Origin of the sequence: Nocardia sp. CNY236 (assembly GCF_000482385.1) — a bacterium.
In the GTDB taxonomy this organism is placed as follows: Bacteria; Actinomycetota; Actinomycetes; order Mycobacteriales; family Mycobacteriaceae; genus Nocardia.
On sequence record NZ_AXVD01000003.1, the window covers coordinates 115,343 to 173,013 of the forward strand.

Below are 57,671 nucleotides of genomic sequence, written 5' to 3' on the forward strand. Positions count from 1 at the left end.
ACTACGCCGACCATGCCGCCGAGATGGGTGACCCGGCGCCCGCCGATCCGGTCATCTTTCTGGTGCCCAACACCGCGATCGTCGGTCCCAACGCGCCGATCATCGCGCCGCCGAGTTCGGCTCGAGTCGACTTCGAGGGAGAATTGGCGGTCGTCATCGGTCGGCCGTGCAAGGATGTACCCGCTGCCCGGGCCCGAGATGTGGTGCTCGGCTACACCATTGCCAACGACGTGACCGCCCGCGACCACCAACAGCAGGACGGTCAGTGGACCAGGGCCAAGGGCTATGACACGTTTTGCCCGTTGGGTCCATGGATCGAAACCTCCGTGGACCCTTCGGATCTGGAGATCGTCACCGAGCTCGACGGCGAGGTGCGCCAACGCAGTCGCACTTCGCTTCTGCTGCACGATATTCCGAAGCTCATCGAATGGATAACCGCTGTGATGACCTTGCTGCCAGGCGATGTCATCCTCACCGGCACACCTGCCGGGGTCGGCCCGATGCGGGTCGGGCAGCAGGTGTCGGTAACTGTCGAGGGCATCGGAACCCTGACCAATCCCGTTGCCGCCAAACGTTGATCGAAAGAGAGCCATGACTGAAGTACGGGTCCGTTTCTGCCCGTCACCGACCGGAACACCGCACGTCGGTTTGATTCGTACGGCGCTGTTCAACTGGGCCTACGCGCGCCACCACGGCGGCGCATTCGTGTTTCGTGTGGAAGACACCGATGCCGCACGCGATTCCGAGGAGTCCTATCGGGCGATTGTCGACGCGTTGCGTTGGCTCGATCTCACCTGGGACGAAGGTCCCGAAGTCGGTGGACCCTACGGACCGTATCGTCAGTCCGAACGAAAAGATCTACACCTGGACGTGGTTCGGCGGTTGCTGGAAGCCGGGGAGGCGTATGAATCGTTCTCCACACCAGAGGAGGTCGAGGCTCGGCACCGGGCTGCTGGGCGTGACCCGAAACTCGGCTACGACAATTTCGACCGAAACCTGACATCCGAGCAGATCGACGCATACCGGGCCGCCGGGCGCCCGGCGGTGATTCGGCTGCGCATGCCCGAGACCGATCTGTCCTGGCGCGACCTGGTGCGTGGCGAGACCACCTTCAAGGCGGGTACGGTCCCGGACTTCGCGCTGACGCGCGGCACGGGCGACCCGCTGTACACCCTGGTCAATCCGGTCGACGATGCACTGATGCGGATCACTCATGTGCTGCGTGGGGAAGACCTGCTGTCGTCGACCCCACGGCAGCTCGCACTGTTTGCCGCGCTGCGCCGGATCGGAGTCGCCGACTTCACTCCGGAGTTCGGACACCTGCCCTTTGTCATGGGCCAGGGCAACAAGAAGTTGTCCAAACGCGATCCGGAGTCGAATCTGTTCGCCCACCGCGATCGGGGATTCATCCCAGAAGGTTTGCTGAACTATCTCGCCCTACTCGGATGGAGCATCGGTGAGGATCGGGAAGTGTTCACCATGGCGGAGATGATCGCAGCCTTCGATATCTCGAATGTGAATTCGAATCCTGCTCGTTTCGACCAGAAGAAGGCGGACGCGCTGAATGCGGAGCATATCCGTTTGCTGGAGCCCAGTGATTTTGCCCACCGGCTGCGGGAATATTTCACCTCGCACGGTCTGTTCGGGGCCCGAATAGACGAAAAGACATTCGGCGCGGCGGCGGCACTTGTGCAGACTCGGATCGTGGTGCTGGCCGACGCTTGGAAGCTGTTGCGATTCTTGCTCGCGCCGGCGGACGAGTTCACGATCGACCCCGATGCGGGCGCCAAGAATCTCGGCTCCGGCGCGGACGAGATATTACATACGGCAATTGCCGAGTTGGCGCCGTTGCCGGAATGGACCGCGGCGGCGATCGAAGAGGCATTGAAGTCGGCGTTGGTCGATGATCTGGGCCTCAAACCACGTAAGGCATTCGCACCGGTGCGCGTCGCTGTGACGGGTTCGCACATCAGTCCGCCGCTGTACGAGTCGCTGGAACTCCTCGGGCGTGACCTCACCCTGGATCGGCTGCGCTCGGCGGTGGGCTGGGCCGCGGCGGACCACGTGCCCTCCTAGTCGCAGAAATGCAGTCTTGACCAGGCGATTTGTCATTCTGCGGTAGTTTTTTGGTACGCTTCTCCCCGGCCCGGAACACGGTCTCGAGTCGGCCAAAGGAGAGACCGAGTGCCTGGCCATTGGGGTATGGTGTAATTGGCAACACAGCTGATTCTGGTTCAGCCATTCTAGGTTCGAGTCCTGGTACCCCAGCGGAGTGTGTTGTTCGACTTCGGTTCGCGGCCGAAAGCAGTGCAGCATCCGGCGATTTGTTTCGCGGGGCTTCGGCCGGTTAGGCTAGCGGGGCCTCCTGATCAACAGATCACCAATGGCGCTCCTCGCGACAGCGAGCAGCAGTCCTGGCCCCGTCGTCTAGCGGCCTAGGACGCCGCCCTCTCAAGGCGGTAGCGCGGGTTCGAATCCCGTCGGGGCTACTCGTGTGGAGGGCTCGTACTCGGTGAGTACGAGCCCTCCACTGTTGTTCCACGTGCCCTGCGGTCCACTGTCCGTCGGGTGAGCCCGGGTCATTCCAGCGCATGCGCTGTGGTGCCGCCCAAGGGCATGGGGGGAAGCGCGAGCTTGCGGTGATCCCAGCTGCGCATGCGTTCCGGGACGACCCGAACGGCCACCCGTTTGTTGAGCATCGCCTCCACCATCGGGCGCGCCTGGTCGGTGTAGGGTCCGGTATAGCGTTCCCAGATGCTCACACCGACGGCGAAGAGCAGGTCCGGGTCGTCGACGACCTCGGCGCGGCCCTCGATCGAAACTCCTCGTAGCTGATCGTAGGTATCACCGGATTCGACCATGCACGCGATCCGGGGATCACGGCGCAGGTTCACCGCCTTCTGCGACTTGGTCTTGGTCTCGAACCAGATCTCGCCGTCGATGAGCGCGTACCACATGGCGGTCAGGTGCGGTATGCCCTCCGGCCCGACCGTTGCCAGCGTCGCGATCCGGCTGCGCTGCAAGAAATCGGCGATTTCGGTCTCGGACATCACGATCTGTGCCCGCTGTTTGGCTCCCATGGGGCAACTGTAGAGAGTTCCGGCCCCGGCGTGTCAAAAGGTCAGCGTGTCAAAGGGGTCGCATGTCAAAGGCGTTTGTGGAGCGCTTCGGCTGCCGCGACCAGATCGGCCGCCCAGCGGGCACCCGGCCTGCGGCCCATCCGGTCGATCGGACCCGAGACCGACACGGCGGCCACGACGTGGCCGGCGGCGCTACGCACAGGCGCGGAAACGCTGGCTACGCCCGCTGCGCGTTCGGCAGCGCTCTGTGCCCAGCCTCGCTTGCGCACCTCGGCCAGGGCACGCTCACCGAACACCGCATCGGCGATTACCGCGTGCTGCAGGTCGGAGTCCGCCCATGCCAGCAGTATCTTGGCCGCCGAGCCTGCAGTCAGCGGCAACCGCGCTCCGATCGGTACGGTGTCGCGCAGTCCGACCGGGGGCTCCAGCGCCGCGACGCAGATACGCGCATTCCCGTCACGGCGATAGAGCTGGACGCTCTCACCGGTGATCTCGCGCAGGCGCGGAAGAACCGCTGCCGCGGCGTCGAGTAGCGAGTCGTTGGCGCTGATCGCGAGCTCGCCGAGGGCGGGTCCCGGTCGCCAGACCCCGTTGTTGTCGCGCGCGAGCAAGCGATGTGCTTCCAGGCCGACGGCAAGGCGATGCGCCGTGGCGCGGGGCAAGCCCGTGCGGGCGACCAGTTCGTTGAGGCCGGAGGGATGCTCGGCAACGGCATGGAGGACCGCCATTGCTTTGTCCAGCACGCCGATGCCGCTAGGCTGTCTCATGAAACGATACTAGCGTCTCGAATGTTGAGAAATCCATCATCGCCGATTCCGATGCATTCGGGCGTCACTATCCCAGGTTGTGCAGCTGTGTCCGAGTAGGCGCCGGGCGACCGGAACGGCTGCTTCGTCCGAAAGGTGATCGACCATGGCCGAACCGCGCACGCTTGCCGAGAAGGTGTGGGACCAGCATGTCGTCGTTCGTGGGGCCGGTGAAGGAGCCTCACGTGAACCCGACTTGATCTACATCGACCTACATCTCGTACACGAAGTGACCAGTCCCCAGGCCTTCGACGGGTTGCGCGCCGCGGGCAGACGAGTGCGACGGCCCGATCTCACCATTGCCACCGAGGATCACAACGTCCCGACCGTCGATATCGACCAGCCGATCGCCGACCCGATTTCGCGCACCCAAGTCGAGACGCTGCGTCGCAATTGCGCGGAATTCGGTGTGCGGCTGCATCCGATGGGCGACCTGGACCAGGGCATCGTGCACGTGGTCGGGCCACAACTCGGATTGACCCAGCCGGGGACGACCGTGGTGTGCGGAGACAGCCACACCTCGACCCACGGTGCGTTCGGTGCACTTGCGATGGGTATCGGCACCTCGGAGGTCGAGCATGTGCTTGCCACGCAGACGCTCTCGCTGCGCCCGTTCAGGACCATGGCGGTCACCGTGGACGGCGTCATGCCCGACGGCGTGACGAGCAAGGACTTGATTCTGGCGATCATTGCGAAGATCGGCACCGGGGGCGGTCAAGGCTACGTCCTCGAATACCGGGGCGAGGCGATTCGCGCCATGTCGATGGAGGCGCGAATGACGATCTGCAACATGTCCATCGAGGCCGGTGCTCGCGCCGGCATGATCGCGCCGGATGCGACGACCTACGCATACCTCGCGGGGCGGCCACACGCACCGAAGGGAGCGGACTGGGACGCCGCGGTGGCGGCATGGGACGAGCTGAAGACCGACGAGGACGCTGTTTTCGATGCGGAGGTGCACATCGATGCCACCGAGTTGACCCCGTTCGTCACCTGGGGGACCAATCCGGGCCAAGGTGCGCCGTTGGGCGACACGGTTCCCGACCCGTCCGCCATGTCCGCCGATGCGGCGCGAGAGTCCGCGCAGAAGGCGCTGCGTTACATGGATTTGGAGCCGGGTACTCCGCTTCGAGACGTCGCGATCGACACGGTATTCGTCGGTTCGTGCACCAATGGTCGTATCGAGGATTTGCGGGCGGTAGCCGGGATTTTGAAGGGCCGTCGCGTCGCCGACAGGGTGCGAATGCTGGTTGTACCGGGCTCGATGCGGGTTCGCGCACAAGCGGAAAAAGAAGGACTGGGCGAGATTTTCACCGCGGCCGGTGCCGAATGGCGGCAGGCGGGGTGCTCGATGTGTCTGGGAATGAATCCCGACCAGCTCGCACCGGGGCAGCGTTGCGCGTCCACCTCGAACCGCAACTTCGAGGGCAGGCAGGGCAAGGGAGGCCGTACCCACCTGGTTTCTCCCGTCGTCGCGGCCGCTACAGCGGTCCGTGGAACTCTCTCGTCGCCCGCAGATCTGGACTGATTGCACCGATTCACCCACTCGATTCGAGGAGATTCGCCATGGAAGCTTTCGCTGTACACAAGGGTGTCGGGGTGCCGCTGCGTCGCTCCAATGTCGACACCGATCAGATCATCCCCGCCGTCTATCTGAAGCGGGTCACGCGTACTGGATTCGAGGACGGATTGTTCGCTGCGTGGCGCACGGATCCCGAGTTCATTCTGAACGTCGAGCCCTACAACCGGGGTAGTGTGCTGGTGGCGGGTCCGGATTTCGGTACCGGATCCTCACGTGAGCACGCCGTGTGGGCACTGGCGGACTATGGCTTTCGGGTGGTCATCTCGTCCCGGTTCGCCGACATCTTCCGTGGCAATGCGGGCAAGGATGGTCTTTTGACCGCGCAGATGTCACAGAACGATGTCGAAATGCTCTGGAAGTTGCTCGAAGAACAGCCCGGGTTGGAATTGGTTGTGGATCTGAAGGCACGCACCGTGGCGGCTGGAACCGTCGTGTTGCCGTTCGATATTGATGACTACACCCGGTGGCGTCTGCTGGAGGGTTTGGACGACATTGGGCTCACTCTCCGCCAAGTAGACGACATCGATGGGTTCGAAAAGGCAAGGCCACCATGGAAACCCGTTACCTTGCCGCAGTATATTTCGGAGACGTAATCACCCGGACAGTTAGCTGGGCGGCCTGAGTGGCGGTAGCTGGACGTGTGCTAAACCACATGAATTTTGGCGTGGCACATAGACTCTTGCCCAAAGTGGGTTTACCGTGGTACCTAGTCGGTCCGACGACGGGCCATTAGTCTGCGGAGGATTCAATGAACAAGGCGGAACTGATCGACGTTCTGACCGAAAAGTTGGGTACAGACAGGCGCACGGCCACCGCGGCGGTGGAGCACGTGGTCGACACCATTGTGCGCGCAGTACACAAGGGTCAAAGCGTCACGATCACCGGATTCGGTGTGTTCGAACAGCGTAAGCGCGCCGCCCGGGTGGCCAGGAACCCGCGCACTGGTGAAACCGTCAAGGTGAAGCCCACTTCGGTGCCCGCGTTCCGCCCCGGTGCGCAGTTCAAGGCGGTGATTGCAGGTAAGCAGAAACTGGCCGCGACCGGCCCCGCGGTCAAGCGCGGAGTGAATGCGCCGGTGTCGTCGAAGAAGGCGGCCAAGAAGACGGCGGCCAAGAAGACGGCAGCCAAGAAGACGGCAGCCAGAAAGGCCACCGCGACCAAGGCGCCGGCCAAGACCACAGCACGCAAGGCCGCTGCCAAGGCGCCGGCCAAGACCACCCGGAAGGCGGCTGCCAAGAAGACAGTGGCGAAGAAGGCGCCTGCAAAGCGGACGGCAGTGGCGAAGAAGGCGCCGGCCAAGAAGGCTGTGACCGCCAAGAAAGCCGCCGCCAAGAAAGCGCCCGCGAAGAAGACCACGGCCAAGAAGGCCTCGGCTCGTCGCGCTCGCTGATCTCGAGCACGAGCGGCTGCCGGATCGGCGCCGAGTGCTCGCGGCCCGAAAGGTTGGGTCCGTTCGCCTCCACGCCGAGACGAGCCCCGGGAGACACCCGGGGCCGTTTTCGGCTGTCCGTGGGGTATCGGTCCCGACGGGGCGGGACGGACCCTCAGCTGGCCGGCGGGATCAGAACTTCACGACCTGAGTCGACAGTGAACGGTCCAGATGGTCGGCGGCAACCAGTCGCCGGTCTGCGAACGACAATACCCACGCACTGCCCTTGCGATTGCGTGCCGAGGGCAACGTGACGCCGTCCCGTTCGGACAGCCACCCCAGCAGATCCGGAATCACCCCACCCTGGCTGCACAGTGCGCGAACATGTGTATCCGATACCAGGTCTCGAAAGCGCTCCCGGGCGTCGCTCGGGCCTGCGGCATAGCCGGTTTCGGAAAACAGTGGCTCGAGTGTGATTTCGACGCCGAGTTTTTCCGCCAGTGGGGCAACCGTCTGTACGCAGCGCAGCGGGTCGGCGGAGTGGATCTCGGATGCTCCGAAGGCCAGCAGATTCGGCACCAGGCCCCGCGCTTGCGCCTCGCCCTCGCGATCGAGCGGCCGCCGCTGGTCGGGTCCGGAGAAACGGTCACGACGCCCCGCCTTTGCGTGCCTGATCAACAGCAGTGTGCTGGTGTGCGCAGGCAGACGGGTGAAGGCCCGCACCACCTGGCGGTCCATCGGATACGACAGCTGGTCCATCACCCTGTCGAGCGGGTACCAGCGCAGTTCGTTCACCTCCGCGTTGGGTGCGAACTGGCCGTCGGTGATTTCGGCGGCCCAGTAGTCGACCCGTTTCAGTCTGCGATGGCCGGGTATCGGATAGGTCACGTGGCCGAGATAGCGGCCGAGGCGGCATTCCAGCCCGGTCTCTTCCCGAACCTCGCGCACCGCAGCCAAGACGGGGGTCTCGCCCGGATCCAGTTTGCCCTTCGGTAGCGACCAATCTGCGTACTTCGGGCGATGGATCACCGCGATCTCGAGTGTTCCTCGGCTGGATCGGCGCCACACGACGGCTCCCGCAGCATGGATATTCGCCGTCACGCGCGGATCCCAGAAGAGTCCACCGCTGTCGTCGAACTTCGTCTCGTCGCTCACCGCTGATCAGGCCTCCGCACCTGCATCAGAAACCCTTGATGGTCGCTGATCTTGTCACCGTTTCCCGACGGGCCGGGCGACGCACGCCAGTTGCCGTCCGATTGCAATTCCCAGCAGCGCACGCTCGGCGACAGCGCGGAGTCGAATACCTCCCCGAGTTGCGCGGTCAAACGCGGATCCTTCACCTGCGCCATCACCTCCACTCTGCGGTCCAGATTGCGGTGCATCATGTCGGCGCTGCCGATCCAGTACTCCTGTTGCGCGTGGAAGTGCAGGATGCGTGAGTGCTCCAAGAAGCGGCCCAGGATCGAGCGAACCTCGATGTTCTCGCTCATCCCGGGCACGCCCGGGCGCAGTCCGCAGATACTGCGCACGACGATCTGTACCGGCACGCCCGCCTGCGAAGCTCGATACAGCGCGTCGATGATCTCTTCGTCGACGATCGCGTTGGCCTTCAACCGAATTCGAGCATCGTGACCGTGGGCAGCCAGTTCGGTTTCGCGTTGAATGCGCTCGATGATTCCCGAGCGCACACTGTGCGGGGCTACGAGTAGATTGCGGTAGTTCTCCTTGCGGGAATATCCGGTCAGCGAATTGAACAGGTCGGTCAGATCGGCGCCGATTTCCGGTGCGGCGGTGAGTAGTCCGACGTCCTCGTACAGCCGCGCGGTCTTCGGATTGTAGTTGCCGGTTCCGATGTGGCAGTAGCGGCGGATGGTGGATCCCTCGCGCCGCACCACCAGGCAGGTCTTGCAATGGGTCTTGAGGCCGATGAGACCGTAGACCACGTGTACCCCCGCCTGCTCCAATGCACGTGCCCACTTGATGTTGGCCTGCTCGTCGAACCTCGCCTTGATCTCTACGAGGGCGACCACTTGCTTGCCCGCTTCGGCGGCATCGATCAGCGCATTGACGATGGGGGAGTCGCCGGAAGTGCGGTACAAAGTCTGTTTGATCGCCAACACCTGGGGGTCGGCCGCGGCCTGTTCGATGAACCGTTGCACGCTGGTGGAGAACGAATCATAGGGATGGTGGACGAGCACGTCACCCTCGCGTAGTGCGGCGAACACGTTGCGTGGCGTCTCCCGCTCGCCGAACGCCGGCGGCGTGGCCGGGACGTATGGCGCGTCCTTGAGATTGGGTCGGTCCACGCCGTACACCTGCCACAGGCAGGACAGATCGAGCAGGCCGGGCACTTGGATCACGTCGGCGGGGTCGACATCGAGCTCGCGCAGCAACAGCTCGAGCATGTGCTCGGTCATGTCGTCGGAGACCTCCAGCCGCACCGGCGATCCGAACCGGCGCCGAGCCAATTCGCGCTCCAGGGCTTGCAGCAGGTCCTCGTCGCGGTCCTCGTCGACCTCGAAATCGGCGTTACGGGTAATCCGGAACGAGTGGTGTTCGACGACCTCCATACCGGGAAACAACAGATCCAGGTGGGCGGCGATGAGTGCCTCCATCGGCAGGAAAGCGGCAATGGGAGAGTTGGTGTCGGTGCGCCGCACACGGACGAATCGGTCGACGTTGTCGGGCACCTTGACGCGGGCGAAATGCTCGCCACCGGTGGCGGAATCCTTCACCGTCACAGCGAGGTTGAGACTCAAACCGCTGATGTAGGGAAAGGGGTGCGCCGGGTCCACCGCGAGCGGAGTGAGCACCGGGAACACCTGGTCCTGGAAATACGCCGAGAGCCGGGGGCGCTCGGCGTCGTCCAGATCGGTCCAGTCGATGATGGCGATACCTTCGGTGGTCAGCGTGGGCAGCACGCCGTCGAGAAAGACGCGGGCATGGCGCACAGCAATCTCTTGGGCGCGTGTCGCGATCAGTTCCAGTTGCTCGCTGGGGGAGCGGCCGTCGGCCGACCGCACCAACAGGCCGGTCTCCGCCCGTCGCTTCAGGCCCGCCACTCGCACCATGTAGAACTCGTCGAGATTCGACGCGAAGATCGCCAAGAACTTCGCGCGCTCCAGCAACGGAAGCGAAGCGTCTTCCGCGAGCGCGAGCACACGAGCGTTGAAATCGAGCCAGCTCAATTCACGATTGAGGTAGCGATCATGGGGCAACCGTGGTGTCGACGCATCGGCGGGCGCGGGTGTCGCCGCCGGAGGAGGGGTGGGAAGCAGCGGCTGCTGCTCGACGGTTTCCGTATCGCTCACCCAACGATCATCCCCCACCGATGGGTAGGTGCGCAGCCCAGAGGAGGGATCGACCTGTGTCTCACACCACTGTGGCGACCGCCTAGCACACGTTAGTGAACGTTCGCGTGCACGCGAGGAGGCCAACCGATGTCGTGTAGGACAGCAGCGGTGGCACTGCCGGCTCCGAGCGCCAGCACACGGTCCAGATCGGCGGCGGTGTCCACATCCAGCCGTAGTCCCGGCCAGTCTCCGGAGAGGTCCACCGCCCCGGCTGCAATGTGGCTATGGGCCGATCCGGGGCCGAAACGGGGCGCAAGCGGAGCGAGCGGGTCACGAACGACCAGCGCGGCGGTGCCTCTTCCGGTGTGGTCGACGACGACGGAGCGCAGGCCACGCGGCGCGGTCGCGAGCATGTCCGACAGCTGTTCGGGTTGCATCGCGGGCAGGTCGGCTTGCAAGGCGAGCAGGTCGGTCGGCCCGTGCGCGAGGCGCACCGCGGTGGCGGTGGCGGCCAATGCAGTGTTGAGTCCGTCGGCGTCGGTCCCGCTCGGTTCCGGATACACCTCGGCGCCGAGTGTTCGGGCGAGTTCGGCGACAGTGGGGTCCGGGGTGACCACGGTGACCGCGACGATCTCCTCGACTGCGGTCGCGGCGCGCACGGTGTCGGTGAGCATGGCCAGCACCAAGCGCGCCCGGTGTTGCGGACTCAAAGAATGGGACAGTCGGCTTTTGGCTCGGTCGAGGCTCTTGACCGCGATCACGGCATGCACGGCGTGCGAGCGCATGCAGCTAATCCTTCCATGGCATATTGAGCGGATGACGAGGGCGGCAGTGCTGGGCGCAGGATCGTGGGGAACCGCGTTCGCGAAGGTGTTGGCGGACGCAGGAACCGATGTCACAATCTGGGCTCGACGGCCCGAGGTGGCCGCAGCACTGGCCTCCGACCATCGCAATCCCGATTACCTGCCGGATATTCCGCTGCCACCGATTGCGGCCACTCACGACCCTGCAGTGGCCCTCGACGGCGCCGATATCGCGGTGTTCGCGGTGCCGTCACAATCCCTGCGAGCGAACGCCACGGAATGGAAGGGGCTGATCGACCCCGATGCGACGTTGCTCAGCTTGGCAAAGGGGATCGAAACCGGGACATTGCTGCGGATGAGCGAGGTGATCGAGCAGGTGACCGGCGCCGATCGCAGCCGGATCGCTGTCTTGTCCGGACCGAATCTGGCGCGCGAAATCGCCGTCGGGCAGCCGGCGGCGAGTGTGATCGCCTGCTGTGACAACGATCGCGCCGTTGCGGTGCAGCATGCGAGCGCGACCGGATACTTTCGGCCGTATACCAATGCCGATGTGGTCGGTTGCGAAATCGGCGGCGCGTGCAAGAACGTCATCGCACTGGCCTGCGGCATCGCCTCGGGTATGGGCCTGGGTGACAACTCGATCGCCAGCCTGATCACTCGAGGCCTCGCCGAGATCATCCGGCTGGGCGTGGTCCTCGGCGCGGATCCGGCCACACTGGCCGGCCTGGCCGGGATCGGCGACCTGGTGGCCACCTGCACCTCACCGTTGTCGCGCAATCGCTCCTTCGGCCACGTGCTCGGGGCTGGGGGATCGATGGATGCTGCACAATCGGCTACTCATGGCCAGGTCGCCGAAGGTGTGAAGTCTTGCACATCGATTCGAGCATTGGCTGAGCGGCACGGTGTCGAGATGCCTTTGACGACGTCGGTGCATCAGGTCTGTCACGAGGGACTCTCGGTGCGCAAAGCAGTCGACAACCTGCTCGGGAGGCGGATCAAACCGGAGTGATTCGCCGCCGCGTCACGCGGCGTGGCGGCGGCGGCGACGCCATGGTCGTGCGCCGACAACAGGTACCGTTCGGGGCATGACGAACCGGATCAAGGTGGCTGTGGTGTTCGGCGGGCGCAGCAACGAGCACTCCGTGTCCTGCGTGTCGGCCGGTGCCGTGCTGCGCAACCTGGATCCGGACAAGTACGAGGGCGTGCCGATCGGTATCACCACAGCGGGCCGCTGGGTTCTGGGTGGTGTCGATGTGGCTTCTTTGGGAATCCGTGACCGCGCCCTGCCGTCGGTAGACGGCAGCGACACGGCATCGGCGGCGCCCGAGACGCGGCCGAGTGCGCCCCTGGCGCTCGCGGATCTGGGCTCCGCGTTGAGCTCGGTCGATGTGGTGTTCCCGCTGCTGCACGGACCGTTCGGCGAGGACGGCACGATACAGGGCATGCTCGAGCTCGCCGGGATCCCCTACGTCGGCGCCGGCGTGCTGGCCAGTGCGGCCGGTATGGACAAGGAGTTCACCAAAAAGCTGCTTGCGGCCGAAGGATTGCCGGTCGGCACCCAGGTGGTGCTGCGGCCCGATGCCACAACCCTGTCCGAGCAGCAGCGGCAGCGCGTAGGGCTCCCGGCGTTCGTCAAACCGGCCCGCGGCGGGTCGTCGATCGGTATCTCCAAGGTGACCGACTGGAGTCGGTTGCCTGCAGCGATCGCTACGGCGCGGGAGCACGACCCGAAGGTCATCGTGGAGGCAGCGATGGCTGGACGGGAAGTGGAGTGCGGTGTCCTGGAGTTCCCGGACGGGCGCGTCTCGGCGAGCGCAATCGCGGAGATCCGGATTCCGGACGACAACGACGCTCCCCAGCCGGACTTCTACGACTTCGACACCAAATACCTCGATGACGTCTGCGAATTCGATGTCCCGGCCAAGCTGGACGACGAGGTCTGCGACCAGATAAGAGAACTGGCGGTGCGCGCCTTCGCGGCGCTCGATTGCCAAGGGTTGGCGCGAGTGGATTTCTTCGTCACCGAACAGGGACCGGTGATCAACGAGGTGAACACCATGCCGGGGTTCACCGCGATCTCGATGTTCCCACGCATGTGGGAGGCCACCGGCCTCGACTTCGCGGAGCTGACCTCCGTCCTGGTCGAGACCGCGCTCGCCCGCGGCACCGGCTTGCGCTAGCCTTGCTGGCCAGCGCTGCCGGCGGTATCACTCGGGAAGTGGTCCAGGGTCGATCGGTTGGGCGGGCACGGCGGCGCTGATGGTATCGGAAACCACTTGCAGCGGGGTCGGGCCCGAGCCGTGCGCAATGGTGAGAGCGACGTAGGTTCCCCGATCGACAGCGAACCACGTGCTGACCTCGACGGTTGGGTCCCTGACCTCGAACCATTGGACACCGTTCACGATCTGCAATGCCGAGGCGCGGTTGAATTCCAGGGGCCGGTCCAATCCACAGCGAAGCACGATGGTGTCCTCGCCGCCGTCGTCACGCTGCCACGCGCGGGTCGCCGGCGGCGCCGGCTCGACGATCGTCGATTCGGTGAACTCACTCAGAGTTGCCGGTAGCGCGGGCAGCAGCGCGGCGCATTCCGGGCCGTCGGCAGCAGGAGCCGGCACCGCCGGCAGTACCAGCGGTTCACGCTCCACCGGTGCGCGGTTGGCCAGCACCGCGGCTACGATCACGCCGACGACCAGAGCGACGGGAAGGGCCGCGGCGGTGGCGATGCGCGCCGGAGAATAGGCAGTCGCCGGACGCGAGGAAGACGGGGCGTCAGGGCTGTCGGTCGTGTCTTGCGATGATTGCGCCACCGTGGTCACCTGTCCTTGTCGTCCGAGCCGAGCGGCAGCCCCCGGGAATGGCGAGAGCCGGCCCGGGTGGCGCTCGAGTGCCTTCGAAAGGGTACCGTCGGGCCCATTCCAGCAAACACCGCGCCGGAGAGGAATGGCGATCAGCGACAGCAGCGCTCCGAGGACAGTCCGCGAACTGGGGGAGTTCGCGCTGATCGATCGCATCAATGCCGGCCGGGTGCAGGCTCCTGCCGTCGTGCTCGGTCCGGGTGACGATGCGGCGCTCGTTATGGCGCCGGGCGGCCGGGTCGTGCTGACGACCGACATGCTGGTGCAGGATCGCCACTTTCGACTGGACTGGTCCAGTCCCGCAGATATCGGCCGCAAGGCGATCGCACAGAATGCCGCCGATGTGGTGGCCATGGGGGCCATGCCAACTGCCTTCGTCGTCGCACTCGGTTGCCGCGCCGACACTCCGCTCGAGGTGATCGACGACCTGGTGGACGGTCTGTGGGCCGAGGCGATCCGAGCAGGTGGATCCGTGGCGGGCGGAGATCTGGTGTGTAGCCGTGAGCTGATCGTCTCCGTCACGGCCATGGGCGCGTTGGTCTCCGGTTCGCCGATCGAGCGAGCCGGTGCCCGTGTGGGCGATGTGGTCGCGGTGTCGGGACGGCTCGGCTGGTCGGCTGCGGGGTTGGCCGCCTTCACCGCCGGGGTGACCGGAGCCGAGGTCGAGCAGGCGCTGGCCGCTCACCGGGTGCCGCAGCCGCCGTATGCGACGGTGCTGGACGCGCTACAGGATCGAGCAATCGATTCTCCTGCGGGGCAGCGGGTGCCCCAGCGACCGAACATCGGGCTGCACGCGTTGACCGACGTTTCGGATGGTCTGTTGGCCGACCTCGGACATATTGCCGGGGCCTCCGGCGTGGCCATCGCCCTCGATTCGGCAGCGCTGCACGATCCGGCGCTCGAGCCGATCGCGGCAGTGTTGGATGCCGATGCCGTGCAATGGATCCTGACCGGAGGCGAGGACCATGCCTTCGTCGGTACCTGGGCGCCGGACCGTCCGCTACCTGCCGGATGGCTCGCGATCGGTCGAGTCGAGGCTGGCGCGGGACTCACCGTGGACGGCGCGGCCACCATCGGCGATGGTGGGTGGGAGTCCTTCCGCGCAACCGGGTCCGGCGCCCGATGGTGATCCAGACTAAGTTGTCCGGTCATGGACGCGAAACCATTGTCGGATGTCATCGATCCCGCGTGGGCCAAAGCACTCGAACCGGTGGCCGATCGGATTGCCGCACTAGGCGATTTCCTGCGAGCCGAGAATGCGGCCGGCCGTGGTTACCTGCCCGCCGGGAACAATATTCTGCGGGCCTTCCAGCAGCCATTCGACGCGGTGCGCGTGCTCATCGTCGGCCAGGACCCCTATCCAACCCCTGGGCACCCGATGGGCTTGAGCTTCTCGGTTGCGCCGGACGTTTCCCCGGTGCCGCGCAGTTTGGTCAATATCTTCAGCGAATACAGCAAAGACCTCGGCTATCCGACACCCGCGTGTGGTGACTTGAGTCCGTGGTCCGAGCACGGTGTGCTGTTGCTCAACCGCGTACTCACCGTGTCACCCGGCAAGCCCGCCTCCCATCGGGGCAAGGGATGGGAAGCCGTCACCGAGCAGGCGATTCGCGCCTTGGTCGCCAGGGATGAGCCGTTGGTGGCGATTCTGTGGGGGAAGGACGCCGCGACACTGAAGCCGTTGTTGGCCGAAGCTGAAGTCCCCGCTATCGAGTCCGCGCATCCATCGCCATTGTCCGCGTCACGCGGCTTCTTCGGTTCTCGACCCTTCTCGCGAGCAAATGAGCTATTGGACGAACTGGGTGCGGAACCGGTTGACTGGCTGCTGCCCTGAGTCGGGCTGCAAGGCCGGACCGGAAGCATCGAGTGAGGAGCTGTCCCATGCACAACACCACCGCCCGCAGCGCGCTGCGGGCCACAACCGCGGCGGCCGCGATCTGCGCCGCGCTCACCACCGCCACCGGCGCGGCTGGTGCGGATTCGCAGCCGCTGCGGCTCGAGCCCGCCACCGAAGCCACGGTAGTTCCGGTTGGCCAGGAGGAATATACCTCCACAGGCTCGTCCACCATTTCCGCGACGGTCCATGCCAAGGTCGCATGCCTGCTCTTCGCGGGTAACCTCCGCTGCTGAATCCTCCGGCCAGAGGTTCGTGTCGGCGGCTTTCGCGCATTGTGCGATGCTACAAATCGTGAGCAATGTGAATGATCTTCTCGAACCATCTCGGCTTCGATTACGCGGGGCGGGCGGGATCGAGCTGGCTGCCGACCAGTTCGGTCCCGCCGACGGCCCGCTCGTGGTGTTTCTGCACGGGGGTGGGCAGAACCGTCACTCGTGGAAACAGACCGGCGCGCAACTGGGTGCGACGGGGATGCGGGTGATCACGATGGACGCGCGAGGACACGGTGACAGCCAATGGGCGCCCGACCGCGACTATCGGCGCCAGACCATGGTGCAGGACCTGTTGCTGGTGCTGGAACACCTCGACGCGCCCGCGGTGGTCGTCGGCGCCAGCATGGGGGGAGTCACCGGCTTGCTCGCCGCCGCGGAACCCGGCGGCAAGGCGATCAGTGCCTTGGTGCTCGTCGATATCGTTCCCCGGCCCGAGCAAGAGGGAATCAGTCGGGTGATGGATTTCCTCGGCAAGCATAGGGACGGTTTCGAGAGCATCGAGGAGGCAGCCGAAGCGGTCGCGGAGTATCTGCCGCATCGCCCACGGCCGAAGAACACCGATGGTCTGTTGCGCAACTTGCGCGAGCGCGATGGTCGGTGGTACTGGCATTGGGATCCGGATCTGCTCGGTGACTTCCGCAGCCGAGCCGAGGATCCGGCCTTGGTGGTCGAGCAGATGGAGCATGCCGCACGCCAGCTGAGCATTCCGGTGCTGTTGGTCCGCGGAATGCGTTCGGATGTAGTGAGCGACGAGGGCGCCGAGGCATTCCAGCAACTGGTGCCGCATGCCCAACTCGCGGAGATCGGCGGCGCCGCACACACTGCGGCAGGCGATGACAACGATTCTTTCAACGACGCGGTAGCGGAGTTCGTCCTGTCGATTCAGCGGTGACGCGGGTTCGGGCCAACCCGCGAGCAATCGGTACCGGGCACTTCGAGGGGTACCGGCCCACGCACCATGCGCACTTCAGGTGTGCAGGTGAAGGGCTCGATCCTGCGGGTGCCATCGAATTCGAACCCGTGTTTGCGGTAGAACGCCTGCGCGCGTCCGTTGTGTTCGAAAACCCATAGAGAGCACGACTTCGCCGGGTCGAGCGCGGCCCGGAGGAGGTCGTCGGCCACGCCGGAGCCGTGCCAGGCCGAGCGCACGTAGAGCGCGTCCAGGTCCATGAGCGTGGCCGCGTGTGGCGCTCGGGAAGGACCGCCGCTGGCGAATCCGATGACCGCCTGGTCGATCAACGCCACCTGCACGCGACCGGGAGTTCGGATGCGCTCGCGTTCCCACCGATCGGCGCAATGAGCGATATCGAACGCATCGAGTACGTGCCCGGGAACCAGGCGCCGATACGCTTCGCGCCAACACGCAATGTGGCACTGCGCGAGGCTGTATATATGTTCGGCGGCCAGCGACCGGACAAGCCACGGGCGCTGGTCCTGGGCTACCACGCTCGGCCGAAGCCGAGGAGTGTGCAGTCGGTCGTGATCGATCCGATCACAGCGAGGCCCCGGACAACCGAAGCAAGTCGCCGGGGCAGATGTCGACGAGGCGGGTGATCAGCGGCACGATCAGCCGCGGACCACCTTGCCGGCCTTCAGGCAGGAGGTGCACACGTTCATTCTCCGGGTGTTTCCCGGCGCGACCTGCGCGCGAACCGTCTGGATGTTCGGGTTCCAGCGACGGTTGGTGCGCCGATGCGAGTGCGAGACCGACTTCCCGAAGCCGGGGCCCTTGGCGCAGACGTCGCAGACGGCAGCCATAGTCGCGAACTCCTTCATGTCATGGCGGGGTCGTCGCTTCGCGGCGCGGCGATCCCTGGATCGATGTCGTGACGTGCCTTGCTGGTCGCAGCCAGCACAGACCGCACCGGAAGCGCAAGGCAACCGTGTAAGGGTAGCCGTGGCAGCGCTGATCCACCAAACCGGTCCCCGGAACACCGGCGCGCAGTTGCCGGCTTCACACGGGGATTGCCCGCTAATCTGGCGGTGGTGGTGCGCGTGGCGTATGGGAAAGAGGTGACGGTGTCCGGAGCAGGGGATGTCATGGACGGCGCGGCGTTGCTGCGTTGGGGTCACACCTGCGTTGCCGAGTTGGAACACCGACGCGAGGAGATCAACGCACTCAATGTCTTTCCGGTCCCGGACGCGGACACCGGGACCAATCTCCTGGCCACCATGCGTTGCGCGCTCGGTGCGGCGCGCACGGCCGAACGGGACGCGTATGGGGTCCTCGCCGCGATGGCGCACGGCGCCACGATCGGGGCTCGCGGGAATTCCGGGATCATTCTGTCCCAAGTGCTGCGCGGTCTTGCCGAGGCGGTGCGTGGCGGGCCACTGACCGCGGACAGGTTGCGCATTGCCCTCGCCAGAGCCGCCGAGTTGGTGCGCGAGTCGTTGAGTGTGCCCATCGAGGGGACCATCCTCACGGTATTGGACTGTGCGTCCGTTGCTGTGGCGGCCTGCCCGGACCATTCTTTGGCCGATGTAGCACTCGCGGCGGCCGACGGCGCGGCCAAGGCGCTCGGTGATACGCCGTCTCAACTCGGTGTGCTGCGTGAGACCGGTGTTGTCGACGCGGGTGCACGGGGACTGGTAGTGCTCTTGGACAGTTTGGTGTCGATCACCCGTGGTGATGCGCCCACGCGACCGGAATACGCCCGACCCACGATGGGCGCGACTCGGCTGGTTCCGGGCGCCCATGCCGAGCCGTCCGCCGAGCCGCGGTACGAGGTGATGTATTCGTTGACCGGCGCCGACGAGTCGTCGGTGGCGCAGCTCCGAACGCGTCTCGGCGAGCTCGGCGACTCGGTGGTGGTCGTCGGCGATGGCGATCGGTCCTGGTCGGCGCATGTGCACTGTGCGGATGCGGGCGCGGCAGTGGAGGCAGGGCTGGCGGCCGGCGCGCTGAGTCGAATCCGCATCGAGAACGTCGTGGTCGCATCGCAGCGCCCGGCTCTGGCTTCTCCCGAGGAAAGCCTGGCGGCTGCTGGCGATGACGCGTGGATGAGCAGCACGGTCGAGATCGAAGGGATAGCGGAGTTCGACCCGGTGAGCGCATCGGTGGCCGCTACCCCTACGGAGCCTTCGTCGGTTGCCGCCGATCGGGGGGTGTTGGCGGTGGCGACCGGACGTGGCGCCACCGTCTTGTTCGAGGAAGCGGGTGCGAGGGTGCTCGTGGGCGCACCGTCGGTCACCGCAACCACGCTTCTGGGCGCCATCCGGCGCATGCCCAACCGTGAAGTACTGGTGTTACCCAACGGTGCGCTGCCTGCGCACGAGCTGCTCGCCGTCGGTGTCGCCGCCCGTGACGCGCAGCGCGATGTGCTGTTGTTGCCGAGTGCGTGCATGGTGCAGGGACTGGCCGCGTTGGCCGTACACGACCGCGGTCGGATCGCGGTGGACGACGCGTTCGCCATGTCGGAGGCGGCCGCCACCACGCGGTGGGGCTCGTTGCGGGCCGCGTCCGGGCGGGCACTCACCATGGTCGGTATGTGCGAAGCGGGCGACGGGCTCGGGCTGGCCGGCCAGGATGTCGTCGTGATCGACCGCGATGTGCGCGCGGCCGGGCGGACGCTGCTCGATCGGCTGCTCGCGTTCGGTGGTGAGTTGGTCACCCTGCTGATCGGGGAGGCAGCGCCGAGCGAACTGGGCGACGAACTCGCTGCGCATGTCGAGCGGGAATTCCCCGGTGTCGAGGCGATCGTGTATTCCGGTGGGCAGCATGGTGATTTGGTGCAGATCGGAGTGGAGTAGGACATGGCGGTTCTGAGCGATCGGCTCGACCACATCTTGGGGGCGAAAGCGGCCGGCCAGTTGGCCGATGCCTTCGACATGCGCACCGTCGAGGATCTGCTGCGGCACTATCCGTTGCGCTATGCGACGCAGGGTCAGCCGCTCACCGAAGAGGCGCCCGAGGACGGTTCGCACATCACGGTCGTCGGGCGGATCACCAAAGCCGACTTGCGGCCGATGCGCAGCCGCCGCGGGTCTCTGCTGAAGGTGGTGCTCGACACCGGTTCGGGCCGCAATGTCGATGTCACATTCTTCAATGGTGACAAGGTGAAATACGTTGTGCGCGAGGGTATGCGGGCGATGATGTCGGGCACGGTGAACTACTGGCGGCCCGGTCAATGGAATCTCAACCATCCCGGTTATCTGATTCTGCCGCAGGCCCCGGCCGACGACACGGCCGGCCCGTTGACCACGGTGCGTGGGGGCGGAGATCTGCGCGGTCTTGCGCGGAGCGCGAAAGATGGTGATGGCGTGGATCTTTCGTTCATGGAGCGTGACCTCATCCCGATCTATCCGGCGACTGCGAAGGTACAGAGCTGGGATGTGCTTGCGTGTGTGCGTCAAGTTCTCGACCAGCTCGACCTGGTCGAGGATCCGCTGCCGGAGCAGGTACGGGCCGAGCGCGCCTTGCTGGACATATCCGATGCGTTGCGGTTGATTCATCTGCCCGATCACAAGACCGATGTCCCGAAAGCCAAGGATCGTCTTCGATTCGACGAAGCGCTCGCCCTGCAATTGGTGCTGGCCGATCGGCGGCACGAGGTGTCCGGGCGTCGCGCACGCGCCTGTGCGCCCCGAGGCGATGGTATCGCGGCCGCGTTCCAACGCCGGCTGCCGTTCGACCTCACCGAAGGCCAGCAGCGGGTGATCGCGGAGATCTCCGCCGACCTGGAGCGCCACCAGCCGATGCACCGGCTGTTACAAGGAGAGGTGGGTTCGGGCAAAACCATCGTCGCATTGCACGCCATGCTGCAGGTCATCGACGCGGGTCTGCAGTGTGCACTGCTGGCACCGACGGAAGTGCTCGCCGCGCAACACTATCGATCGTTACGCGAGATGCTCGGCGAGCTCGGCGTCGCCGGAGAGTTGGGGGCAGCCGAGCATGCGACCCGCGTCGTGTTGGTGACCGGGTCGATGTCGGCGTCGGCCAAGAAAGCCGCGTTGCTGGAGGCAGTGACGGGCGGAGCGGGCATCGTGATCGGTACCCACGCGCTGATCCAGGACAATGTCGAGTTTTTCGATCTCGGCATGGTGGTGGTGGATGAGCAGCATCGTTTCGGGGTCGAGCAGCGTGATGCGCTGCGCGCCAAAGCGAAGGCCGACGCCAGTCCCCATCTTCTGGTGATGACTGCGACTCCGATTCCGCGCACCATCGCGATGACCACCCTCGGCGATCTGGAGACTTCCACACTGACCGAGCTGCCGAAGGGCCGCGCACCGATCGTCTCGAAAGTGGTTCCGCGAAAGGTGCATCCGAATTGGGTGGATCGCGCGTGGGAGCGGATCGCGGAAGAGGTCGCCGCCGGACGTCAAGCCTACGTGGTGTGTTCCCGCATCGGTGACGACGACAGCGGGGCGGACACCACGCGGACCGTGCGGAAGCAGTCCGGCGCCGGGGCGAAGGAGGGGCCGACCACCCAAGCGGTACTGGATGTGTACGAGACACTGCGCACCGGGCCGCTGTCGGAGGTTCGGGTCGGATTGCTGCACGGCAGATTGCCGGCGGACGAAAAAGACCAGGTGATGACCGCATTTCACGAAGGGACAGTGGATGTGCTGGTCTGTACCACAGTGGTCGAGGTCGGGGTCGACGTGCCCAACGCGGCCGTGATGGCGATCGTCGACGCGGATCGGTTCGGCGTCAGCCAGTTACATCAGCTGCGTGGTCGGATCGGTCGGGGTGAGCATGCGGGTTTGTGTCTGTTGATCACCGATACCGCACCTGGCGGATCGGCGATGGCGCGGCTGAATGCGGTGGCGGCTACCAACGACGGTTTCGAACTCGCGGTGCTCGATCTGCGTACGCGCCGCGAGGGAGATGTGCTCGGGGCGGCACAGTCCGGCACGGTTCGTTCGCTGCGTCTGCTGTCGTTGTTGGACGATCTCGAGGTCATAGCCGCCGCACAGGAATTCGCCCGCGCGGTGGTGGAATCCGATCCGGGTCTGGTTGGGCACCCGGGTTTGGCGGGCATGATGCGCGCCGCAGTCGATGCCGACCGAGTGGAATATTTGGCCAAGTCGTGAGGCCCGAGCAAGAGGTTCGACCAGCTGGACTGCAGGCCGCATCGGTGGTGTTCATGAGCTCCGGTCCAGTGGTTGGAGGTGTTCGCATCCGGCGGCCACGACAATTCGAGTAGTCGAAGTGTCGCTCGCCTGGACCTTCCGCGCCTCGCCCGCCGAGAACCGGATCACCATGATCGATGGGCAGCCATGACGACGAAGCCGACCGCTCCGGGCTACCGCGATATCTCCGGTATCTCGCAGAGCCGGAACGAAATTCAGATCCGCAGTGCGGCTACGAGGCTCGGCTAGGATTTGGCCGAAACCAGCATCTGGCACCTCGACTCCTACGTGCCGGCCGAACTGGTCACGCTCGTCGTTGTGGGCACATCCCCGGTACGAACCTACTCGCGGCGGCTACCGAACCTGTTCGACACTTGACGGAGATCTGCCCACCAAGATGGCAATCGGAAGAAGGTGAGAACGTGGCGGTGAGATGCGACCCGGCGGTCCGACCTGGAACCGGCGGCCGGTGCGTTTCCGACCATCGCCGGTAGTGTCGGCGCATGGCTAAGTCGGACGAGATGCGGTCGGACGAGATGCGGTCGGACGAGATGCGGTCGGACGAGATGCGGTCGGACGAGATGCGGTCGGACACCGTAGTCGTCGGGGTGCGTCGAGTATGGGGTGCGCCGATTTTTGTGCTCGGCGGGCTACAGTTGCTGGTGGTGTTGGACGGCACCGTGGTCGCGCTGGCGCTGCCGAGCATGCGTGCCGCCCTCGGATTGACCGAGTCGGCCGGTAGTTGGGTCATCACCGCATACGTACTGACATTCGGCGGCCTGATGCTCTTGGGCGGTCGGCTGGGTGACAGCTTCGGACGCAAGCGGGTGTTCGTCGCGGGTGTGGCGATGTTCACATCGACGTCGTTGCTCTGTGGAGTCGCCTGGGACCAACCCAGCTTGATCGTGGGACGTGCACTGCAAGGAATGTCGGCCGCGGTGGCTGCTCCGACTGCAATGGCGCTGATCGCCACCACGTACGCGCCCGGGAAGCCTCGCAGCCAGGCATTCGCCATCTGGGCGGCCTTGGCCGGTGTGGGCTCGGTAGCCGGACTCGTCGCAGGTGGAGTGCTCACCGAATTGTCGTGGCGGCTGGTGTTCTTGATCAATGTGCCCATCGGTGCTGTGGTGGCGCTCGGCGCGTTCGCCGTTCTGCGCGAATCGCAGGGACCGCGGACCGTGCTCGACCTGTCCGGCGCGGTGCTCGCGACCCTCGGCGTCACCGCGCTGATCTTCGCGGTGAGCAAGGGGCCGGGCGGTTGGGGTCGCCCGATTGTTGTCGTCCCCCTGATCGCGGCAGTGGCGCTGGTGGTGGCTTTCGTCGTCGTGGAATCGCGCACCCCGAACCCGATCGTGCCGTTGACCATGTTCGGTAACCCCGATCGCGTCGCGGCCTTGGGCGCGATCGCGGTGGCCGGCGCGTTGATCATGTGTTTGGCGGTGTACATCTCCTTGTATCTACAAGAGGTTCTTCGCTTCTCGCCGTTGTGGAGCGGGCTGGCCGTCGTACCATTCGCTGTCGGGCTCGGTGCGGCTGCGGCGCTGGCATCCAGGCTCGCTGTACGGTTTCAGCCTCGATGGCTGGTGATCATCGGGGGATCGATCGTTCTCGTCGGCTGCCTCTATGCCGCCGTTGTCGCAACCCGGCAGCCCGGCTACTTTCCCGGCATCGCTGGCGCCGTCATCGCAGTCGGGTTCGGCGTCGGACTGGCGATGGTCCCCTTGACTCTGTCCGTGGTTGCCGGTGTCGGCGCGACCGAGATCGGCCCCCTCACCGCGCTCGCGCAGGTCGCGCAGAACCTTGGTGGCGCCCTCGGGTTGGTCGCGGTCGGGGCGGTGGTTACCTCACAGACAGGCTCGTCTGGTGGCCCGACCGCTGGCGTCTCGGACTTGTCGCCCTCGGAAATCCAGGTATTGGCCGATGGATACGGGACCGCGTTCGCGTGCTGTGCGGCGATTGCGGTCTTTGCCGGCGTGGTCGTGCTGATGATGCGGTTCACTCCGAACGACATTGCGGAAGGACAGGCGGCGCGACAAGCCGCCTACGCCCAACCGGATCCCGCCGATGGAGGTCTTGGAAGGATTCAGCCCTTGTCTTCGGAATAGCAGATCTTCCACCGACCGTCCTCCTTGACCAGGTGCTCGGTCGAGGTGGTGTCTGTTTCGGGTCCCTCGCCGGGAAAGTCCACGGTGAATACGCCGGTGATTTCTGCGGTCGCCTTGTCGCGGGTGATCGTGATGTCCTCGACCGTGTCGATGTCGATGTCGAACGACGTGGAGCGGAACGCTTCCTTGTCAGTGGTGGACATCGCAGCGAATTCAGCGCGGTCGAGCGCGCAGGATTGCTCGACCGCCGCGCGGAACCCCTCGGAGTCGAGTGTGGCGTAGAAGTCACGAATCGCCGATTCGACCTTCTGCTCGTCGGAGGCCACCGGATCGCCTTGTCGTGTGGTCGAATACACAGCTGCCGTCACCGCGCCGACGATCACCAATGCCGCGACCACGACTGCCCCGACGATCAGTCTGTTGTTACTGGTTTTCGGCGGTTGTGGTGGTAGCGACTGCGGCGGAGCGCCAGGGGGCGGATAGCCATGTGTCGGCGGATAACCAGGGGGCGGGTATCCCTGTGCCTGCGGTGCTCCAGCGGGTGAATACCCGTGAGCTTGCGGCACTCCAGTGGGTGAATACCCGTGAGCCTGCGGTGCTCCGAGGGGCGGATATCCCTGCCCCGGTGGCGCGTTGGGGGGCGGATTCCCCTGCCCCGATGGATAGCCAAATGATTGCTGTGGTGGGTGATGTGGTTGATTCTGCGGCGGTTGCCAACGTGGCGGATACGTCATGTCGTCCTTTCGGCCCGATCCCCGGGGTGCCCGCCATTATGCACCAACGCACGGCAGCGGCCGGGAACCCAACCCTCGGTGTATCGCAATACCTTTGGGCACCTCGCAGCAAACGTTCCCGAACCGGAAACCGATCGAGGCGGAAAGTTCGTCGGCACCCTGTGACGCGAAGACTCACATCTGGACTTCGCGGTCGTCGGGCTCCCGACCGAGTGGTTGCTCATGGCTGGTTCGGTCACTGGGCCGAACGATCGCACGACCACGGCGCGTAGTCGCGGCATTCCGCGAGGCTCGACCATGGTCGGAACGATCACCTCGTCGGTGAAAACCTGTCGCGCGCACTCGACTGTCGCCAGCTGCAGGCTTTCCTTGTTCTCGAAGAGCGTCGCGATACCACTGTTGTTGCGGCCGGGTCGATCAACGGCCGACGCGTGGGTAGGGCAGGTCGGTGCTGGTGTGCTCGGGAACTGCCAACGGGCTGCCGATGTGTGGAAACGCCCGCTGCGCGCAGGTGGGTCGTTCACAGACCTTGCAGCCAGCACCGATCGGCACCGTCGCGGTCGGGTCGTCCAGCCGCAGGCGGGATGAATACACCAGCCGATCAGCGTATTCCACATCGCATCCGATAGCGATCGCGAAGTTCTTTGCCGCGCTGCCGAAGCCGTGTGGCATGACCGAAGTCGTGCGGGCGATCCACACGTAGCGGCGTCCGTCGGGCATTTCGGCGATTTGAGTGAGGGTGCGTCCGGGATGGGTGAATGCCTCGTACACCACCCATAGTGGGCAGCTGCCGCCGACTCGGGAGAAATGGAAAGCGGTGGCGGATTGGCGTTTGGAGATATTGCCGGCGCGGTCGGTGCGGACGAAGAAGAAGGGAACGCCGCGCTGCCCCTGCCTTTGGAGGGTGCTGAGTCGATGACAAATGGTTTCGAGACCGACTTCGAAACGTAGGCACAGCAAGTCGAGGTCATAGTGCAGTTCCTCGGCCGAACGCAAAAATCGTCCGTAGGGCAGCACCAGCGCGCCGGCAAAGTACTTGGCCAGCCCCAACCGCGCCAGCGCCCGGGATTCCCCACTGAGTGAGGGGTTTTCGGACAGTACGGCATCCAATTCCGCCCCATAGACCAGGAAGGCCAGGGTGATGCCGATCTGGAACGCGCGCTGACCGGGGTGTAGGCGCCGGGCCAAGGTCAGTGTGCGGGTTTCCGGGTCGTAGTGCCGTCTGGGCACCGATGGGTCTGCGCCATCGCCCCGCACGAGGACCGTGACCCCGGCGCGTTCTTCCGCGATCCGCGCCAGTTGCCGATCCAGTGAGCCGATGGTGAGGCCGGACTGCTCGAACAGGTGCTCGGCAGCGGTATCGAGTCGCGCGATGTGGTTGTGGTGGTCATAGAAGAAGTCGCGCACGTCCTCGTAGGGAGTGGGTACCCCGGGTGCCCCCGTGGGCGTGGCCATTCGTGCCGAGAGCAGGTCGAGCTGATCGGTGGTGGCGCGTAGCCGGCGGTGCATCGCCACGACGACCTTGGCGAGTTCGGGTTGGCGGGTGGCGAGATCCTCCACCTCGGCCACCGGCGCGCTCTGTCCGCCCGCGGCATCCATGAGCACGTCGTGCAGGTCGGACACGAGGCGGGCGTCGGAATCGGCGGCGAAGAAATGGACGTCGAGGTCGAAGGTGGTGTTGAGTTTCAGCAGCACCGGAATGGTCAACGGACGCTGATCACGCTCGAGTTGATTGAGGTAGCTGGGCGACAGGTCCAACGACTTCGCCAGAGCCGCCTGGGTCAGCCGCCGCTCTTCGCGCAATCGCCGAAGTCGAGCCCCCGCATACATCTTGCGCACGGACACGATGGTAGTGGCCAGAGTTCGCAATCATCGCAATATTGCGGGCGTTTTTCGAAGGAATCCGCGTATGCGGAGGTGTCCCGGAACAGGGCGATCTGCGTAGCGTGCGAAGTGGGTGCCGCCGAGGCTCTCCGGAGCAGGATCGCAGGGTGGAATCGTGCAGCTTCCGACCCTGGTCGACCGGATGATTGCGCCGACGAAGCGACCGTGCCGGCGCGAGTCCGCCCTCTTCCCAAGCGAGCGGTTGCTTGGTTGAATTGGGTGGTCGGAAGCCCGACCCATGGCAGCAGGAAAGTGAGCCACTGAATGTCCAGTCCTGATGAAATCGTGCGTGCGATGTGTCGAAGCTGGTCCGACCCGGATCCCGACCGGATCAGCTCGTACTTCGCCGCGGACGCCGTCTATCACAACATTCCGATGGAACCCCTCGTGGGGCGCGACGCCATCCGTGAATTCCTCGCAGGGTTCCTGACCACCTTCGAAGCCGTCGACTTCGACATTCACCACCAGATTTCGTCCGGAAGTGTCGTCATGAACGAACGCACCGATACGTTGCGCGGCGCAGGTCGCACTACCGAGCTTCGGGTCATGGGCTACTTCGAGGTCACCGACGGCGCCATCAGCACATGGCGCGACTACTTCGACATGGGCGCCATCAATCGAGCATTCGGGCTCTAGGAAGCCCACACCATGGTGTGCTCGTGCAGCTACCGATTACGTCTGGGGCGCAGCAGAATTCGACACGTCCTGGGAACCGAATCGCGCGTGGGCGCGTCGAAGGTGAGTGAGGGGGAATACACGAGTCGTTCGATACCTGCGAGGAGGGGTTTGCCGATGGAGCGTTGTTCTGGCTGCCATACGGCGTGGCGGCGGGGGATGCGGTGGCGGGCGCGGGGGCTACCGGTCACACGAAGTCACGAGCCGTGTGATCGGTATACCTCGCGGCGGAAGCGGCCGCGGCCGGAACCGGAAACCGATTGAGGCGGACAGTTGTTCGGCGCCCCCAGTGCCACCAGGGGGCGCCGATCACCGCGAGGGGGAAGGTATCACCGCACGGAAGCGGCCGCGGCAACCATGTTGCGTAGGGCTGGTTCTACCTCGGTGCGGCTTCTGGTCTTCAGCCCACAGTCTGGATTGACCCACAGGCGTTCGGCGGAAACGGCTTTCAACGCCTCCCGCAGCGATGCGGTGACCTCTTCCACGCTCGGCACCCGAGGTGAGTGAATGTCGTATACGCCAGGGCCGACACCGAGATCGAAACCTGCGGCATTGAGGTCGTCGAGTACCTCCATGTGTGAACGCGCCGCCTCGATCGAGGTCACGTCGGCGTCCAACCCGGCGATCGAGTCGATCACGTCGCCGAACTCCGAGTAGCACAAGTGAGTGTGAATTTGCGTCGCGTCCGACACCCCGGACGTTGCGAGGCGGAACGATTGCACCGACCAGTCGAGATAGGCGGGGCGATCCACCGCGCGCAGGGGAAGCAGTTCACGCAGCGCCGGCTCGTCGACTTGGATGATCCGAATGCCGGTCGACTGCAGATCCACCGTCTCGTCCCGGATGGCCAGCGCCACCTGTCGTGCGGACTCGCCCAGCGGTTGATCGTCACGGACGAAGGACCACGCGAGAATGGTCACCGGACCGGTGAGCATGCCTTTGACCGGCTTGTCGGTGAGTGACTGCGCATAGTCGATCCACTCGACCGTCATTGGTTGCCGCCGCGTGACGTCGCCGAACAGGATCGGCGGGCGTACGCAGCGGGTCCCGTAGGATTGGACCCACCCCTGCTCGGTGGCCGCGAATCCCTCGAGTTGCTCGGCGAAATACTGGACCATGTCATTGCGCTCGGGTTCACCGTGCACCAAGACGTCCAGCCCCAGTTCTTCCTGCAGGGCGACGGTGTTCGCGATCTCGGCGCGCATCCGGGCAATGTATTCCGCTTCATCGATCTGTCCGGTGCGCCGCGCGGCCCGTGCCAGGCGAATGGCCGAGGTCTGCGGGTAGGAACCGATGGTGGTGGTCGGCAGGGTCGGCAGTTGCAAGCGCTCCCGTTGCAGTTCGCGGCGCTGCTCGGCGGGAGCGCGGCGGAAGGCCTCCGGCTTCAGCGCGGCCACTTTGGCCCGTACCTGCGGATCGTGCAGTCGTGGATCCGATCGTCGCGCAGCGAGCGCTGCACGCGCTGCGGCCAACGCGGTGTCGATCGACTCCGGACCGGCACGCAGCCCGCGCGCGAGCACGTTCACCTCGGCGACTTTTTCCGCGCCGAATGCCAGCCATGACCGCAACTGCTCGTCCAGTCGGGCTTCTGCGGTCAAGGTGTACGGCACGTGCAGCAGCGAGCACGAACTCGAAACTGCGACGTGCGCTGCGACTCGCGATAGCTCGCCGAGTGTGGACACAGCGAGGTCGAGGTCGGTGCGCCACACGTTGCGCCCGTCGACCACCCCGGCAACCACCAGCTTGTTCGCCAGCACTGGCACGTGTGCCAGCGCAGAAGGATCTGTGCCGGAGGTGAAGTCCAGGGCGATGCCCTCGATCTCGGTATCCGCCACCGCTGCGAGTGCGGCATCGGGATGTCCGAAGTAGGTCGCGACCAGGATCGCCGGGCGATCGCCGCCGGCCGACAGCTCGGTGTAGGCCGAGTGCACCAGGTCCATCTCGGCGGCGGTCAGGTCGGTCACCAGGATGGGTTCATCGATCTGCACCCACTCGGCTCCGGCATTGGCGAGCCGACGCAGCAGCTCCCGATACAGGGCAACCAGTTCGGGCAGTCGGGTCAGCGCCGACCCGTCGGCCGACTTCGCCAGCTTCAGGAACGTCAGGGGGCCGATCACCACCGGCCGCGCCGGCGCCCCTAGTTCGACTGCTTCCTGCAGCTCGTCCAGGGGCTTTTCTGGATGTAGCGAGAACGTGGTGTCCGGGCCGATTTCGGGCACCAGATAGTGGTAGTTGGTGTCGAACCACTTGGTCATCTCCAGTGGCTCGACCGTCTCGGTGCCGCGCGCCGCGGCGAAATACCGATCCAAGGGGTCGGCGATATCCGCCACCCGCGGCGGTAGCGCGCCGAGCAGGACGGCAGTGTCGAGCATCTGGTCGTAGTAGGAGAAGGTGCCCACTGGAATCGAGTCCAGGCCTGCTGCGCGTAACTCGGCGAGTTGAGTGCGGCGAAGCTCTCGTGCCGCGGTGTGCAACGCCTGCGCGTCGATCGTGCCGGCCCAATAGGCTTCGGTTGCTCGTTTGAGCTCGCGTCGCGGCCCCACCCGAGGTAACCCGAGAACCGTTGCGGTGAACTGCTTTTGCTGTGAAACAGTCACAATATTCTCCATTGCTGAGGACGAAGCCACCGCCATACGGTTGGGTGAACAACCGTGCGATCGGCCGGGCGTGTGCCCTGCGCAGGAGCCCGACGAATCTGCTGGTGATCCACCCGCCCAATCCACGGGGCGGTGACCGCCGGATACGGCGTACCCGGCACGGCTGGCAGGTTCCGGACTCGCAGGACCGCTCGGGTGCGGCTGCGGCGTACGCCGAGCGCCCCTTCAACCGGCTGTCGTCGCTGTTCGAACCGGGCCCGACGGCTCACGGGTTCGGCGCGGCTGACGACGGTTGTTCCTGCATACCGTTGCGGGACAGTCCCGGATTTTCACCGGGTTCCCTCTCGCCCATCGTGACGTTGCCGTATCGGTGGGCTCGGCCCGTAGCGCGACGTCGGGGCTCCATCTCGTCGCGCGCCGGCGAACCAGCTGCGTTTCGCAGTATAGGACGCTCGGTGGTGGCACCGGCAACAGGCCCGCCATCCCGAAGTCGCACACATGTTTCCGAACCCAGTGGACTGACGCTGCTGGGCGCCCAACTCGAGGCGTTGACGCGACAGAACACTCGGCACCAGTTCGAGGTGATCGTCTCCGACAATGGCTCACCGGTCGAGGTGAGCTCCTTTGTCGCAAATCATCCAGCGCGCGAACGACTACGGCAGCGCCATGTCGATGCCTCCGGACACGGCAGCGCCATGTCGATGCCTCCGGACACGGCAGCGCCGCGTTCGCTGGGGATCGCCGTCGGCCAGCTTCGCGGTCGTGTCTCGAAGTCGCTAGCCACCGAGCAGTTCATCTTGCCTGCGCGGGGTACAGCGCAGGCTCCGAGAGTGCGGTGTCAGTCGCGCAGGACGCGTGCCAGGCGTTCGATGCTCTGCCCCCAGCCGTCTTCGGCGCCGTCCTGCGGGCTGAGTGGGCCCGGTGCGTGCAGATGGAAGTGCATGGTCGTGGTGCCATCGCCGGTATCGGTGAAGGTCACCGTGACCATGGACGCAGCAGCGGAGCCGTCGCCGGTCGGGTCGCCCCAGGCGAACACCAAGCGCTCGGGTGCGATGATCTCGCGAATCACGCCGGTGCTCGGATAGGCACTGGCGTCGCTGTCGGACACGTTCACCCATTCGTACCTGCCGTCGACCCACGGCTCGATCAAAATTTGCTCGAGTGGCGTCGAGAAGCCGTGTGGGCCAGCCCATTCGGCGAACTGTTCCGGGTCCAGCCACGCTTGGAAAACCAGATCGCGTGGTGCGTCGAACATACGGACTATGGTGAACTCGCGGTCGCTCATCAGCGGATCGTCTCCTCGTGTGTAGGGTGCGGCGCCGGGTCGGCAGGACCTTTCATCCATTCGGGCGCTGCTTCGGGGTAGCGGGTGCGAAAATCCATCAGGCCGGCCCAGGTAGGCCGTACTGCGATGCGCTCCATGCGGGGTGCGCGCGCCGACAGCAGGGCGAGATCCTGCTCGACTCGCTCGGATCCGCCTTTGCGCAGTGCCGCCGCATATTCCGGCAGCAGGCCGTGGACCTCGCTCACCTGCGCCGGCCCGCGGATCAGTAGCACCTCTGGCGGAGTGCTGTTGGTGTCGATCGTGATTGCGACCTCGGGCCGGGCACGCAGCATCCGCGATCGTTTGGACGGCGCAAAGCCGGCCATGACGATCTCGGAACCGTTCCACCAGAAGTTGACCGGTATCACCCGAGGTGTGCCGTCGGGGGCGGTGAAGGCGAGCCGTGCGGGAAGGTCGGCGGCGAGCAGGCGTTGCGCCAACTCGGTGTCGAGCAGACGTAGGTCGCCCTGTGGTGGCTCGAGCAGGTCGATCATTCGGGACTGTCCTTTCTCTGTATTCGGCGCAAGTGTTGGTCGAGGTGGTCGAAGCGGGTGTCCCAGAATTTCCGGTAGCCCTCCAGCCAGTCGGTGGCCGTACCGAGCGGCGCGGCTGCCAAGCGGCACGGGCGCCACTGGGCGTTGCGAGCGCGGACGACGAGCCCGGCGCCCTCGAGCACTTTCAGGTGCTTGGAGATCGCGGGCAAGCTCATCGCGAACGGTTCCGCGAGTTCGGTGACGGTCGCTTCACCCTCGGCCAAGCGGGTGAGGATCGCTCGCCGGGTGGGGTCGGCCAGTGCAGCGAAGATTCGGCTGAGTTCATCGTCCGCCATACCGTTATTTAACCAACTGATCAATTAACATGATGGTTAAATAATGGCCGTACCCGAGCACGCTGTCAAGTGGCCCACGAAACTCGGGTGAGCGTGCACGACAGCCGCCCTGCCTGGACCGAACGCGTCGGTTGCGCTGTGTGGGATGCGTGCGGAGTGTTTCGGTGTCTTCGTGGCCCGCACGGCCGGGTACCTTATGTCAATGTTCTCGAAAGTCTTGGTCGCCAACCGGGGCGAGATTGCTATCCGGGCCTTCCGCGCGGCGTACGAACTCGGCATCGGGACGGTGGCGGTGTTCCCCTATGAGGACCGCAATTCGGTCCATCGGCTGAAGGCGGCGGAGTCCTACCAGATCGGTGAACCAGGCCATCCGGTCCGGGCGTATCTGTCGACCGAGGCGATCATCGAGGCGGCCAAGTCGTCGGGGGCGGATGCGATCTACCCCGGCTACGGATTCCTCTCGGAGAACCCGGAGCTGGCCGCAGCCTGCGCCCGCGAGGGCATCACCTTCGTCGGCCCCTCGGCCGAGGTGCTCGAACTCGCCGGCAACAAGGCCCGCGCTGTCGAAGCGGCCAAGGCTGCGGGTCTACCGGTAATGCGCTGCAGTGCGCCTTCGGCGAATGCCGATGAATTGATCGCCGCGTCGGCGGAGCTGACGTACCCGATCTTCGTCAAAGCGGTCGCCGGTGGCGGAGGCCGCGGCATGCGCAGGGTGGCCGCCGCCGAGCAGTTGCGCGAATCGATCGAGGCGGCCTCGCGGGAGGCGGAGTCGGCCTTCGGCGACCCCACGGTGTTCCTGGAACAGGCGGTGGTGAATCCGCGCCATATCGAGGTGCAGATCCTCGCCGACCAGCACGGCACCGTGATGCACCTGTTCGAGCGGGATTGCTCGGTGCAGCGCCGCCACCAGAAGGTGATCGAACTGGCTCCGGCACCGAACCTGGACCCGGCTCTGCGCGAACGGATCTGCGCCGACGCGGTGGCCTTCGCCCGGCAGATCGGCTACACCTGTGCGGGCACAGTCGAATTCTTGCTCGACGAGCACGGCGATCACGTCTTCATCGAGATGAATCCGCGCATTCAAGTCGAGCACACGGTGACCGAGGAGATCACCGATGTGGATCTGGTGCAAGCGCAGCTGCGCATCGCCGCGGGCGAATCGCTCGAGCAGCTGGGCTTGAGTCAGGACTCGGTCGCCATTCGCGGCGCCGCGCTGCAGTGCCGAATCACCACCGAGGATCCGGCCAACGGCTTCCGCCCCGACACCGGCCGGATCGCCGCCTACCGCACGCCGGGTGGCGCGGGCATACGACTGGACGGCGGGGCGAACCTCGGCGCCGAGATCGGCGCATATTTCGATTCGATGCTGGTCAAGCTCACCTGTCGGGGGCGCGATTTCGCCGCGGCACAGGCGCGCGCGAGCCGAGCTCTCGCGGAGTTCCGTATTCGCGGCGTGACCACCAACATCTCGTTCCTGCAGGCGGTGCTCGATGATCCCGATTTCGCTGCAGGGCGGGTGACCACGTCGTTCATCGACGAACGCCCGCAGTTGTTCACGCGGCCGGGTTCGGCTGATCGCGGCACCAAGATCCTCAACTACCTGGCCGACGTCACGGTCAACAAGCCACACGGGGAACGGCCCACAGCGGTGTATCCGCACGACAAGCTGCGCCCGATCGATACCAGCGCGCCGCCTCCGCCCGGCTCCCGGCAGCGGTTGTTGCGTCTGGGGCCCGAAGGTTTCGCGGACGCGCTGCGCCGCCAGCGGGCAGTCGGCATCACCGACACCACCTTTCGCGACGCGCACCAGTCGCTGCTGGCCACCCGCGTACGCACCAATGGCTTGGTCGCCGTGGCCGGGCATGTCGCGCGAATGACACCGCAGTTGCTGTCGATCGAAGCGTGGGGCGGCGCCACCTACGATGTGGCTTTGCGCTTCCTGTACGAGGATCCGTGGGAGCGGCTGGCTGCGATGCGCGAGGCGGTGCCGAACATCTGCCTGCAGATGCTGCTGCGCGGCCGCAACACGGTGGGCTATACCCCGTACCCCGATCGGGTGACCCGGGCATTCGTCCAGGAAGCCACCGACACCGGTATCGACATCTTCCGCATCTTCGACGCGCTCAACAACGTCGACCAGATGCGCCCGGCCATCGACGCGGTGCTCGAAACCGGCACCGCGGTGGCGGAAGTCGCGATGAGTTACACCGGCGACCTGGCCGACCCCGACGAGTCGCTCTACACCCTCGACTACTACCTGAAGCTGGCCGAACAGATCGTCGGCGCTGGTGCGCACGTGCTCGCCATCAAGGACATGGCCGGACTGTTACGCGCCCCGGCCGCGACCAAGCTCGTCACCGCGTTGCGCAGCAACTTCGACGTGCCGGTGCATGTGCACACCCACGACACCCCGGGTGGACAGCTGGCGACCTACATGGCCGCTTGGCAAGCCGGCGCGGATGCCGTGGACGGCGCCAGCGCGGCCATGGCCGGCACGACCAGCCAACCCGCGTTGTCGGCGATCGTCGCGGCCGCGGCACACACCGAGTACGACACCGGCGTGAACCTGCGCAACGTTTGCGACCTGGAGCCCTATTGGGAGGCGCTGCGCAAGGTGTACGCGCCCTTCGAATCCGGGCTGCCGGCGCCGACCGGGCGGGTCTACACCCACGAAATCCCCGGTGGCCAGCTGTCCAATCTGCGTCAGCAGGCCACCGCCCTCGGACTCGGGGACCGGTTCGAAGAGGTCGAGGCGAACTATGCCGCCGCCGACCGCTTGCTGGGACGCCTGATCAAGGTCACACCGTCGTCGAAGGTCGTCGGAGATCTGGCCTTGTCGTTGGTCGGCGCCGGTGTCGACATCGAGGATTTCGCTGCCGATCCGGGCCGGTACGACATCCCTGATTCCGTGATCGGTTTTCTGCGCGGCGAACTCGGCACGCCTGCGGGTGGATGGCCCGAGCCATTCCGTAGCAGAGCGCTGGCCGGGCGCAGTCCGGCCAAGCCGATGGCCGAGCTCACCGCCGCGGACGAAGCCGGATTGGCCGGCACATCACAGCAGCGTCGTGCGACCTTGAACCGCTTGCTGTTCCCGGGACCCACCGCCGAATTCCTCGCGCACCGCGAACGATACGGCGACACCTCTGGACTGTCGACCAATCAGTTCCTCTACGGCCTGCGGCGCGGTGAGGAGCACAGGGTGCAGTTGGAGCGGGGTGTCACCCTGCTCATCGGTCTGGAGGCGATATCGGAGCCGGACGAGCGGGGAATGCGTACGGTGATGTGCATTCTCAACGGGCAACTGCGTCCGGTCGCGGTGCGTGACCGCTCCATCGCCAGCGACATTCCTTCCGCAGAGAAGGCCGACAAGGCCAATGCCGGCCACATCGCCGCACCTTTTGCGGGCGTGGTGACGCTCGCGGTCTCCGAGGGCGATACGGTCGGCGCCGGCGAAACCATCGGCACCATCGAGGCGATGAAAATGGAAGCGGCGATCACCGCTGCACGCGCCGGTACCGTCGCTCGCGTCGCGATCGGCCCAGTGCAACAGGTCGAGGGCGGAGATCTGTTGATCGAGCTGACGGTGACATGACGCGAATCGTCGCCGGGACGGCGGGTGGGCGGCGCCTTCGGGTGCCGCCGTCGGGCACCCGCCCGACCTCGGACCGAGTCCGGGAGGCGCTGTTCAGCGTCGTGACATCGCGGTGGGAGTTGGCTGGGGCACACGTGCTCGATCTGTACGCCGGCTCTGGCGCCCTTGGGCTGGAGGCGCTGTCGCGTGGCGCCGAGCGGGCACTGTTCGTCGAATCCGATCGCACAGCGGCGGCAGTGGTGCGGGGCAATATCGCCAACCTCGGCTTGTCGGGCGCCGAGGTATTGGTCGCCCCGGTGGCCAGGGTGCTGCATCGGGGCGAAACCGGCGCGTTCGACGTGGTCTTCTCCGACCCCCCGTACGCGATGGACGCCGCCGCCGTGGCAGCAGACCTGCGGGCATTGGTCGAGTACGGTTGGTTGCGTTCCGGCGCCGTGGTCGTGGTCGAACGCTCGACGCGCTCTCCCGAAACGCCATGGCCCACAGGATTCGTTGTGGCGTCGCCACGGCGGTATGGAGAAACGCGCATCGATGTCGCCGTATTCGATCCGCACGAGTAGGTGCGCTGCGGCCACTGCTGCCGGGCCATCGCGATCCTGCTAGCGTCGGCTCATGGCAGGAGCATTGTGCCCTGGGTCCTTCGACCCGGTGACCTACGGACACCTCGACATCTTCCAGCGGGCGGCGGCGCAGTTCGATGACGTCGTGATCACCGTCTTGGTGAACCAGAAGAAGCAGGGCATGTTCACCATCGACGAGCGCATGGAGATGCTGCGCGAGTCGACTGCCCAGCTGAGCACTGTCCGGGTGGAGTCTTTCGAGGGCCTGCTCGTGGACTTCGCGCGCCAGCAGGGCATCACTGCGATCGTCAAGGGGTTACGGGACGCGAGCGACTTCGGCTACGAGCTGCAGATGGCGCAGATGAACAAAACGCTCTCCGGCGTGGACACCTACTTCCTGGCCACCAACCCGTCACTCAGCTTTCTGTCCAGCTCGTTGGTCAAGGAGGTCGCCGCGCTGGGTGGCGACGTCACCGACATGCTGCCGCCGCCGGTGCACAAACGTCTGATCGACCGGCTCGCCGAACGCAAGCGCTGAGCACGCCGGGGGGCGATTCCCCAGCGGCCGATGATCCCGGCGCCCGTCGAATTCGGCATCGCTCGGGACACTCGAACGTGGTTCCGTATCGGTGTCGGCAAGTGCGGACTCGGCCCGGTGTCGGCTCAGAAGACCAGACCGCGCAATGCCAAGAAGCGGATGCCGCCGACTGCGGCCGTGATGGCCAAGATCGCGGCTGCTTGGGCGGTGTTGCCGAGGTCGGGTACCCAGTAGTCGAGGGCGGCCAGCGCGGTGGTCGTGATACCGAGACCGATCAACGCCAACCCGCCGCCTTCCCACTGCGCGGTGAACCAGCCGACCCGGTCCGCGGCATGGAAGGTGAGTTGGCGGTGCAATTCGTTGGCGATCAGGGTGCTGACCACGGAACCGACGACGTTCGCGGCGAGTGGGCCGACGCTGTACAGGACATAGAACAACGCCACGTAGGCGATGTTGCTCGAACCGCCGACCAGGGCGAAACGGACCAACTGTGCCATTGCGCGGTCGCTGCGCACCCCGTGGATCAAGTGTGTCAACCTGCTCGCCACCGGGGGCGGGTACGAGGTTCCCTCTGGCCCGAAGGCGCTGGCAACACCGATGTCCGTCGGTCGCGACAGCTCCAGAACAGTCATCGTCCATCCGATCGGAACGCGTCGTCGGCCGGAAGACCGGCGTTGGTCACCGCCCACCTCTTCCGTCGACCCGCAGCAGGTTTCGTTGTGCAGTCCATACGGATGCTACATGAAGTGGAGCAACATTCTCCGTTTGATTACTGTGGCGTGGAAGACACCGGCACGACACACCGGAAAGTGCCTCGGTCCCAGCCGCAACCCGGGGCAGACTAGGCGTGGGCGGGGAGTGTCACCGTGAGTCCGCAGGAGGGTAGTGAGCATGTATCGGGTATTCGAAGCGCTCGACGAACTGGTCGCCATCGTCGAGGAGGCACGCGGTATCCCGCCGACTCGTAGTTGCCTGGTACCTCGCGGTGACGTGCTTGAACTACTCGATGACGTCCGGGACGCCCTGCCTGGTGAGCTGGACGACGCCCAAGATGTGCTGGATCACCGTGACAAGATCGTTTCCGATGCCCGCACCGGGGCCGAGGACACCGTGGCCGGAGCGAACGAGCAGGCCGAGCATACGATCGGGACAGCGCGTGAGGAGGCGGACCGTATTTTGGCCGATGCCAAGGCGCACGCCGATCGCATGGTGGGCGAGGCCAGCGCACATGCCGACCACCTCGTCACCTCCGCCCGTGAAGAGGCCGACCGCGTGGTGGCCGAGGGCAAGGCCGAGTACGAAGCGGTGACCGGTCGAGCGCGCGCCGAGTCGGAGCGGATGGTCGAAGCGGGTAAGACCGCCTACGAACGCTCGGTGGCCGACGGTCTCGCCGAACAGGAACGCTTGGTCACGCAGACCGAGGTGGTGCGCGCCGCGCACGCCGAATCGGCCCGGGTGATCGACGCCGCTCACGCGGACGCCGATCAGTTGCGCGAGGAGTGCGACCGCTACGTCGATTCCCAGCTCGCCGATTTCGAGGACAAGCTCGGCAACGCGCTCCGTACCGTCGGGCGTGGACGCCAGCAGTGGCGGTCGGGGTCGGGGGTACCCGACTATGCCGCAGAGTTTCGTCGCTAGCGGGACTGTCGTCGATCGCGCGATCGACGGCCAGCGGTTTGGGCAGCACCGCATGTTCGCGTATTGTGGAGTGGTTGCCCATATCCCCCGAGTGTGAGCGAGTTCGTGATGTCTGCCGGTTCCGCGTCGCGTCCGCATTCGGCCAAACGCCGTGCGCCGGATGTGGGTTTCGTGCTGGACATCCGCAGTCTCGGCCGTAGGCCGGGAACCATGCGAGAGGTGCACCGAGTCGTGACCACTCAGGAGCGAATCGGCTTGGATCTGATCGCGATTCCGGTGGGTGCGCCGGTCGACCTCGACCTTCGGCTGCAAGCGGTGTCCGAGGGAGTATTGATCACCGGGACCGTGTCCGCGCCCACCGAGGGAGAGTGTTCACGCTGCCTCGAGCCGTTCGCCGGCACCGCGCGCGTGGACCTCACCGAGTTGTTCGCCTACCCGGACAGCGCCACCGAGCGCACCACCGAAGACGACGAGATCTACCGGATGGTCGATGACACCATCGACCTCGAGCCCGTGGTGGTCGATGCTTTCGGTCTGGAGCTTCCACTGCGACCGTTGTGTACTCCGGATTGCGCCGGATTGTGTCCGCAGTGCGGGGTACGGATGGCGATTGCGGGATCCGAACATCGGCATGAGATACTGGATCCTCGCTGGGCCGGACTGGCTGATTTCGCCGTCGAATCGCCCGGCGTCGGCGGCGCCGACAAGGATGCGGCCGACACAGACCACTGAAACGACCGAACAGCCGAATTGGCTCAGCGAGTAGGACAGAGGAGAAACTGTAGTGGCCGTTCCCAAGCGCCGGATGTCCCGTTCCAACACCCGATCGCGGCGCAGCCAGTGGAAGGCCACTGCGCCCGCCCTGATCACCTGCCCGAACCGTGGCTGTGGCGAGAAGACCCTGCCGCACATCGCATGTCCGTCCTGTGGCACCTACCGGGGTCGCCAGGTCACCGCTGCGGTCTGAGCTGTGGGCTTGTCGTAGCGACGTGACCGACGAAACCCACTCCCTCACCGAGCACGCGGACCTCATCGGTGCGCTGGGCGTCGACTTGCGGCCCGATCTGCTGCGCCTCGCGCTGACCCACCGGTCGTATGCCTACGAGAACGGCGGTCTGCCGACGAACGAGCGTCTGGAATTCCTCGGCGACTCCGTGCTCGGCCTGAGTATCACCGAACGGCTGTATCACGAACATCCCACCAAGTCCGAGGGTGAGCTGGCCAAGCTGCGCGCCAGTGTGGTCAATATGCGGGCGCTCGCGGAGGTCGCTCGCGGGCTCGGTGAGGGTGGTCTCGGTGCGCATCTACTGCTCGGCAAGGGGGAGGAGCTGACCGGAGGCCGGAACAAGGAGAGCATCCTCGCCGACGGCATGGAGTCGTTGCTCGGCGCGGTGCACCTGCAATACGGCATCGACGTGGCGCGCTCGCTCGTATTGCGATTGTTCGCCGAGTTGCTCGAGCGCGGTCCGCGGATGGGCGCTGGTCTGGATTGGAAGACGAGCCTGCAAGAGTTGACCGCGGAGCGCGGCCTCGGCGTGCCCAGCTACGAGATCACCTCGACCGGACCCGACCATGACAAGGAATTCACCGCAACCACGGTGATCGGCAGCCGAGCGTACGGGCAGGGCGTCGGCCGGTCCAAGAAGGAAGCCGAGCAGAAGGCCGCGGGCGCCGCCTACGAAGCGCTGACCGCCGAACACTGACGTGCCCGAGCTTCCCGAGGTCGAAGTTGTTCGCCGTGGCCTGGCTATGCGCGTGGTCGGTCGATTGGTGGAGTCGGTGGCGATCACCCACCCACGTGCGGTGCGCCGCCATCTCGAAGGCGCCGACGATCTCGCCGGTCGGCTCACCGGCCGGAAGTTCGAGTCGGCAGCCCGGCGTGGCAAGTTCCTGTGGCTGACCCTCGACGACCCGGAGATCGCTCTGGTGGTGCATTTGGGGATGAGCGGTCAAATGTTGGTCCGGCCGGGTGGAACCCCCTTGGAGAAGCACACCCACATCCGCGTCGCACTCGGGGACGGCACCGAGTTGCGCTTCGTCGATCAGCGCACGTTCGGCGGCTGGGTACTCGCGCCGATGATCGAGGTGGACGCCACTGCCGTGCCGGAGTCGGTGGCACATATCGCGCGCGACCCACTGGATCCGCATTTCGACCGCGAATCCGTGGTCGCACATGTGCGACGCAAGCACAGCGAGATCAAGCGCATCCTTCTCGACCAGCGCGTTGTGTCCGGCATCGGCAACATCTACGCCGACGAGGCGTTGTGGCGAGCCGGAATCCACGGGGGTCGATCCGGTGCAGGACTGTCCGCAGCTGCCGTGGGTCGGCTGTTGTCCGAAGTGGGCGCGGTCATGAACGAAGCGTTGGACGCGGGCGGCACTTCCTTCGACTCGCTGTATGTCGACGTCAACGGCCGGTCCGGATATTTCGAGCGGTCGCTCGCCGTTTACGGTCGGGAGAACGAGCCCTGCGGCCGGTGTGGCGCGGCGATCGTTCGCGAGCGGTTCATGAACCGCTCGTCGTATTCCTGCCCGCGCTGTCAACCGCGCTCTCGCCGTCGCTAGTGCCGCGGGTTACGGTTTTCTCGGAGCGGTTGGGAACAATACCCGGCCGTGAGGAAGAAAGTATGGGCACACTCATGTCACATACATCTCAACCGGCAGGGGGGTGCTGATCGTGCGCAAGCTCACCTACTACGTCGCCTCGACCGTCGACGGATTCATCGCTACCGACGACGGCTCGGTCGACTTCTTCCCGGTCGGGGGCGATCACGGTCCCGCGATCAACGCGCAGTACCCAGAGACGCTGCCGACCAAGGTCCGGGAAGCGATCGGCTTGCAGGACCGCAACCGCTACTTCGACACCGTGGTGATGGGACGCAAGACGCACGAATTCGGGGTGCGCACCGGCACGTCGAGTCCTTATGCGCATCTGCGGCAGTTCGTTGTGTCGAGGACCATGCCCGAAAGCCCCGATCCCGCGGTGGAGCTGATTTCCGCTGATCCGGTCCAGAAGGTCCGCGCACTCAAACGCGAACAGGGACTGGGGATCTGGTTGTGTGGCGGTGGGCAATTGGCGCAGGCGTTGATTCCGGAGATCGACCAGATCTTCCTCAAACTGCATCCCATCGTACTCGGGAGGGGTCGTCCACTCTTCGGCGCCGGGCCGCGGCTGCCGGAACCTGCCAGATTCCGGGTGATCACCAGCACGGTGTTCGAGGATGGGGTGGCCGTGGTGAAGTACAGCCGAATCCGATAGCGCGTTCTGCGCGCTCGAACCGGACTCGCGAGCCTTCTGGAGCTGGGTGCGCGGCGGCGCGTACCCGATCGAGACTTGTCACCGGCCCGAAGAGTACGGTCCGGTGTCATCCAGGGTTGACATTCGAGTTCGGCGGGCGCCGTTGCGCGTGCGAGGGGCGTCTTGCGTGGCTGGGCAGGCCAACTGGGCAACCGCACCAGCTATCGGCGGTCGGATGAACGCTGCTCGAGCGGGATATTTCCCTGAACGATTGGTTTGACCGCACCCGCTCGAGGTACTTCCCAATCGGCCCCCCTGATCACATCAGCAGCGTGACAGGCCAACCAAGCCCCATGGACGGCGGTGCAGCAAGGCTTCACCCCGCCGCGGCGGCCACCTGGTTCAGTTCGGCACCCGGTACTCCGAGTGCTGGGTGGATGCGGTTCTACTGGTTGTCCCTGGAAGGAGGGTCATGAGCGCGATTCCGGTGCCGGGGGCGTCGTCCGACCTGCCGATGGCGTCATCCGACTACCTGCCGACAGACCATTCCAGCGGTCCGTATCGGATCGCGATGGTGGTGCCGCCGTATTTCGATGTGCCGCCCAAAGCGTATGGCGGCGTCGAAGCAGTGGTCGCCGACTTGGTCGACGCATTGGTCGATCGTGGCCACGACGTCACCTTGTTCGGTGCCGGGGAGCCGGGCACCAAGGCCACGTTCGTGCCCGTGTGGGATCGGGTGCTACCCGATCGCCTGGGAGAGCCCTTCCCCGAGGTCGCACACGCGCTCCGGGTGCGACGAGCGATCGAAGAACATGCGGCCACATCGGGTCTGGACTTGGTGCACGACCATACCTTCGCAGGTCCGCTCAACGCGTTCGTCTTCCAGCAGCTCGGCTTGCCCACGGTGCTGACGGTGCACGGCCCGGTCAAGGACGACATCTTCCGGTACTACCAGGATTTGGGCAAAGAGGTGGCGCTGGTGGCGATCAGCGACCGCCAGCGCGCCTTGGCGCCGGGCTTGAATTGGTCCGGACGCGTGCACAATGCGTTGAAGGTCGACGAGTGGCCCTTCCGCGTCGAAAAGGACGACTACGCCTTGTTCCTCGGCCGATTCAACGAATGCAAGGCTCCGCACCTGGCGTTGGAGGCCGCGCATGCCGCGGGCATCCCACTGGTACTCGCCGGCAAGTGTAGCGAGCGACCGGAACTGGCCTACTTCGAGGAGAAGGTACGCCCGTTGCTCACCGACAACGACCACCTGTTCGGCCTCGCAGACGCGTCGGCCAAGCGTAAACTGCTTGCCAATGCACGCTGCCTGTTGTTCCCGATTCGCTGGGAGGAACCGTTCGGCATGGTGATGATCGAATCCATGGTGTGTGGCACGCCGGTCGTCGCGTTGCGCGGCGGGGCGGTGTCCGAAGTCATCGTCGAGGGCGTCACCGGTCGCGTGTGTGACGACCCGGCCGAACTGCCGGCGGCGATCGAGGAAGTTCGGACGATGGACCCGGCCGCGTGCCGAGCACACGTGCAAGCCAGCTTCGGGGCCGACACCCTGGGCTTCGGCTACGAGCAGGTATATCGCCGATTGGTGCGGGCCACCGCGCGGTTCGGCGCCACGCCGACCGAAGCTCCGGCGCCCGCTGCCCCCGCCTCGATCCCAATCGCGGCGAGCGGAGTGGTGTGACCGGGAGCGCACCGATGAGTACCGACCCCCTGGATTCCGGTGAGCCCACCGGGTTCGGGGGGTGCGGATCGGTCACCTTGGTCGAGGGGGGCACCTTTTGCTTGTCGAATCGACTCGGCGATGTCGAGCCGGGTAAGCCGCACGGCCTGTTCTTTCGGGACGCGCGGGTGCTGTCACGGTGGGAGTTGCTGGTGAACGGTAGACCCGCCGAAGCGCTGTCGGTCTTGAGTCCAGAGGCATTCGCTGCCAGGTTCGTGTTGCGCAGACCGCCCCGGGCGGGCCAGGCCGACAGCACGTTGCTGGTGGTGCGTGAACGGATCGTGGCCGACGGCATGCACGAATTGCTCACCTTGGAGAACATGGGCCGCGAACCCACGGCGGTACTGCTGGAATTGCATGTGGACGCCGATTTCATCGACCTGTTCGCGGTGAAGGAAGGCCGCGCCGGACACGCGAGAGCCGATGTGACGGTCGCCGACGGCGAACTGGTGTTGCACGACCATGCCGACCGGACCCGTGGCATCTCGGTCTCGACGACGGTGGAAGCAGAGGTGCTGCCCGGTACCCTGATCTGGCGGGTGATCGTGCCGGTCGGTGAGTGCTGGCAGACCGAGATCATTGCCCAACCGACGCTGGGAAACCAGCGTTTTCAGGCGGTCGCCCCGGGGGAGCATTACGGAATCAGTGCCCCGGGCCGCAAGATCGAGGCCTGGCGAGACACCGCCACCGACATCGTCGCATCCGACCCGGTGCTCACCCGAGTGTTGCGCCGGACCGAAAGCGATCTGGGCGCGCTGCAGATCCATGACGAATCCGGGGGCGCCCGCCCGTTCGTGGCGGCGGGCGCGCCGTGGTTCATGACGCTGTTCGGTCGCGACAGCCTGCTCACCGCCTGGATGGCATTGCCGCTGGAAGTCGACCTGGCATTGGGCACGTTGCAACAGTTGGCGGAATTGCAAGGGCAGGAGGTGAATCCGCTCACCGAGGAAGAGCCGGGGCGCATCATGCACGAGATGCGTCGTGGCCCGGCGGGGGGACAGGTGCTCGGCGGCAATATCTACTACGGAAACGCCGACGCCACACCGCTGTTCGTGATGTTGCTTGCGGAATGCTACCGATGGGGCGCGGATCCGGAAGTGATCGGGCACTTGTTGCCCGCCGCCGACGCTGCGTTGAGCTGGATCACCGACTTCGGTGACCGTGACGGCGACGGGTTCGTCGAGTACCGTCGTGCGACCGACCGCGGACTGGTCAATCAGGGGTGGAAGGACAGTTTCGACGGAATAAACTACGCTACAGGTCATCTCGCCGAGGCGCCGATAGCGCTGTGTGAGGTCCAAGGGTACGTGCACGCGGCGCTGGTCGCCCGGGCCGAACTGGCCGACGCCCTCGACGATCCTCGGCTGGCTCAACGACTTCGGGACAGCGCGGCGCAGCTGCGAGTCAAATTCGCCGAGCAATTCTGGATGCCCGATCGTGGCTGGTACGCCGTTGCGCTCGATGGCGGCAAACGTCAAGTCGACGCGTTGACCAGCAATGCGGCGCATTGCCTGTGGTCGGGGATCGCCACGGACGAGCATGCCACGGAACTGGTGTCGCATATGGCGGGCACGGAGATGGATTCCGGATTCGGGTTGCGTACGTTGGCTTCGAACATGGGCGCCTACAACCCGATGAGTTACCACTGCGGCTCGGTCTGGCCGCACGACACCGCGATCGCGGTGGCGGGCTTGTTGCGTTACCAGCACATCCCCGGCGCAGTCGAGCTGGCGACCCAACTCGCCACGGGATTGCTGGATGCGGCGGCAGCGTTCGACGGACGGTTGCCCGAATTGTTCTGTGGCTTTCCGCGCGCGCGCTTCGCGACACCGGTGCCCTACCCGACTTCCTGCTCGCCGCAGGCATGGGCGAGCGCAGCACCGCTGCTGTTGGTGCGGGCGTTCCTCGGTCTCGACCCCCACGCTCCGACTCGGACCCTCACCGCGCGGCCGCGGTTGCCGGCAAGGTGGGGTCGAGTTTCGCTGCGATCACTGCGCCTGGGTGCGACGACCATCGACGTGGAAGCGGAGGGTGAGCAGGTCATCGCCGCGCGCCTGCCCGATGATTGGCGTTTGCGCACGCAATGAAGTGAGCGCGGGTGATGTGGCATTCGAGCGGGTATGTCGATGGCATCAGGAGATTGCCGACCTGTTGGCACCGATACCGGCACGGAGGCGCACCATGCAGACTTCATTGGATGTGCAGGACCTGTGGCGGATGCAATATCGAGATTGCGGCGCAGAACCGCCGCTGGATCTCGATACGGACCGTGCATTGTTCATTCGCAGTGTGCATGCCGGTCACGGCCCGGAGTGTCGTCAGTACCTCGCGGCCGTGGCGTATTGCCGCGCCCATGTCATCAGTGATCGACCCTCGGGCTCATACCGAGCCGTGCCCGCGGCGGCGCCACCGGAACCCGAAGTCGGCGTCGGTTAGAGAATCGCGAAGGCGACGACCAGTTCCACAGCGGCTCGATTTACATGGCCTGCGGCAGACCGGCGAGGACAACATCACGGCGGCCCAAGTGCAATTGCGCGGTGGGTAGCAGCCTGCGCAGGGCACCCCAACGTTCGACGGGCTGTTCGTGCAACGAGTTCCACTTAGCGCCGCCTGGGCACGATCACGCGCCGCCTGTGCGACCCGGACCTCGGCCACCGTCGGCGGGCGCGGTTGCGTCGTACCGGGCTCCTGTCGCCGAATACTGGCTGGACGCGGAGGGGGGTCCCAACGATTGTCGCCTTCAGGAATTCGGGTGCTCGCCATCGTCCCCCTCCCTGCCCGCCCCTGAGCTAGCGTTCCTCGAACCCGATCAGGTTGTCCCGCACCGGTTCCCAGCTTTCCACAACAACGCTGACTCGACCAGGTGTATCACCCGAACGCAAGAGTTCCAGGAGCCGTGAACACGCGCTGTGCGGCCCTTCCGCCACGACGTGCACCCGGCCGTCTCTGGTGTTGGCGGCATACCCGACCAGACCCAGTTCGAGCGCACGCGACCTGGTCCACCAGCGGAAACCCACGCCCTGTACGAGGCCGTGTACCCACGCGCTCAACCGGACGGTCGATCCCATCAGCCATCGATATCGAACGAGAGCGTCACTTTCGATCCGGCCTCCAGCGTCCGTCCCACGGTGCACACTTTGTCGATCGCGCGTTGCACGGTGACCAACAGCCGCGCCCGCGCTTCGTCGTCGAGCTCGCTGAGATCCAGCTCGAACACCTCGTCCAGCTGCGGGTAGACCTCGTTGTCCCGGTCGGCGTCGCCGGAGACCCGGATGGTCGCGTCGAAGGTGTCGCCGAGCTTACGGGACAACGCGAAATCCGCACTCAGGCCCGAGCAGGCCGCCAAGGCGATCTTCAGTAGCTCACCCGGGCTGAACGCACCGGGAACTCCCTGCGAGCCGATCAGAACCTCGGCGCCACGGGAGCTGCGTCCGGTGTATGCCCTGGTTCCAGTGCGCTCGACCCACAATGTGGTCGGCTCCTGCACGGTCGGGGCCGCGGTGGTGGCGGTTGCGGTCTGTTCAGCCATGGGTTCGATCCTGCCATTCTCGTCGCATTCGGCTCGCGCGCCTGGCAACGCAGGATCGGTCCGCGACATTCCCCTGGTCCGCGTCGGACCCTGGATTCCGGCGACGCTCGCGCCGAACCACCGATTCGACAGACACTACTGCTGGAACCGATAGCCCATGCGGGCCTCGGTGAGCAGGTGTTTCGGCCGTGAGGGGTCGTCCTCGAGTTTGCGGCGTAGTTGCGCTAGATAGACCCGGAGATAGTGCGTTTCGGTGGCATAGGACGGGCCCCATACCTCGCGCAGCAGCTCGCGCTGTCCGACCAGCTTGCCTCGATTGCGCACCAGCATTTCGAGCATGCCCCACTCGGTAGGCGTCAGATGGACGGCTCGGCCGTGCCGGGTGACTTGTTTGGCGGCAAGGTCGACGGTGAACGACGACGTCGTCACGACCGGAGCCGACGAGTCGCCGCGCCGGCGCACCGCCGCCCGCAGCCGTGCCAGCAACTCGTCCATGCCGAACGGCTTGGCGACATAGTCGTCGGCGCCGGCGTCGAGCGCCTCGACCTTGTCGGCGGAGTCGGTGCGCGCCGACAGCACGATCACCGGCGCCGAGGTCCAGCTCCGCAGGCGCGTCAGTACCTCGACGCCGTCCATATCGGGGAGGCCGAGGTCGAGGATCACCACGTCCGGAGTTCGGTCGGCCGCCGCACGCAAGCCTGCGTCACCGGTGGCTGCGGTCACCACCTCGTATCCACGGACCGACAGATTGATGCGCAGTGCGCGCACGATCTGCTGTTCGTCGTCCACCACGAGCACCGTCGCCGGCGACGTCTCGGGCGTGGGCGCACTTGTCGCCTTCTGCGTCATCGTGGGCACCTCATTCCTCTGCGCTCGTGGTGTCGTGCACGTCCGCCCCCTCGGATTCGGCCCGGTCGTCATCGGCGGGCAAGTCGACCAGCATGGTCAGTCCGCCCCCTGGAGTCGGTTGCGCGCGAACGGTGCCGCCCATGGCCTCCACGAATCCGCGCGCTACCGAGAGACCGAGCCCGACACCGGAGGTGCTGTCTCCGAGGCGTTGGAATGGTTCGAACAGTTGATGCTCGGCGCCCTGCGGTACACCGGGACCGGAATCCACCACGGCGATGAATACTCGGTCGCCGGCGTAGTCGGCTGTGACGTGCACCGTGGTCGGGTGCGGGGTATGCCGCAGAGCGTTGTCGATCAGGTTGGCAAGCACCCGTTCCAACAAGCCGTCGTCGGCGAGTACCGCGACGTCGCCGACCTCGACCCGGACTCGGGCCATCGCCGCGTGCCGCGTTCCCATGCCGATACTCACCAGCGCGCGATGCACTGTCTCGTCCAGATAGACCCGTCGCACCCGCGGCGTGACCACACCGACCGCGAGGCGTGAGGAGTCCAGCAGATTGCCGACCAGCGCAGTGAGCTGATCGACCGACTGTTCGATCGTCTCCAGCAGTTGGGCGGTGTCGTTCGGGGAGAACTCGATGTCGTCGCTGCGCAGACTGGAAACCGCTGCTTTGGCTCCGGCCAATGGCGTGCGCAGGTCGTGGCTGACCGCGGAAAGCAGTGCCCGCCGCAAACGGTCGGCTTCTTGCAGGGCTGCAGCGGCGTTCGCCTCCTCGGCCAGCCGCGTCTGTCGCACCAACGCCACGGCCTGGTTGGCCACCGCGCTCAGCACAGGCCGGTCGGTTGCCGCCAAGGCAGGACCGGCCAGCAACAGCCAGTGGCTGGCATCACCTGCCTCGATCACGGTGCTCGCTTCCGAGGGCGCATAGGGAGGATCGACCCCGATCGTGGCGAGCACCTGGTCGCCGGCAGTCAGGCTCACAGCCCGCTGGGCGAAGACCTCCCTGATCTGCCGTAGCAACCCGGGCAGGTCGGTGCCGTGCAGTATGGCGCCAGAGAACATGGTCAGCAGCTCGGCTTGTCGAGCTGCCTTTCGCGCTTGCCGGGTTCGTTTCGTGGCCACGTCGACCAACCCGGCCACTGCGACACCGACGATGAGCAACACGCTCGCAGTGATCATGTCGTTCAACTCTGCGACCGCGAGGTTGTAGCGCGGTGGCGCGACGAACCAGCTCATCAACACCCCGGACAACAATGCGGCACACGCCGCGGGCACGATCCGGCCCAACAGGGCCACGGCGACGACACCGACGACGAACAGTGCGCTGACCCCGCCGAGCCCCAGTGCGTCGTTCAACAGAGTCACAGCCAGGGTGAACACGACGGCGGGGATCAGGAATGCCGCCAGCCAGGCGCCCATGCGGCGGCGTGAACGCGACGCAGTGCGTCGGGAGCCACGACGCGCGTGCTCGTGAGCCACCACGTGAATGTCGATCGCGTCGGACAGGCTCACCACCGTAGAGCCGACGTCTTCGTCCAGTATCCGTGCCCAGCGTGCACGTCGTGATCGTCCGATCACGAGCTGGCCGGCGTTCGCTTCCCGAGCGAACGCCAGCAGAGTCTGGGCCACGTCATCGCTGGTGACAGTGTGCAGCGTCGTTCCCAAGGCTGCGGTGAGCTCGCGCAGCCGGGCAAGCCGCTCGGCGGCGCCGGCAGCCGGGCGAACACTACGGACGACGTGGACGACGGCCAGGTCGGCATCGGCATCGGCGGCGATCCGGTATGCCTTGCGGATGATGGTCTCCGACTCCGGGCCGCCGGTCACTCCCGCGACCACACGTGACTGCCGGACAGGCTCGGAGATCGGGAGATCGGCCCGGAACTCGGCTGCGGCAGCGAACTCGGCTGCGGAGTCGACTTCGGTGGTCAGCCACCGGACGGTCAATTCTCGCAGCGCGTCCGGCGTCATGCCGACCAGTTCCACTTCGTCCGCGTAGCGCACCACGACCTCGGGAACGGTCTTGCGCTGGTGACCGAGCCGCGTTGCGGCCTGTTCCAGTCCCTCCAGTTGTTGTAGGCCGACCGTCGAGATCACGTCGATGCCGGCGTCGAGCAGCTCGCCGACGTCTTGCCACCGCTCGGTGTGTCCGCTGCCCGTCGTGTCGGTGTGGGCCAGCTGGTCGATCAGCACCGCGGCGGGTGCACGCCGTAACACCGCCTCGACGTCCAGTTCGCACCAGGTGGCGTTGTTCACCTCGACCTGTTTCGGCGGAATCCGTTCGATGCCGTCGAATGCTCGTGCGGCCTGTTCTGGGCCGCACGTTCCGCCGAGCGCGGCCACGACGTCGCGCCCACGTCGCAGCTGTCGGCGCGCCTCGTTCAGCATGGCGTCGGTTGTGTCGACTCCCGGTGCGACGCCGAGGCAAATACGCAGCTGACCGCGTTTCACGCCTCAATCATCGCGCGCCACACCCACTGGGCGGAACAATCTCGATCGACTGCTGGGCGTTGTGGCCCACCCGGTTGGGTCACGCGAGCCGTGATCCGGCGTACGACTACCGCGCCTGTGGGCGGCCGGAGCGCGCTCGGACCCCGAGGGCGCGAACGACCAGCATGCAGCAGACGAATCCCACGATGAGGGTTAGCGCTGACATCACAGCGTCCTAGTCCTTGCCGAGCGGTCGGCATCGAGCGTTGTGGAGCTGTTCGACAGCACCCGTTCGCTGTTCCTACCTTCGACGCGCACGTCGACCTCGATTCTGTGTGAATGAAGACATCACCTGGACGAATGTGCCAGCAGTAGGTCCGGAAATTCTCTTGTGGGCCGCGGCCCGACTTCCGACGGCTGGCTGATGGTCCTGGTATCGCGGCTACTGCGCAGTCGTCGGTGGCCGCACGAAGCACGGTATGCCAGCCGATACCGTGACTCAGTCTGCACCGCAATCGGAGCAAATGCAATGGATCCAACGAGGGATTCGGGGGACGAGTCGATAGTCTTGGCTCTCGGATACCACTGCCGCGTCGAACAGACCGACGACCATATGAACCGAAAGGTCGAATTTGCACCTGAAGAGTCTGACGTTGAAGGGCTTCAAGTCCTTCGCGTCCGCGACGACGCTGCGATTGGAGCCCGGCATCACCTGTGTCGTCGGTCCGAATGGATCGGGTAAATCGAATGTCGTCGACGCGCTCACCTGGGTAATGGGCGAGCAAGGTGCGAAGGCGCTGCGTGGCGGCAAGATGCAGGATGTGATTTTCGCCGGCACCTCGGGTCGTGCCCCGTTGGGTCGTGCCGAAGTCACGTTGACCATCGACAATTCCGATGGTGCGCTGCCCATCGATTACGCCGAAGTATCCATCACCCGGCGCATGTTCCGCGATGGTGCCGGCGAGTACGAGATCAATGGCGGCGGATGTCGCCTGATGGACGTACAGGAACTTCTGAGCGATTCCGGCATCGGACGCGAGATGCACGTCATCGTCGGGCAGGGCCGATTGTCGGCCATCCTGGAATCGCGCCCGGAGGATCGCCGTGCCTTCATCGAGGAGGCGGCCGGCGTGCTCAAGCATCGCAAACGCAAGGAAAAAGCACTGCGCAAGCTCGATGCCATGCAAGCCAACCTGGCCCGTCTCACCGATCTCACGAGCGAACTCCGTCGCCAGCTCAAACCATTGGGCAGACAAGCCGAGGCCGCCCGCAGAGCCGCAACCGTGCAGGCCGACCTGCGCGACGCGCGCTTGCGCCTGGCGGCCGACGACCTGGCGGCTCGTCGCGGCGAGTTGCAAAGCCAACAGAGCAAGGAAGCCTACGCTCGTGAGCAGCAGCTCACGGTGCAGTCGGAGTTGGATGCCGCCAATGCCGCACTGGCCGAGCACGAATTCCAGCTGTCGCGTCTGGCGCCCAGGGCCGAGGCAGCCGCACAGCTGTGGTTCGACCTGTCGGCGTTGTCCGAGCGGGTCGGCGCAACCATTCGCATCGCTACCGACCGGGCACGCCACCTCGACACCGCGGTCCCGGTGGGCACCGGGCGCGACCCCGAGCAGCTCGAAATCGAAGCGCAGGCGATCGAGGCGCAGGAGAGCGAGCTGCGAGCTGCGGTCGAGATGGCGATCGAGCTGTCGGCGGCGGCGGGTGACCAGGTGGCCGAACGCGAGATGGCCGCGAAGGCCGCCGAACAGGCGCATCTGGCTGCTGTGCGTGCGGTCGCCGACCACCGAGAGGGGGTGGCTCGGTTGTCCGGCAGGGTCGACACCGTGCGCGCCGGAGCTCAGACGGTGGACGCGGAGATCGTCAGGCTCTCGGCCGCCGTCGAGGACGCGAGGCGACGCGCGGAGGTCGCACACGCCGAATTCGACGCGGCGCAAGCCGAACTCGCCGAACTGGAGGCGAGTGAGGCAGGTCTGGACGCACAATCCGAGCACGCTGCGCAGGCACTGGAATTGGCCGATCGACGCGTCGACGAACTGCGCGAGGAGGACCGCGAGGCGGGCAAGCGGGTGGCGTCGTTGGATGCGCGTATCGAAGCGCTTGCCATGAACCTCACTCGCCGCGACGGGGCTGCCTGGCTGGCACAGCACCGCGAACAGGACGTACGCGGTGCGCTATCGACGTTGCTGCGGGTGCACAGCGGTTACGAAGCGGCGGTCGCCGCCGCCCTCGGTCTGCTGGTGGATGCAGTGACGACCGACACCGGCGAGTCCGCCCACGCCGCGATCTCTGCGCTCAAAGAGTCCGATCAGGGGCGCGCCGCAGTGGTGTTCGGCGCTGAGGCCATCGACCGGCAGCGGCTCGGTGCGCCGCCCTCCGGCGGCCGCTGGCTGATCGACGTGGTCGAGTGCCCCGATGCGGTCCGGGGCGCGCTCGAGGCGCTGACGTCGGGCACCGCCGTGGTCGACGATCTGCCCGCCGCTCGGGTGGCCCTCACGATTCGGCCCGACATCCGTGTGGTCACCCGCGACGGCGACCTCGCTGGAAACGGTTGGCTGCTGGGCGGTTCCGACCGCGCACCGAGCCAACTCGAAATCCGTTCCGACATCGATACCGCCGAGAACGATCTGGTCGCGGCGCGGCGCCGCGCCGAGGAACTCGAGGCAGCGCTGTCGGGTGCACTGGCCGAACAAACCGACCGCAAGCACGCCGTCGACCACGCGCTGCTCGCCTTGCACGAATCCGATCAAGCGCTGACTGCGATCTATGAACGCCTCGGCCGGCTCGGTCAGACCGCTCGCGCAGCGCATGCGGAGGGTGAGCGCCTGCAGGCCCAGCGCACCGCTGCCGAAGACAGCAGAAAGGAAGCGCTCGCCGGTCTCGCCGAATTGGAAGAGCGCCTCCGGCATGCCGAAGCCGATCGACTCGACGGCGACAGCGCGGGCGCGGCGGGCGCAGAAACAGCGAGCCGGCTGCGCGAAGAAGCGGCGGCCGCGCTGGCCGAGGCGCGGGCGCGGGAGGTCGAGGCCCGGCTCGCGGTTCGCACTGCCGAAGAACGTGCGGAATCGGTACGCGGGAAAGCGGATTCGCTGCGCCGCGCCGCGCATGCCGAGAAGGAAGCGCGCGCTCGCGCGGAGCGCGCTCGCGCTGCGCGCACCAAGGCCGTCGAGGTCGCGGTCGCCGTCGCCGCGTCCGGCGGAAAGATCGCCGCGGAGTTGGAGGTCGTGGTCGGCGCGGCGGCTGATCGCCGTGATGGCCTGGTACGCCGGCGCTCCGAATGCGCCACACAGGTCGAGCAGATCAAGGAGCGGGTGCGGGTGCTCACCGGGCAGCTGTCCGACCTCACCGATGCGGTGCACCGCGACGAGGTGGCCAGGGCGCAGGCGGCACTGCGCATCGAACAGGTGCAGACGACCATCACCGAGCAGTTCGGAATCGCGTTCGACGATCTGATCGCCGAGTACGGACCCGATGTCCCGGTCCCGCCGTCCGCACTGGAGTTGCAGGAATACGAGCAGGCCACGCAGCGTGGCGAACAGGTCACCGCACCGGTTGCCATGCCCTACGATCGGCCGACTCAGCAGCGGCGCGCCAAACGTGCGGAGAAGGATCTGGCGACCCTGGGTAAGGTCAATCCGCTCGCGCTGGAAGAGTTCGCAGCACTCGAGGAACGCTACAACTTCTTGTCCACCCAACTCGATGACGTCACCAATGCTCGCAGCGACTTGTTGGGCGTGGTCGCCGAGGTCGATGCGCGCATCCTTCAGGTGTTCACCGACGCCTACGCCGATGTCGAGCGTGAGTTCGTCGACGTGTTCGCGACATTGTTCCCTGGCGGTGCGGGCAGACTGTTGCTGACCGACCCTGCCGACATGCTCACTACCGGCATAGAAGTGGAGGCTCGTCCACCGGGTAAGAAGGTCAAGCGGTTGTCACTGTTGTCGGGCGGGGAGAAGTCGCTGACTGCCGTTGCGCTCCTGGTGGCCATCTTCCGCGCGCGACCGTCACCGTTCTATGTGATGGACGAGGTCGAGGCGGCGTTGGACGACACCAACCTGCGCCGGCTACTCGGATTGTTCGAGCAGCTTCGGGAGAAGAGCCAGCTGATCGTGATCACCCATCAGAAGCCGACGATGGAGATCGCCGACGCTCTCTACGGTGTCAGTATGCGTGGTGACGGAATCACACAGGTGATATCTCAGCGACTGCGGGGTCACAACCTGGCTGCGGCCGGTACGACGGGGTGAGCGAGCGCCGTCGCGATCAGAGCAGGTCGCTGACGTCGTCGGGCACGTCGACGGCATACTTGCGCAGGATATCCATCGAGATCACCTCCAGCGCGTTCTCGTGCGTGGCTGCCAACACAACCGGGGCCGCGACCCCGTCTTCGTGCGCGTGCAACCATCGAACGGCCACCACACACCATCGGTCGCCCGGCTGCAGGCCTGGAAAGTTGTTCTCTGGGCGCGGTGTACTCAGATCGTTGCCTATCGATGCTTGGTGTTCCAGAAACTCTGCCGTGACGACGGTGCACACGGTGTGGCTGCCCAAGTCGTCCGGTCCCGTACTGCAGCAGCCGTCCCGGTAGAAGCCGGTCAGAGGATCGGTGCCGCACTCTTGCAGCGGCCCCCCAAGCACGTTTCGATCGGTCACGTCGCTGATCCTATTGATACTTGGCGAGAAGTTCCGCAGGACAAGAAATCTCGAGGGGGTGTCGGCGCCCGAACGGCCCGCGCCTGCCTACCGTCTGCCGAGGTCGTGGAATTCGGAGAGTGTCCCTGTCGCTGTGGCGCGCTCGTCCGGGCGGGGCCGGCGCTCGGCCCGATGTGGCTGGGCGCCGGGGCGGATGTGGCTGGGCGCCGGGGCGGATGTGGCTCGGCGCCCAGGCGGCGATGGACGATCTGCAAGGATGGTCCGCGTGAGTCCTGACGTGTGGATCCTGATCGCCGTGGTCGCCGCAGTGCTACTCCTGGTGGCGCTCGTCGGCGGTTTCGTTCGATACCGGCGCGGCCGGGTGTCGCTCGCCCCGGGTACACAGGACAAGGAGGTAGCCGATCGGTCCGGTGGCTATACCGCCTCCGGCAGCTTCAACTTCAGTCGGGGCGGCGTCGTAGCCGAACCGCGGCTGGACGAGCCCACCGGTGCGCAAGCAGAGCCGCACATCGGCGATGATGCCGCGATCCCACGCGACGCACCCAGACGCGGCATCACCAATGTTCCGTTGCCAGAAGCGGATGTCACCGAGGCGCCCGCAGCGTCGGGTTCCGCATCGGCCCCGCCCACACTCGCGGAGCAGGAAGCGCCCACCGTACCCGCAGAGCCGAAAGCCACGGTGGTACCCGACGCGCCGGCTGCAGCGGCCGACCATGCGCCGGCGCCATCGGTCGATACCGGCGCGGCGTCGGTCGAATCGGGAGCGGCGGATTCCGTGACGAAGGCGACCGTTGCCCCCACCGAGACCGTCGCGTCGGATACCCCTGTCGAAACCGATAGCAGCGTTGAGACTGCCGCCGGCACCGCGATTGCCGGCGGAGAGATTGCTCCCGGAGCAGAGGTCGCGGCAGGCCCCGGTGGCACCGCGCTCGAAGAGATCGAACCGTCCGCCGGGCGTCTGGTCCGGCTGCGCGGACGCCTGTCCCGCTCGCAGAACGCGGTGGGCAAGAGCCTGCTCGGCCTGCTCGGCGGCGGCGACCTCGACGATGATTCGTGGGAGGAAATCGAAGACACTCTCGTTCTGGCCGACCTCGGCACCGCGAGCACCACGGCCGTGGTCTCGCGCTTGCGTGCCGAAATAGCGGCTCGAAGCGTGCGCACCACCGACCAGGCCCGAGCGGTTGTGCGCGATGTGCTCGTCGAGCAGTTGCGGCCGGAACTCGACCGCTCGGTTCGGGCGTTGCCGCACCCCGATCACCCGTCGATCTTGCTGGTGGTCGGGGTGAACGGAACCGGCAAGACGACCACGACCGGCAAGCTGGCTCGTGTACTCGTCGCCGACGGTCGTCGCGTATTGCTCGGTGCGGCCGACACCTTCCGTGCCGCTGCGGCCGATCAATTGCAGACGTGGGGAGAGCGCGTCGGCGCGGAGACCGTCCGTGGCCGCGAGGGCGCCGACCCCGCGGCGGTCGCGTTCGACGCGGTCGCCGCAGGGGTCGATCGCGGTGTCGATGCCGTCCTGATCGACACCGCCGGCAGGCTGCACACCAAGACCGGGTTGATGGACGAGTTGGGCAAGGTCAAGCGGGTCGTGCAGAAGAAGGCGGCGGTGGACGAAGTCCTGCTGGTGCTGGATGCGACCATCGGTCAGAACGGATTGGCCCAGGCTCGCGTGTTCGCCGAAGTGGTCGATATCACCGGTGTCGTGCTGACCAAGCTGGATGGGACCGCCAAAGGCGGCATCGTCTTCCAGGTCCAGCACGAACTCGGGGTACCGGTAAAGCTGGTCGGCCTCGGCGAGGGCGCCGACGACCTCGCCCCGTTCGAGCCCGCGGCGTTCGTGGACGCCCTGTTGGGCTGAATCATTGCAAGCCCTGTTGGGCTTGCAATGATTGCAAGTCCTGTTGGGGTGATCGGCCCTGCCCTGTTGGGCCGATCACCCCGCGGCGACTCTCGGATTCGCTGTTGCGGCACCACAGGTAGCGAATGTCGGATTTTTCGAACCTCCTGCTCACAGCGCCCTGACAATTCTTGTGCGCGGTTCGAAATATGTCGGCAACACATATGCGCAATCCGTTCACGTAGGTGAAACGTGTCAGCTCTATGGATGAAACACCGAGTAAGGACCCTTCTCTGCAGGTCCATTTGCCGGAAGCGGCTGGGCTCGAGATGAGGAGGACAACAAGGTGGCTTACCCCTTGACCGGTGTACCGGATACCGGCGACACCGCGTGGATGCTTGCGAGCGCTGCGCTCGTACTACTGATGACACCGGGCCTGGCTTTCTTCTACGGCGGTATGGTCCGGTCGAAGAACGTGCTCAACATGATCATGATGAGCGTCAGTGCCATGGGCTTGGTCAGTGTGCTGTGGGCGCTGTACGGATACTCGATTGCCTTCGGCGACAACACGTTCGGACTGATCGGCGACCCGACGCAATTCTTCGGCCTCAAGGGCCTGATCGGCGGTGACGCGTCTTCTGAGGTGGCCATCCCGCTCGCGGGCACCATCCCGGCGACGGTTTTCGTGGCCTTCCAGTTGATGTTCGCCATCATCACACTCGCCCTCATCTCGGGCGCGGTGGCAGACCGCCTGAAGTTCAGTGCGTGGCTGCTGTTCGCGGGTATCTGGGCCACGGTCGTCTATTTCCCGGTTGCTCACTGGGTATTCGACTTCGATGCCACGGACGACGACGGCAATCTGGTGCACGAGGGCGGTTGGATCGCGAACAAGTTGGAGGCGATCGA

At 65.7% G+C, this 57,671-nt stretch carries 51 protein-coding genes, 2 tRNA genes and 1 riboswitch (2 of these 54 running past the window's edge); of the genes, 33 read left to right on the top strand and 20 right to left on the bottom strand.

Features of this window, described 5'->3' with window-relative positions; genetic code table 11:
- The 4 genes from K940_RS0103870 to K940_RS0103885 form a co-directional block, all read left to right on the top strand.
- On the top strand, window positions 1–578 hold the 3' portion of the coding sequence (locus tag K940_RS0103870; RefSeq protein WP_028476445.1) for a fumarylacetoacetate hydrolase family protein. The gene continues 196 nt to the left of window position 1, outside the view; only the last 578 of its 774 coding nucleotides appear in the window; its start codon lies beyond the left edge, outside the window; its stop codon occupies window positions 576–578.
- Between the two features lie 13 nt (window positions 579–591).
- Window positions 592–2,076 (top strand): glutamate--tRNA ligase, encoded by a 1,485-nt coding sequence (gltX, locus tag K940_RS0103875; RefSeq protein WP_028476446.1) that lies wholly within the window; start codon window positions 592–594, stop codon window positions 2,074–2,076.
- 120 nt (window positions 2,077–2,196) lie between these two features.
- Window positions 2,197–2,268, top strand: a tRNA-Gln gene (locus tag K940_RS0103880).
- A gap of 148 nt (window positions 2,269–2,416) precedes the next feature.
- Window positions 2,417–2,489 (top strand) — tRNA-Glu (locus tag K940_RS0103885).
- A 90-nt stretch (window positions 2,490–2,579) separates the two neighbouring features.
- Here the strand turns inward: K940_RS0103885 and K940_RS0103890 are convergent.
- Both K940_RS0103890 and K940_RS0103895 read right to left on the bottom strand, forming a co-directional pair.
- Window positions 2,580–3,080 carry a PPOX class F420-dependent oxidoreductase gene (locus tag K940_RS0103890; RefSeq protein ID WP_028476447.1) on the bottom strand — a complete coding sequence of 167 codons (501 nt, stop codon included), beginning with the start codon at window positions 3,078–3,080 and terminating at the stop codon, window positions 2,580–2,582.
- A gap of 65 nt (window positions 3,081–3,145) precedes the next feature.
- Window positions 3,146–3,847: an IclR family transcriptional regulator gene (locus K940_RS0103895; RefSeq protein WP_028476448.1), complete on the bottom strand. Its 702-nt coding sequence runs from the start codon at window positions 3,845–3,847 to the stop codon at window positions 3,146–3,148.
- 145 nt (window positions 3,848–3,992) lie between these two features.
- On the opposite strand from K940_RS0103895, the gene leuC reads away from it, so the two are divergent.
- From leuC to K940_RS0103910, 3 genes are all read left to right on the top strand, one after another.
- Window positions 3,993–5,414 (top strand): 3-isopropylmalate dehydratase large subunit, encoded by a 1,422-nt coding sequence (leuC, locus tag K940_RS0103900; RefSeq protein ID WP_028476449.1) that lies wholly within the window; start codon window positions 3,993–3,995, stop codon window positions 5,412–5,414.
- 38 nt (window positions 5,415–5,452) lie between these two features.
- The gene (gene leuD / locus K940_RS0103905) at window positions 5,453–6,061 is read left to right on the top strand and encodes a 3-isopropylmalate dehydratase small subunit (protein ID WP_028476450.1); all 609 of its coding nucleotides are present in this window, start codon (window positions 5,453–5,455) and stop codon (window positions 6,059–6,061) included.
- Window positions 6,062–6,216: 155 nt separating this feature from the next.
- Complete coding sequence (locus tag K940_RS0103910) at window positions 6,217–6,858, top strand: HU family DNA-binding protein (protein WP_028476451.1); 642 nt, start codon at window positions 6,217–6,219, stop codon at window positions 6,856–6,858.
- A gap of 171 nt (window positions 6,859–7,029) precedes the next feature.
- Here K940_RS0103910 and K940_RS0103915 read toward each other — a convergent pair whose 3' ends face one another.
- The 3 genes from K940_RS0103915 to cofC all read right to left on the bottom strand — a co-directional run bounded on the left by K940_RS0103915 (window position 7,030) and on the right by cofC (window position 10,915).
- On the bottom strand, window positions 7,030–7,992 hold the full coding sequence (locus K940_RS0103915; RefSeq protein WP_081706136.1) for a bifunctional NUDIX hydrolase/histidine phosphatase family protein: 963 nt from the start codon (window positions 7,990–7,992) through the stop codon (window positions 7,030–7,032).
- Window positions 7,989–10,148 carry an RNA degradosome polyphosphate kinase gene (locus K940_RS0103920; protein ID WP_028476453.1) on the bottom strand — a complete coding sequence of 720 codons (2,160 nt, stop codon included), beginning with the start codon at window positions 10,146–10,148 and terminating at the stop codon, window positions 7,989–7,991. The genes K940_RS0103915 and K940_RS0103920 overlap by 4 nt, the downstream gene beginning before the upstream one ends.
- Before the next feature lie 92 nt (window positions 10,149–10,240).
- The gene (gene cofC / locus K940_RS0103925) at window positions 10,241–10,915 is read right to left on the bottom strand and encodes a 2-phospho-L-lactate guanylyltransferase (protein WP_028476454.1); all 675 of its coding nucleotides are present in this window, start codon (window positions 10,913–10,915) and stop codon (window positions 10,241–10,243) included.
- 31 nt (window positions 10,916–10,946) lie between these two features.
- Here cofC and K940_RS0103930 point away from each other — a divergent pair, with 31 nt between their 5' ends.
- Window positions 10,947–11,942, top strand: a complete 996-nt coding sequence (locus K940_RS0103930; protein ID WP_028476455.1) for an NAD(P)H-dependent glycerol-3-phosphate dehydrogenase — start codon at window positions 10,947–10,949, stop codon at window positions 11,940–11,942.
- A 76-nt stretch (window positions 11,943–12,018) separates the two neighbouring features.
- Complete coding sequence (locus K940_RS0103940) at window positions 12,019–13,113, top strand: D-alanine--D-alanine ligase family protein (RefSeq protein WP_028476456.1); 1,095 nt, start codon at window positions 12,019–12,021, stop codon at window positions 13,111–13,113.
- A 27-nt stretch (window positions 13,114–13,140) separates the two neighbouring features.
- On the opposite strand, the gene K940_RS0103945 is transcribed toward K940_RS0103940, so the two are convergent.
- Window positions 13,141–13,740 (bottom strand): DUF3515 domain-containing protein, encoded by a 600-nt coding sequence (locus K940_RS0103945; protein ID WP_028476457.1) that lies wholly within the window; start codon window positions 13,738–13,740, stop codon window positions 13,141–13,143.
- A gap of 133 nt (window positions 13,741–13,873) precedes the next feature.
- Between K940_RS0103945 and K940_RS0103950 the strand changes: the two genes are divergently transcribed.
- The 4 genes from K940_RS0103950 to K940_RS0103965 are packed head-to-tail and all read left to right on the top strand — an operon-like array spanning window position 13,874 to window position 16,849.
- Window positions 13,874–14,917: a thiamine-phosphate kinase gene (locus K940_RS0103950; RefSeq protein ID WP_028476458.1), complete on the top strand. Its 1,044-nt coding sequence runs from the start codon at window positions 13,874–13,876 to the stop codon at window positions 14,915–14,917.
- Window positions 14,918–14,938: 21 nt separating this feature from the next.
- Window positions 14,939–15,622: a uracil-DNA glycosylase gene (locus K940_RS0103955; protein WP_028476459.1), complete on the top strand. Its 684-nt coding sequence runs from the start codon at window positions 14,939–14,941 to the stop codon at window positions 15,620–15,622.
- Window positions 15,623–15,669: 47 nt separating this feature from the next.
- Window positions 15,670–15,918 carry a hypothetical protein gene (locus K940_RS0103960; protein ID WP_028476460.1) on the top strand — a complete coding sequence of 83 codons (249 nt, stop codon included), beginning with the start codon at window positions 15,670–15,672 and terminating at the stop codon, window positions 15,916–15,918.
- 58 nt (window positions 15,919–15,976) lie between these two features.
- Window positions 15,977–16,849: an alpha/beta fold hydrolase gene (locus K940_RS0103965; RefSeq protein ID WP_028476461.1), complete on the top strand. Its 873-nt coding sequence runs from the start codon at window positions 15,977–15,979 to the stop codon at window positions 16,847–16,849.
- On the opposite strand, the gene K940_RS26875 is transcribed toward K940_RS0103965, so the two are convergent.
- Window positions 16,840–17,403 carry a GNAT family N-acetyltransferase gene (locus K940_RS26875; protein WP_051406857.1) on the bottom strand — a complete coding sequence of 188 codons (564 nt, stop codon included), beginning with the start codon at window positions 17,401–17,403 and terminating at the stop codon, window positions 16,840–16,842. The two genes, K940_RS0103965 and K940_RS26875, sit on opposite strands and share 10 nt — an antisense overlap.
- Before the next feature lie 120 nt (window positions 17,404–17,523).
- The gene (gene rpmB / locus K940_RS0103975) at window positions 17,524–17,715 is read right to left on the bottom strand and encodes a 50S ribosomal protein L28 (protein ID WP_011210730.1); all 192 of its coding nucleotides are present in this window, start codon (window positions 17,713–17,715) and stop codon (window positions 17,524–17,526) included.
- Between the two features lie 282 nt (window positions 17,716–17,997).
- Between rpmB and K940_RS0103980 the strand changes: the two genes are divergently transcribed.
- The 4 genes from K940_RS0103980 to K940_RS26880 all read left to right on the top strand — a co-directional run bounded on the left by K940_RS0103980 (window position 17,998) and on the right by K940_RS26880 (window position 24,134).
- Window positions 17,998–19,707 (top strand): DAK2 domain-containing protein, encoded by a 1,710-nt coding sequence (locus K940_RS0103980; protein ID WP_028476462.1) that lies wholly within the window; start codon window positions 17,998–18,000, stop codon window positions 19,705–19,707.
- 3 nt (window positions 19,708–19,710) lie between these two features.
- On the top strand, window positions 19,711–21,990 hold the full coding sequence (recG, locus tag K940_RS0103985) for an ATP-dependent DNA helicase RecG (RefSeq protein ID WP_028476463.1): 2,280 nt from the start codon (window positions 19,711–19,713) through the stop codon (window positions 21,988–21,990).
- A gap of 291 nt (window positions 21,991–22,281) precedes the next feature.
- Entirely contained in the window at window positions 22,282–22,407 is a 126-nt protein-coding gene (locus tag K940_RS33900) for a hypothetical protein (protein ID WP_255342572.1), read from the top strand.
- A 203-nt stretch (window positions 22,408–22,610) separates the two neighbouring features.
- Entirely contained in the window at window positions 22,611–24,134 is a 1,524-nt protein-coding gene (locus tag K940_RS26880) for an MFS transporter (protein WP_051406878.1), read from the top strand.
- Here the strand turns inward: K940_RS26880 and K940_RS0104005 are convergent.
- Window positions 24,113–24,532 (bottom strand): hypothetical protein, encoded by a 420-nt coding sequence (locus tag K940_RS0104005; protein WP_051406858.1) that lies wholly within the window; start codon window positions 24,530–24,532, stop codon window positions 24,113–24,115. The two genes, K940_RS26880 and K940_RS0104005, sit on opposite strands and share 22 nt — an antisense overlap.
- Window positions 24,533–25,285: 753 nt before the next feature.
- Entirely contained in the window at window positions 25,286–26,707 is a 1,422-nt protein-coding gene (locus K940_RS0104010) for a short-chain fatty acyl-CoA regulator family protein (protein ID WP_028476466.1), read from the bottom strand.
- 309 nt (window positions 26,708–27,016) lie between these two features.
- Between K940_RS0104010 and K940_RS0104015 the strand changes: the two genes are divergently transcribed.
- A complete protein-coding gene (locus K940_RS0104015; protein ID WP_028476467.1) occupies window positions 27,017–27,388 on the top strand; it encodes a limonene-1,2-epoxide hydrolase family protein in 372 nt (123 codons plus the stop codon).
- A gap of 368 nt (window positions 27,389–27,756) precedes the next feature.
- Here K940_RS0104015 and metE read toward each other — a convergent pair whose 3' ends face one another.
- The 4 genes from metE to K940_RS0104035 form a co-directional block, all read right to left on the bottom strand.
- On the bottom strand, window positions 27,757–30,060 hold the full coding sequence (metE, locus tag K940_RS0104020) for a 5-methyltetrahydropteroyltriglutamate--homocysteine S-methyltransferase (RefSeq protein WP_028476468.1): 2,304 nt from the start codon (window positions 30,058–30,060) through the stop codon (window positions 27,757–27,759).
- A 132-nt stretch (window positions 30,061–30,192) separates the two neighbouring features.
- A riboswitch (cobalamin riboswitch) is annotated at window positions 30,193–30,369 on the bottom strand.
- Window positions 30,370–30,862: 493 nt separating this feature from the next.
- The gene (locus K940_RS0104025; protein WP_028476469.1) at window positions 30,863–31,309 is read right to left on the bottom strand and encodes an SRPBCC domain-containing protein; all 447 of its coding nucleotides are present in this window, start codon (window positions 31,307–31,309) and stop codon (window positions 30,863–30,865) included.
- Window positions 31,309–31,842, bottom strand: a complete 534-nt coding sequence (locus K940_RS0104030) for a pyridoxamine 5'-phosphate oxidase family protein (RefSeq protein ID WP_051406859.1) — start codon at window positions 31,840–31,842, stop codon at window positions 31,309–31,311. Before K940_RS0104030 ends, K940_RS0104025 begins: the two co-directional genes overlap by 1 nt.
- Window positions 31,839–32,177, bottom strand: coding sequence for a helix-turn-helix transcriptional regulator (locus K940_RS0104035; RefSeq protein ID WP_028476471.1), 339 nt, complete (start codon window positions 32,175–32,177; stop codon window positions 31,839–31,841). The genes K940_RS0104030 and K940_RS0104035 overlap by 4 nt, the downstream gene beginning before the upstream one ends.
- A 202-nt stretch (window positions 32,178–32,379) precedes the next feature.
- On the opposite strand from K940_RS0104035, the gene K940_RS0104040 reads away from it, so the two are divergent.
- From K940_RS0104040 to coaD, 3 genes are read left to right on the top strand one after another with little or no spacing between them, the layout of a single operon-like run.
- Window positions 32,380–35,769: a pyruvate carboxylase gene (locus K940_RS0104040; protein WP_028476472.1), complete on the top strand. Its 3,390-nt coding sequence runs from the start codon at window positions 32,380–32,382 to the stop codon at window positions 35,767–35,769.
- A complete protein-coding gene (gene rsmD / locus K940_RS0104045) occupies window positions 35,766–36,329 on the top strand; it encodes a 16S rRNA (guanine(966)-N(2))-methyltransferase RsmD (protein ID WP_028476473.1) in 564 nt (187 codons plus the stop codon). Before K940_RS0104040 ends, rsmD begins: the two co-directional genes overlap by 4 nt.
- A 52-nt stretch (window positions 36,330–36,381) precedes the next feature.
- On the top strand, window positions 36,382–36,867 hold the full coding sequence (gene coaD / locus K940_RS0104050) for a pantetheine-phosphate adenylyltransferase (RefSeq protein WP_028476474.1): 486 nt from the start codon (window positions 36,382–36,384) through the stop codon (window positions 36,865–36,867).
- 125 nt (window positions 36,868–36,992) lie between these two features.
- On the opposite strand, the gene K940_RS0104055 is transcribed toward coaD, so the two are convergent.
- Window positions 36,993–37,499, bottom strand: coding sequence for a GtrA family protein (locus K940_RS0104055; protein ID WP_028476475.1), 507 nt, complete (start codon window positions 37,497–37,499; stop codon window positions 36,993–36,995).
- A gap of 259 nt (window positions 37,500–37,758) precedes the next feature.
- On the opposite strand from K940_RS0104055, the gene K940_RS0104060 reads away from it, so the two are divergent.
- From K940_RS0104060 to K940_RS26895, 9 genes are all read left to right on the top strand, one after another.
- Entirely contained in the window at window positions 37,759–38,505 is a 747-nt protein-coding gene (locus K940_RS0104060) for a DivIVA domain-containing protein (protein WP_028476476.1), read from the top strand.
- Window positions 38,506–38,613: 108 nt separating this feature from the next.
- Window positions 38,614–39,237 (top strand): DUF177 domain-containing protein, encoded by a 624-nt coding sequence (locus tag K940_RS26885; RefSeq protein WP_036527518.1) that lies wholly within the window; start codon window positions 38,614–38,616, stop codon window positions 39,235–39,237.
- 52 nt (window positions 39,238–39,289) lie between these two features.
- Window positions 39,290–39,472, top strand: a complete 183-nt coding sequence (rpmF, locus tag K940_RS0104070; protein WP_028476477.1) for a 50S ribosomal protein L32 — start codon at window positions 39,290–39,292, stop codon at window positions 39,470–39,472.
- A gap of 22 nt (window positions 39,473–39,494) precedes the next feature.
- A complete protein-coding gene (rnc, locus tag K940_RS0104075; protein WP_028476478.1) occupies window positions 39,495–40,208 on the top strand; it encodes a ribonuclease III in 714 nt (237 codons plus the stop codon).
- A gap of 1 nt (window position 40,209) precedes the next feature.
- Entirely contained in the window at window positions 40,210–41,070 is an 861-nt protein-coding gene (mutM, locus tag K940_RS0104080) for a bifunctional DNA-formamidopyrimidine glycosylase/DNA-(apurinic or apyrimidinic site) lyase (RefSeq protein ID WP_028476479.1), read from the top strand.
- Window positions 41,071–41,182: 112 nt separating this feature from the next.
- A complete protein-coding gene (locus K940_RS0104085; RefSeq protein ID WP_028476480.1) occupies window positions 41,183–41,764 on the top strand; it encodes a dihydrofolate reductase family protein in 582 nt (193 codons plus the stop codon).
- 493 nt (window positions 41,765–42,257) lie between these two features.
- Window positions 42,258–43,427 carry a glycosyltransferase family 4 protein gene (locus K940_RS26890; RefSeq protein ID WP_051406880.1) on the top strand — a complete coding sequence of 390 codons (1,170 nt, stop codon included), beginning with the start codon at window positions 42,258–42,260 and terminating at the stop codon, window positions 43,425–43,427.
- A gap of 14 nt (window positions 43,428–43,441) precedes the next feature.
- A complete protein-coding gene (locus K940_RS0104095) occupies window positions 43,442–45,553 on the top strand; it encodes a glycogen debranching N-terminal domain-containing protein (protein WP_028476481.1) in 2,112 nt (703 codons plus the stop codon).
- 94 nt (window positions 45,554–45,647) lie between these two features.
- On the top strand, window positions 45,648–45,902 hold the full coding sequence (locus tag K940_RS26895; protein WP_155980741.1) for a hypothetical protein: 255 nt from the start codon (window positions 45,648–45,650) through the stop codon (window positions 45,900–45,902).
- A gap of 353 nt (window positions 45,903–46,255) precedes the next feature.
- Here K940_RS26895 and K940_RS0104105 read toward each other — a convergent pair whose 3' ends face one another.
- From K940_RS0104105 to K940_RS26900, 4 genes are all read right to left on the bottom strand, one after another.
- Window positions 46,256–46,534 (bottom strand): acylphosphatase, encoded by a 279-nt coding sequence (locus K940_RS0104105; protein ID WP_028476482.1) that lies wholly within the window; start codon window positions 46,532–46,534, stop codon window positions 46,256–46,258.
- Window positions 46,534–46,995, bottom strand: a complete 462-nt coding sequence (locus K940_RS0104110; RefSeq protein WP_028476483.1) for an OsmC family protein — start codon at window positions 46,993–46,995, stop codon at window positions 46,534–46,536. The genes K940_RS0104105 and K940_RS0104110 overlap by 1 nt, the downstream gene beginning before the upstream one ends.
- Before the next feature lie 135 nt (window positions 46,996–47,130).
- Window positions 47,131–47,844: a response regulator gene (locus K940_RS0104115; protein WP_051406881.1), complete on the bottom strand. Its 714-nt coding sequence runs from the start codon at window positions 47,842–47,844 to the stop codon at window positions 47,131–47,133.
- A gap of 10 nt (window positions 47,845–47,854) precedes the next feature.
- Entirely contained in the window at window positions 47,855–50,293 is a 2,439-nt protein-coding gene (locus tag K940_RS26900; protein ID WP_051406860.1) for an ATP-binding protein, read from the bottom strand.
- A gap of 611 nt (window positions 50,294–50,904) precedes the next feature.
- On the opposite strand from K940_RS26900, the gene smc reads away from it, so the two are divergent.
- Entirely contained in the window at window positions 50,905–54,519 is a 3,615-nt protein-coding gene (gene smc / locus K940_RS0104125; RefSeq protein ID WP_028476485.1) for a chromosome segregation protein SMC, read from the top strand.
- Window positions 54,520–54,535: 16 nt separating this feature from the next.
- On the opposite strand, the gene K940_RS0104130 is transcribed toward smc, so the two are convergent.
- Window positions 54,536–54,925 carry a DUF2237 family protein gene (locus K940_RS0104130; RefSeq protein ID WP_028476486.1) on the bottom strand — a complete coding sequence of 130 codons (390 nt, stop codon included), beginning with the start codon at window positions 54,923–54,925 and terminating at the stop codon, window positions 54,536–54,538.
- A 265-nt stretch (window positions 54,926–55,190) separates the two neighbouring features.
- Between K940_RS0104130 and ftsY the strand changes: the two genes are divergently transcribed.
- Window positions 55,191–56,786: a signal recognition particle-docking protein FtsY gene (gene ftsY, locus K940_RS0104135; protein ID WP_028476487.1), complete on the top strand. Its 1,596-nt coding sequence runs from the start codon at window positions 55,191–55,193 to the stop codon at window positions 56,784–56,786.
- Window positions 56,787–57,159: 373 nt separating this feature from the next.
- Window positions 57,160–57,671 carry the beginning of an ammonium transporter gene (locus K940_RS0104140; RefSeq protein ID WP_231390241.1) on the top strand. 784 nt of this gene lie beyond the right edge of the window, so only the first 512 of its 1,296 coding nucleotides appear in the window; its start codon is at window positions 57,160–57,162; its stop codon lies off the right edge, out of view.

What these genes read in the sequence shown, in the direction of transcription:
- K940_RS26890 (WP_051406880.1), top strand. Translation starts at nt 42,258, where the DNA reads ATGGCGTCATCCGACTACCTGCCGACAGACCATTCCAGCGGTCCGTAT.
- K940_RS0103910 (WP_028476451.1), top strand. Translation starts at nt 6,217, where the DNA reads ATGAACAAGGCGGAACTGATCGACGTTCTGACCGAAAAGTTGGGTACA.
- K940_RS0104110 (WP_028476483.1), bottom strand. Translation starts at nt 46,995, where the DNA reads ATGGCTGAACAGACCGCAACCGCCACCACCGCGGCCCCGACCGTGCAG.
- gltX (WP_028476446.1), top strand. Translation starts at nt 592, where the DNA reads ATGACTGAAGTACGGGTCCGTTTCTGCCCGTCACCGACCGGAACACCG.
- coaD (WP_028476474.1), top strand. Translation starts at nt 36,382, where the DNA reads ATGGCAGGAGCATTGTGCCCTGGGTCCTTCGACCCGGTGACCTACGGA.
- K940_RS0103940 (WP_028476456.1), top strand. Translation starts at nt 12,019, where the DNA reads ATGACGAACCGGATCAAGGTGGCTGTGGTGTTCGGCGGGCGCAGCAAC.
- K940_RS0103930 (WP_028476455.1), top strand. Translation starts at nt 10,947, where the DNA reads ATGACGAGGGCGGCAGTGCTGGGCGCAGGATCGTGGGGAACCGCGTTC.
- K940_RS0104115 (WP_051406881.1), bottom strand. Translation starts at nt 47,844, where the DNA reads ATGACGCAGAAGGCGACAAGTGCGCCCACGCCCGAGACGTCGCCGGCG.
- cofC (WP_028476454.1), bottom strand. Translation starts at nt 10,915, where the DNA reads ATGCGCTCGCACGCCGTGCATGCCGTGATCGCGGTCAAGAGCCTCGAC.
- K940_RS0104060 (WP_028476476.1), top strand. Translation starts at nt 37,759, where the DNA reads ATGTATCGGGTATTCGAAGCGCTCGACGAACTGGTCGCCATCGTCGAG.
- K940_RS0104035 (WP_028476471.1), bottom strand. Translation starts at nt 32,177, where the DNA reads ATGGCGGACGATGAACTCAGCCGAATCTTCGCTGCACTGGCCGACCCC.
- K940_RS0103890 (WP_028476447.1), bottom strand. Translation starts at nt 3,080, where the DNA reads ATGGGAGCCAAACAGCGGGCACAGATCGTGATGTCCGAGACCGAAATC.
- K940_RS0103955 (WP_028476459.1), top strand. Translation starts at nt 14,939, where the DNA reads ATGGACGCGAAACCATTGTCGGATGTCATCGATCCCGCGTGGGCCAAA.
- rsmD (WP_028476473.1), top strand. Translation starts at nt 35,766, where the DNA reads ATGACGCGAATCGTCGCCGGGACGGCGGGTGGGCGGCGCCTTCGGGTG.
- K940_RS26880 (WP_051406878.1), top strand. Translation starts at nt 22,611, where the DNA reads ATGCGGTCGGACACCGTAGTCGTCGGGGTGCGTCGAGTATGGGGTGCG.
- K940_RS0103895 (WP_028476448.1), bottom strand. Translation starts at nt 3,847, where the DNA reads ATGAGACAGCCTAGCGGCATCGGCGTGCTGGACAAAGCAATGGCGGTC.
- K940_RS0104030 (WP_051406859.1), bottom strand. Translation starts at nt 31,842, where the DNA reads ATGATCGACCTGCTCGAGCCACCACAGGGCGACCTACGTCTGCTCGAC.
- K940_RS0104055 (WP_028476475.1), bottom strand. Translation starts at nt 37,499, where the DNA reads ATGACTGTTCTGGAGCTGTCGCGACCGACGGACATCGGTGTTGCCAGC.
- recG (WP_028476463.1), top strand. Translation starts at nt 19,711, where the DNA reads ATGGCGGTTCTGAGCGATCGGCTCGACCACATCTTGGGGGCGAAAGCG.
- K940_RS0103950 (WP_028476458.1), top strand. Translation starts at nt 13,874, where the DNA reads ATGGCGATCAGCGACAGCAGCGCTCCGAGGACAGTCCGCGAACTGGGG.
- metE (WP_028476468.1), bottom strand. Translation starts at nt 30,060, where the DNA reads ATGGCGGTGGCTTCGTCCTCAGCAATGGAGAATATTGTGACTGTTTCA.
- leuC (WP_028476449.1), top strand. Translation starts at nt 3,993, where the DNA reads ATGGCCGAACCGCGCACGCTTGCCGAGAAGGTGTGGGACCAGCATGTC.
- rpmB (WP_011210730.1), bottom strand. Translation starts at nt 17,715, where the DNA reads ATGGCTGCCGTCTGCGACGTCTGCGCCAAGGGCCCCGGCTTCGGGAAG.
- K940_RS0103980 (WP_028476462.1), top strand. Translation starts at nt 17,998, where the DNA reads ATGGACGGCGCGGCGTTGCTGCGTTGGGGTCACACCTGCGTTGCCGAG.
- K940_RS26895 (WP_155980741.1), top strand. Translation starts at nt 45,648, where the DNA reads ATGCAGACTTCATTGGATGTGCAGGACCTGTGGCGGATGCAATATCGA.
- K940_RS0104015 (WP_028476467.1), top strand. Translation starts at nt 27,017, where the DNA reads ATGTCCAGTCCTGATGAAATCGTGCGTGCGATGTGTCGAAGCTGGTCC.
- K940_RS0104025 (WP_028476469.1), bottom strand. Translation starts at nt 31,309, where the DNA reads ATGAGCGACCGCGAGTTCACCATAGTCCGTATGTTCGACGCACCACGC.
- K940_RS0104095 (WP_028476481.1), top strand. Translation starts at nt 43,442, where the DNA reads ATGAGTACCGACCCCCTGGATTCCGGTGAGCCCACCGGGTTCGGGGGG.
- K940_RS0104040 (WP_028476472.1), top strand. Translation starts at nt 32,380, where the DNA reads ATGTTCTCGAAAGTCTTGGTCGCCAACCGGGGCGAGATTGCTATCCGG.
- leuD (WP_028476450.1), top strand. Translation starts at nt 5,453, where the DNA reads ATGGAAGCTTTCGCTGTACACAAGGGTGTCGGGGTGCCGCTGCGTCGC.
- K940_RS26885 (WP_036527518.1), top strand. Translation starts at nt 38,614, where the DNA reads ATGTCTGCCGGTTCCGCGTCGCGTCCGCATTCGGCCAAACGCCGTGCG.
- K940_RS0103960 (WP_028476460.1), top strand. Translation starts at nt 15,670, where the DNA reads ATGCACAACACCACCGCCCGCAGCGCGCTGCGGGCCACAACCGCGGCG.
- K940_RS0104105 (WP_028476482.1), bottom strand. Translation starts at nt 46,534, where the DNA reads ATGGGATCGACCGTCCGGTTGAGCGCGTGGGTACACGGCCTCGTACAG.